Annotated in this window: 49 protein-coding genes (2 of these 49 only partly in view); 31 read left to right on the forward strand and 18 right to left on the reverse strand. The window is 66.4% G+C overall.

Translation table 11 applies throughout. The annotated features are described in order from the left end of the window. The 3 genes in view from HN018_RS07665 to HN018_RS07675 are tightly spaced (at most 37 nt apart) and all read left to right on the forward strand, a layout consistent with a single transcriptional unit that may run on beyond the window. Nucleotides 1-721, forward strand: the 3' end of a protein-coding gene (locus HN018_RS07665; RefSeq protein WP_171834929.1) for an aldehyde dehydrogenase (NADP(+)). Its footprint begins 839 nt before the window's first position; only the last 721 of its 1560 coding nucleotides appear in the window; the start codon falls outside the window, past its left edge; the stop codon is at nt 719-721. 17 nt (nt 722-738) lie between these two features. Further along, a complete protein-coding gene (gene araD1 / locus HN018_RS07670; protein ID WP_171834930.1) occupies nt 739-1737 on the forward strand; it encodes an AraD1 family protein in 999 nt (332 codons plus the stop codon). A 37-nt stretch (nt 1738-1774) separates the two neighbouring features. Continuing rightward, a complete protein-coding gene (locus tag HN018_RS07675; protein WP_171834931.1) occupies nt 1775-2125 on the forward strand; it encodes a cupin domain-containing protein in 351 nt (116 codons plus the stop codon). Here HN018_RS07675 and HN018_RS07680 read toward each other — a convergent pair. Beyond that, a complete protein-coding gene (locus tag HN018_RS07680; RefSeq protein WP_338034019.1) occupies nt 2118-5837 on the reverse strand; it encodes a hydantoinase B/oxoprolinase family protein in 3720 nt (1239 codons plus the stop codon). The two genes, HN018_RS07675 and HN018_RS07680, sit on opposite strands and share 8 nt — an antisense overlap. Further along, complete coding sequence (locus tag HN018_RS07685; protein WP_171834932.1) at nt 5833-6900, reverse strand: glycosyltransferase family 4 protein; 1068 nt, start codon at nt 6898-6900, stop codon at nt 5833-5835. Before HN018_RS07685 ends, HN018_RS07680 begins: the two co-directional genes overlap by 5 nt. A 148-nt stretch (nt 6901-7048) precedes the next feature. On the opposite strand from HN018_RS07685, the gene HN018_RS07690 reads away from it, so the two are divergent. Further along, on the forward strand, nt 7049-8956 hold the full coding sequence (locus HN018_RS07690) for an ABC transporter ATP-binding protein (protein WP_171834933.1): 1908 nt from the start codon (nt 7049-7051) through the stop codon (nt 8954-8956). A gap of 229 nt (nt 8957-9185) precedes the next feature. Then, nucleotides 9186-9956 carry a GntR family transcriptional regulator gene (locus HN018_RS07695; protein ID WP_239479126.1) on the forward strand — a complete coding sequence of 257 codons (771 nt, stop codon included), beginning with the start codon at nt 9186-9188 and terminating at the stop codon, nt 9954-9956. A 59-nt stretch (nt 9957-10015) separates the two neighbouring features. On the opposite strand, the gene minE is transcribed toward HN018_RS07695, so the two are convergent. From minE to minC, 3 genes are all read right to left on the reverse strand, one after another. After that, on the reverse strand, nt 10016-10384 hold the full coding sequence (gene minE / locus HN018_RS07700) for a cell division topological specificity factor MinE (protein WP_171834934.1): 369 nt from the start codon (nt 10382-10384) through the stop codon (nt 10016-10018). Beyond that, nucleotides 10381-11196 (reverse strand): septum site-determining protein MinD, encoded by an 816-nt coding sequence (minD, locus tag HN018_RS07705; protein ID WP_171834935.1) that lies wholly within the window; start codon nt 11194-11196, stop codon nt 10381-10383. The genes minE and minD overlap by 4 nt, the downstream gene beginning before the upstream one ends. 84 nt (nt 11197-11280) lie before the next feature. Then, nucleotides 11281-11931, reverse strand: a complete 651-nt coding sequence (gene minC, locus HN018_RS07710; RefSeq protein WP_171835025.1) for a septum site-determining protein MinC — start codon at nt 11929-11931, stop codon at nt 11281-11283. A 302-nt stretch (nt 11932-12233) separates the two neighbouring features. Here minC and HN018_RS07715 point away from each other — a divergent pair, with 302 nt between their 5' ends. Further along, nucleotides 12234-12902, forward strand: coding sequence for a glutathione S-transferase family protein (locus HN018_RS07715; protein ID WP_171835026.1), 669 nt, complete (start codon nt 12234-12236; stop codon nt 12900-12902). Nucleotides 12903-12975: 73 nt separating this feature from the next. Continuing rightward, nucleotides 12976-14181 carry a BaiN/RdsA family NAD(P)/FAD-dependent oxidoreductase gene (locus HN018_RS07720; RefSeq protein ID WP_239479130.1) on the forward strand — a complete coding sequence of 402 codons (1206 nt, stop codon included), beginning with the start codon at nt 12976-12978 and terminating at the stop codon, nt 14179-14181. Nucleotides 14182-14194: 13 nt separating this feature from the next. Here HN018_RS07720 and HN018_RS07725 read toward each other — a convergent pair whose 3' ends face one another. Together HN018_RS07725 and HN018_RS07730 are read right to left on the reverse strand one after the other, a co-directional pair. Continuing rightward, complete coding sequence (locus tag HN018_RS07725) at nt 14195-15103, reverse strand: acyl-CoA thioesterase (protein WP_171834936.1); 909 nt, start codon at nt 15101-15103, stop codon at nt 14195-14197. Between the two features lie 45 nt (nt 15104-15148). Next, nucleotides 15149-16039 carry a tetratricopeptide repeat protein gene (locus HN018_RS07730; protein WP_171834937.1) on the reverse strand — a complete coding sequence of 297 codons (891 nt, stop codon included), beginning with the start codon at nt 16037-16039 and terminating at the stop codon, nt 15149-15151. A gap of 74 nt (nt 16040-16113) precedes the next feature. Here HN018_RS07730 and HN018_RS07735 point away from each other — a divergent pair, with 74 nt between their 5' ends. Beyond that, entirely contained in the window at nt 16114-16995 is an 882-nt protein-coding gene (locus tag HN018_RS07735; RefSeq protein ID WP_171834938.1) for a Rossmann-fold NAD(P)-binding domain-containing protein, read from the forward strand. A gap of 339 nt (nt 16996-17334) precedes the next feature. Here the strand turns inward: HN018_RS07735 and HN018_RS07740 are convergent, their stop codons facing one another. The 3 genes from HN018_RS07740 to HN018_RS07750 all read right to left on the reverse strand — a co-directional run bounded on the left by HN018_RS07740 (nt 17335) and on the right by HN018_RS07750 (nt 22321). Further along, complete coding sequence (locus HN018_RS07740) at nt 17335-17637, reverse strand: hypothetical protein (RefSeq protein ID WP_171834939.1); 303 nt, start codon at nt 17635-17637, stop codon at nt 17335-17337. 78 nt (nt 17638-17715) lie between these two features. Beyond that, nucleotides 17716-19419 carry an RNA-directed DNA polymerase gene (locus HN018_RS07745; RefSeq protein ID WP_239479132.1) on the reverse strand — a complete coding sequence of 568 codons (1704 nt, stop codon included), beginning with the start codon at nt 19417-19419 and terminating at the stop codon, nt 17716-17718. Between the two features lie 1867 nt (nt 19420-21286). Further along, nucleotides 21287-22321 (reverse strand): IS630 family transposase, encoded by a 1035-nt coding sequence (locus HN018_RS07750; RefSeq protein WP_171837663.1) that lies wholly within the window; start codon nt 22319-22321, stop codon nt 21287-21289. 92 nt (nt 22322-22413) lie between these two features. Between HN018_RS07750 and HN018_RS07755 the strand changes: the two genes are divergently transcribed. Further along, nucleotides 22414-23286, forward strand: coding sequence for a formate/nitrite transporter family protein (locus HN018_RS07755; protein ID WP_171835077.1), 873 nt, complete (start codon nt 22414-22416; stop codon nt 23284-23286). A 409-nt stretch (nt 23287-23695) separates the two neighbouring features. Next, nucleotides 23696-23980 carry a hypothetical protein gene (locus HN018_RS07760; protein ID WP_171835076.1) on the forward strand — a complete coding sequence of 95 codons (285 nt, stop codon included), beginning with the start codon at nt 23696-23698 and terminating at the stop codon, nt 23978-23980. Nucleotides 23981-24323: 343 nt separating this feature from the next. Here HN018_RS07760 and HN018_RS07765 read toward each other — a convergent pair whose 3' ends face one another. The 4 genes from HN018_RS07765 to HN018_RS07780 form a co-directional block, all read right to left on the reverse strand. Then, the gene (locus HN018_RS07765) at nt 24324-24575 is read right to left on the reverse strand and encodes a hypothetical protein (protein ID WP_171835075.1); all 252 of its coding nucleotides are present in this window, start codon (nt 24573-24575) and stop codon (nt 24324-24326) included. Between the two features lie 8 nt (nt 24576-24583). Then, nucleotides 24584-25228, reverse strand: a complete 645-nt coding sequence (locus HN018_RS07770; protein ID WP_171835074.1) for a hypothetical protein — start codon at nt 25226-25228, stop codon at nt 24584-24586. 93 nt (nt 25229-25321) lie between these two features. Next, nucleotides 25322-26089: an alpha/beta fold hydrolase gene (locus tag HN018_RS07775; protein ID WP_171835073.1), complete on the reverse strand. Its 768-nt coding sequence runs from the start codon at nt 26087-26089 to the stop codon at nt 25322-25324. Nucleotides 26090-26108: 19 nt separating this feature from the next. Continuing rightward, nucleotides 26109-26621 carry a hypothetical protein gene (locus HN018_RS07780; protein WP_171835072.1) on the reverse strand — a complete coding sequence of 171 codons (513 nt, stop codon included), beginning with the start codon at nt 26619-26621 and terminating at the stop codon, nt 26109-26111. Between the two features lie 135 nt (nt 26622-26756). Here HN018_RS07780 and HN018_RS07785 point away from each other — a divergent pair, with 135 nt between their 5' ends. The 10 genes from HN018_RS07785 (at nt 26757) to HN018_RS07830 (ending at nt 40299) form a co-directional block, all read left to right on the forward strand. After that, complete coding sequence (locus HN018_RS07785) at nt 26757-27938, forward strand: glycosyltransferase family 4 protein (protein ID WP_171835071.1); 1182 nt, start codon at nt 26757-26759, stop codon at nt 27936-27938. Beyond that, nucleotides 27935-28828, forward strand: a complete 894-nt coding sequence (locus HN018_RS07790; protein ID WP_171835070.1) for a glycosyltransferase family 9 protein — start codon at nt 27935-27937, stop codon at nt 28826-28828. The genes HN018_RS07785 and HN018_RS07790 overlap by 4 nt, the downstream gene beginning before the upstream one ends. A 40-nt stretch (nt 28829-28868) precedes the next feature. Then, nucleotides 28869-30830, forward strand: a complete 1962-nt coding sequence (thrS, locus tag HN018_RS07795; protein ID WP_171835069.1) for a threonine--tRNA ligase — start codon at nt 28869-28871, stop codon at nt 30828-30830. A gap of 153 nt (nt 30831-30983) precedes the next feature. Further along, a complete protein-coding gene (infC, locus tag HN018_RS07800) occupies nt 30984-31505 on the forward strand; it encodes a translation initiation factor IF-3 (RefSeq protein ID WP_171835068.1) in 522 nt (173 codons plus the stop codon). 123 nt (nt 31506-31628) lie between these two features. Continuing rightward, nucleotides 31629-33350: a DUF885 domain-containing protein gene (locus HN018_RS07805; protein WP_171835067.1), complete on the forward strand. Its 1722-nt coding sequence runs from the start codon at nt 31629-31631 to the stop codon at nt 33348-33350. A gap of 159 nt (nt 33351-33509) precedes the next feature. Beyond that, on the forward strand, nt 33510-34577 hold the full coding sequence (locus HN018_RS07810) for a type III polyketide synthase (protein WP_171835066.1): 1068 nt from the start codon (nt 33510-33512) through the stop codon (nt 34575-34577). 1 nt (nt 34578) lies between these two features. Continuing rightward, nucleotides 34579-35304, forward strand: a complete 726-nt coding sequence (locus HN018_RS07815) for a methyltransferase domain-containing protein (RefSeq protein ID WP_171835065.1) — start codon at nt 34579-34581, stop codon at nt 35302-35304. A 21-nt stretch (nt 35305-35325) separates the two neighbouring features. After that, a complete protein-coding gene (locus tag HN018_RS07820; RefSeq protein ID WP_171835064.1) occupies nt 35326-36486 on the forward strand; it encodes an NAD(P)/FAD-dependent oxidoreductase in 1161 nt (386 codons plus the stop codon). 115 nt (nt 36487-36601) lie between these two features. After that, a complete protein-coding gene (locus tag HN018_RS07825; protein WP_171835063.1) occupies nt 36602-39907 on the forward strand; it encodes an ATP-binding protein in 3306 nt (1101 codons plus the stop codon). Beyond that, nucleotides 39907-40299 (forward strand): response regulator, encoded by a 393-nt coding sequence (locus tag HN018_RS07830; RefSeq protein WP_171835062.1) that lies wholly within the window; start codon nt 39907-39909, stop codon nt 40297-40299. The genes HN018_RS07825 and HN018_RS07830 overlap by 1 nt, the downstream gene beginning before the upstream one ends. Here the strand turns inward: HN018_RS07830 and glyS are convergent. Continuing rightward, nucleotides 40280-42340 carry a glycine--tRNA ligase subunit beta gene (gene glyS, locus HN018_RS07835; protein ID WP_171835061.1) on the reverse strand — a complete coding sequence of 687 codons (2061 nt, stop codon included), beginning with the start codon at nt 42338-42340 and terminating at the stop codon, nt 40280-40282. The two genes, HN018_RS07830 and glyS, sit on opposite strands and share 20 nt — an antisense overlap. Nucleotides 42341-42343: 3 nt before the next feature. Beyond that, a complete protein-coding gene (locus HN018_RS07840) occupies nt 42344-43255 on the reverse strand; it encodes a glycine--tRNA ligase subunit alpha (protein ID WP_171835060.1) in 912 nt (303 codons plus the stop codon). A gap of 154 nt (nt 43256-43409) precedes the next feature. Here HN018_RS07840 and HN018_RS07845 point away from each other — a divergent pair, with 154 nt between their 5' ends. Together HN018_RS07845 and HN018_RS07850 are read left to right on the forward strand one after the other, a co-directional pair. Continuing rightward, entirely contained in the window at nt 43410-43892 is a 483-nt protein-coding gene (locus tag HN018_RS07845; protein ID WP_171835059.1) for a CoA-binding protein, read from the forward strand. Nucleotides 43893-43961: 69 nt separating this feature from the next. Beyond that, complete coding sequence (locus HN018_RS07850) at nt 43962-44801, forward strand: DUF2076 domain-containing protein (protein WP_171835058.1); 840 nt, start codon at nt 43962-43964, stop codon at nt 44799-44801. A gap of 13 nt (nt 44802-44814) precedes the next feature. Here HN018_RS07850 and HN018_RS07855 read toward each other — a convergent pair whose 3' ends face one another. Beyond that, on the reverse strand, nt 44815-45720 hold the full coding sequence (locus tag HN018_RS07855; protein ID WP_239479135.1) for an endonuclease/exonuclease/phosphatase family protein: 906 nt from the start codon (nt 45718-45720) through the stop codon (nt 44815-44817). Beyond that, complete coding sequence (locus HN018_RS07860) at nt 45717-46409, reverse strand: carbonic anhydrase (RefSeq protein ID WP_171835057.1); 693 nt, start codon at nt 46407-46409, stop codon at nt 45717-45719. Before HN018_RS07860 ends, HN018_RS07855 begins: the two co-directional genes overlap by 4 nt. A gap of 132 nt (nt 46410-46541) precedes the next feature. On the opposite strand from HN018_RS07860, the gene HN018_RS07865 reads away from it, so the two are divergent. The 9 genes from HN018_RS07865 to nadC all read left to right on the forward strand — a co-directional run. Further along, nucleotides 46542-48989 (forward strand): ATP-binding protein, encoded by a 2448-nt coding sequence (locus HN018_RS07865; protein ID WP_171835056.1) that lies wholly within the window; start codon nt 46542-46544, stop codon nt 48987-48989. Further along, a complete protein-coding gene (locus HN018_RS07870; RefSeq protein WP_171835055.1) occupies nt 48979-49503 on the forward strand; it encodes a response regulator in 525 nt (174 codons plus the stop codon). The genes HN018_RS07865 and HN018_RS07870 overlap by 11 nt, the downstream gene beginning before the upstream one ends. Beyond that, entirely contained in the window at nt 49500-50753 is a 1254-nt protein-coding gene (locus tag HN018_RS07875; RefSeq protein ID WP_171835054.1) for a sensor histidine kinase, read from the forward strand. The genes HN018_RS07870 and HN018_RS07875 overlap by 4 nt, the downstream gene beginning before the upstream one ends. Continuing rightward, on the forward strand, nt 50750-51685 hold the full coding sequence (locus tag HN018_RS07880) for an NUDIX hydrolase (protein ID WP_171835053.1): 936 nt from the start codon (nt 50750-50752) through the stop codon (nt 51683-51685). Before HN018_RS07875 ends, HN018_RS07880 begins: the two co-directional genes overlap by 4 nt. A 122-nt stretch (nt 51686-51807) precedes the next feature. Further along, nucleotides 51808-52428 carry an NAD(P)H:quinone oxidoreductase gene (gene wrbA / locus HN018_RS07885; protein WP_171835052.1) on the forward strand — a complete coding sequence of 207 codons (621 nt, stop codon included), beginning with the start codon at nt 51808-51810 and terminating at the stop codon, nt 52426-52428. 109 nt (nt 52429-52537) lie between these two features. After that, a complete protein-coding gene (locus HN018_RS07890; protein WP_171835051.1) occupies nt 52538-53545 on the forward strand; it encodes a sensor histidine kinase in 1008 nt (335 codons plus the stop codon). A gap of 842 nt (nt 53546-54387) precedes the next feature. After that, entirely contained in the window at nt 54388-55362 is a 975-nt protein-coding gene (gene nadA / locus HN018_RS07895) for a quinolinate synthase NadA (protein WP_171835050.1), read from the forward strand. Beyond that, nucleotides 55359-56906 carry an L-aspartate oxidase gene (locus HN018_RS07900; RefSeq protein WP_171835049.1) on the forward strand — a complete coding sequence of 516 codons (1548 nt, stop codon included), beginning with the start codon at nt 55359-55361 and terminating at the stop codon, nt 56904-56906. The genes nadA and HN018_RS07900 overlap by 4 nt, the downstream gene beginning before the upstream one ends. After that, nucleotides 56903-57671 carry the 5' portion of a carboxylating nicotinate-nucleotide diphosphorylase gene (nadC, locus tag HN018_RS07905; protein ID WP_171835048.1) on the forward strand. Its footprint extends 77 nt past the window's final position, so only the first 769 of its 846 coding nucleotides appear in the window; its start codon is at nt 56903-56905; its stop codon lies beyond the right edge, outside the window. Before HN018_RS07900 ends, nadC begins: the two co-directional genes overlap by 4 nt.

A 57671-nucleotide genomic window follows, 5' to 3' on the forward strand; every position in this document is an offset into this window, starting at 1 on the left:
GGACGGGTTCGTCGCCTCGCTGACCCTCGGCGCCGGCCAGTTCTGCACCAATCCCGGCGTGGTGATCGCGATCAAGGGCGCGTCGCTCGATGCGTTCGTCGCCCGTGCCGGCAAGGCGATCGAGGCAGCCACCTCGTCCACCATGCTGACGGCCGGCATCCATGCCGCCTATGACCGCGCCATCCACGCACGCAACAGTGTCGCCGGCGTCACCTGCGTGGCGTCCGGCCAGCTCGGCGACGGCGAGAACCAGTGCCGCGCGGCGCTGTTCACCACCACGGCGGCGCACTTCAATGCGGAGCCGTCGCTGACCGACGAGGTGTTCGGCGCCAGCGGCCTGATCATCGCCTGCGACGATGCGGAGGCGGTGCTGGACGTGGCGCGCCGGCTCGAAGGCCAGCTGACCGCGACGCTGCACATGGTCCCGGCCGACGAGCCGTTCGCCAAGGGCCTGCTGCCGCTGCTCGAGCGCCGGTGCGGACGCATCCTGGTCAATGGCTGGCCGACAGGGGTCGAGGTGGCGCATGCGATGGTGCATGGCGGCCCGTTCCCGTCGACCACGGACGGACGCTTCACATCGGTCGGCACGCTGGCGATCGACCGGTTCCTGCGTCCGGTCTGCTACCAGAACCTGCCGCAGGCGCTGCTGCCGCCCGAGCTTGCCGATGCCAACCCGCTCGGCCTTAGCCGTCGGATCGACGGCGTCCTGAAGCTCGCCTGACCAGTCGGAACGCGATCATGTCCATCAGCCTCATCCAACTGACCGATCCTGCCGGCCAGCGCGTGGTCGCGACCTTCGACGGAAACGGCGATGCCCGCCTGGTTGCCGGGGCAACCACGACCTACGCCCTGGCGCTTGAGGCGATCGACGCAGGTGCCAGCCTCGCCGAGATCGTCGGGCGGCATGGGCTGGGCGAGACGGTGGATGTCGAAGCGGCGTCCGCATCCGGTCGCGTGCTGTCGCCGATCGATCATCCCGATCCGGCGCATCTGCTGCTCACCGGAACCGGGCTGACCCATCTCGGTTCGGCCGATGGCCGCGACAAGATGCACAAGGCCGCCGCCGCCGGGCAGGCGACGGACTCGATGCGCATGTTCCTGATGGGCGTCGAGAACGGCAAGCCGGCGGCTGGCGAGACCGGCGTGGCGCCCGAGTGGTTCTACAAGGGCGACGGATCGAGCCTGATCGCGCCCGGCGCCCCGCTGCCGAGCCCGGCCTTTGCAGCCGACGCCGGCGAGGAGCCGGAGATTGCCGGCATCTATGTCAATGGTCCGGATGGCGCCCCGTACCGCGTCGGTTTCGCGATCGGCAACGAGTTTTCCGATCATGTCACCGAGCGCCAGAATTACCTGTGGCTCGCGCATTCCAAGCTCCGCCCGGCGTCGCTCGGCGGCGAGCTTCTGGTCGGCGAACTGCCGGCCGACGTTCGCGGCACGTCGCGGATCGAGCGTGACGGCAAGGTCCTGTGGGAGAAGCCGTTCGCGTCCGGCGAGCAGAACATGTCGCATGCGATCGCCAATCTCGAGCACCACCACTTCAAGTATTCGCTGTTCCGCCGTCCGGGCGACGTGCATGTGCATTTCTTCGGCACCGCGACCCTGTCGGTCTCGGACGGGATCGTCACCCGCGATGGCGACGTGTTCGTGATCCAGGCCGAGCCGTTCCGGCTGACCCTGCGCAACCCGGTCTCGTTCGACACCACGTTTGCCAGCCCCGTCGTCACCCGCGCCCTCTGACGTCGCGATGGCGGAACGTCAGCCGGGGGATCAGGCGATGCTGCCCATCAACCTGGCAGACAAGCTGTCGCAATTCTCCAGCCACTGGTCACCCAGGATCGTCTCGGGCTTCAACGGGAACGACGTCATGGTGGTCAAGCTCAAGGGCGAGTTCACCTGGCATTCGCACCCGGACACCGATGATCTCTTCCTTGTCCTGAAAGGAATATTGACGATCAGGCTCCGCGACGGCGATGTGCAGCTCGGACCGGGCGAGTTGTATGTCGTTCCCAGGGGTGTCGAGCACTGCCCGTTCGCCGAGGAGGAGGTCCACCTGCTTCTGATCGAACCGGCTGGAACGCCCAACACCGGCGATGTTGCCACCGCGGTGTTGAAGGAATTTATCTGATCGCTGCGGCGGCGTTGCCTGGCGCCTCGATGTCGCTCGCGCCGAACCCGCCGCCGCCGGGTGTCGCCACCGCGAATACGTCCCCGGGCATCAGCGATGCCTGCGTCACGCCCTCGACGGTTTCCCGTGTTCCGTCCGTGCGCTCGATCCATTGTCGTCCGGCCGCGCCGTCGAGGCCGCCGGCGAGACCGAATGGGGCGACGCTGCGTCGCGACGAGACCAGCATGACATCCATCGGCTCCAGGAAGCGCAACCGTCGCAGCAGGCCGTCGCCCCCGGGATGCGCACCGCCACCGCCGGACCCGCGGCGGATCGCGAATTCCTCGACCCGAACCGGGAAGCGCATTTCCATCACTTCCGGATCGGTCATGCGCGTGTTGGTCATGTGGCTCTGCACGCCGTCGGCACCGTCGAACTCCGGACCGGCGCCGGTGCCGCCGCCGATGGTTTCGTAATACTGTCGGGTGGCGTCGCCGAAGGTCAGGTTGTTCATCGTCGCCTGCGCCGATGCACACGCACCGAACGCACCCAGGAGCGCATTGGCGATCGCCTGCGACAACTCGGTATTGCCCGACACCACCGCGGCGCCCGGATGCGGATCGAGGAAGCTCCCCCGCGGAACGATGATCTCGATCGGCCGCAAGCAGCCGTCATTGAGCGGGATCTCGTCGTCCACCAGGCAGCGCAAAACATAAAGGATCGATGCGCGCACCACTGCCGGCGGCGCGTTGAAATTGCCCGGCCGCTGGGCGTCGGTGCCGGTGAAGTCGATACGGGCTCTGCGTGCGGCGCGGTCGATGGTGACCGCCAGCCGCAACGTCGCACCGTCATCCAGCCTGTACTCGCGGGCGCCATCCTGTAGCCGGTCGAGCAGGCGGCGGACCGCATGCTCGGCATTGTCCATGACGTGGCCTGCATAATCCTCGACCGCGATCCAGCCGTAACGTGCCGCGGCACGCAGCAGCGCGGTCGAACCGGCCGCGTTGGCGGCGACCTGCGCCGTGATGTCGGCGACGTTCATGTCCGGGTTGCGGGCAGGGAAGGGTGCGTGCGCGAGCAGGTCGCGGAACGCCTGTTCCCGGAAACTTCCCTGCTCGATCAGCAGGAAATCGTCGATGACGACGCCTTCCTGGTCCAGCCTGGTGGAAAACGGTGGCACCGAGCCCGGCGTGATGCCGCCGATATCGGCATGGTGGCCGCGGCTGCCGACAAAAAAGCGCGGACCCGTGCCGTCCGGATCGAACACCGGGGTGATCACCGTGATGTCCGGCAGGTGGGTGCCGCCGGCATACGGGTCGTTCAATGCGACCGCATCGCCCGGACGCAGCGTGCCGCCACGCGTACGGATCACCCGGCGAACGCTCTCGCCCATTGCGCCGAGATGCACCGGCACGTGCGGCGCGTTGGCGATCAGCCGTCCGGCGGCATCGAACAGGGCGCAGGAGAAATCGAGCCGCTCGCGGATGTTCACGCTGAGCGCGGTGCCGGCGAGCACGGTTCCCATCTGCTCGGCGATGCTCATGAAGATGTTGTTGAACAGGGCGAGCCGGATTGGGTCGGCGGTGCGGGTATCGCGCACGATCGCCCTGGCCGCATGAGCCGTCCCGGGCCGGTGGTGCAGCACGAGAGCCTGGCCGATCGTCTCGGCCTCCCAGTCGAGATCGACCAGGGTGGTCGCGTTGGCTTCCGCGATCAGCGCCGGGCCGACGATACGGTCGCCGGTGCACAAGAGCGAGCGCTGGAAGATCGCCGTGCGACGCATCGCCCCGCCGGTCCAGATCTCGGCATGGCCGACCGGCGCCAGTTCGCCGTCCGTCCGCCGAGCGCCCAGAGCATCGGATACCGGCTCCCCAGCCGAGGTCGCCGCGACCTCGATCGACTGGACGATCAGGGTTCGTTCGGGTGTCGCGAAACCGAACCGCACCCGATGCGCGTGGGTGAACGCGCGACGCATCTCGTCGAGCCCGGCGAAATTCACCGGCAGCCAGCTCTCGGTCCCCTCGTAGCGCAACCGCACGGTCCGGGTGGCGGTCAGCACGTCCGGGTCGTTGCCGTCTGCGGCCAGTTCCGTCCTCGCCTCGTGCTCCAGCCGGTCCGCGAGCGCTTCGATTCCGATCATCGCCGGGTCGGTCAGCGGGGTTTCGACCGCCTGCTCGCGCAGCGTCGTCTGGTCGGCCAGTCCCATGCCGTAGGCCGACAACAGCCCGGCCTTCGCATGGATGAAGATCCGGGCGAGCCCGAGCTCTTCCGCAACCAGGCACGCATGCTGCCCGCCGGCGCCGCCGAAGCAGACCAGCGTGAACCCGTCCAGGTCGCGGCCGCGCTCGATCGAGATGCGGCGGATCGCCCCCGCCATCTGCTGTATGGCGATGTCCAGCGCTCCGGCGGCGATCGCCCGCTGGTCCAGGCTCATGCCGGCTGCTGCGAACTCCCGGGCGAGGTCCCGGAAGCCCGTCTCCACGGAAGCAGCGTCGAGCGCCTGATCGCCGGCCGGGCCGAACACGCTGGGAAACGACTCCGGCCTGATCCGGCCCAGCAGGATATTGGCATCGGTGATGGTCAACGGGCCGCCGCGACGATAGGCCGCCGGCCCCGGGTCGGCACCCGCACTCTCAGGCCCGACCCGCAGCCGCTCGCCATCGAAGCGCAGGATCGAGCCACCGCCGGCGGCGACGGTGTGGATTGCCATCATCGGTGCGCGGATCGACAGCTCGGCGATCTCGGCTTCGTCCATGCGCTCGATCGGAGCCCGGCCCTCGTCGCCGGACCCCTCATGCAGCGACACGTCTGTGGAGGTGCCGCCCATGTCGAACCCGACGATGCGATCGAACCTGCTGGCCGCAGCCGTGCGGATCGCGCCGACGACACCGCCGGCCGGACCGGACAGGATCGCATCCTTGGCCATGAACCGTGCCGCCTCGACCAGCCCGCCGTGCGACTGCATGAAATGCAGGCGAACCCCGGGCAGGGCGTGGTTCAGCCGGTCCACATGCCGCTTCAGCACCGGAGACAGGTAGGCGTCGATGACGGTGGTGCCGGCGCGGGGCACCAGCCTCGGGCTCGGGTCGATGCGGTGGCTGGCAGAGACGTGCGTGAAGCCGGCCCGGTCGGCCAGTTCGGCCAGCCGACGCTCGTGGCTCGGATGCGCCCACCCATGCATCAGCGCGATGGCGCAACTCTCGTATCCGGCTGCATGCGCGTCCGCCAGGGCATCGAGCGCGGCTGCTTCGTCCAGCGGCTCGATCTCTCGCCCATCGGCCGCAAGACGGCCGCCGATCGCAATGGTTCGGCCGGCCAGCGGCAGCGTCCGCCTGATGTCGAGCGCGAACAGATGCGGGCGAGACTGGTTGCCGATGGTCAGCAGGTCGGTGAACCCGCGCGTCACCAGCAGCAGCGTGCGGGCGCCACGCCGTTCCAGCAGTGCGTTGGTGGCGACGGTCGTGCCCATCCGCACGATCTCGATCGTGCCGGGCTCGGGTGTCTCGTCGGGGCCGAGCCCGAGGAAGCCGCGTATGCCGGCGAGTGCGGCGTCCTCGTAGAGGTCCGGGTTCTCGCTCAGCAGCTTGGCATCGAGCAAAGCCCCGTCCGGCCGGCGGGCGACGATATCAGTGAAGGTGCCGCCCCGGTCGATCCAGAACTGCCAGCCGGATCGCGGCGCCCGGTCGGGGCGCCGCGTCTGGCCGGGTGGCAGGCCGGTGTCGCGCAGGTTAATCGCGCGAGACCAGGCGGAGCGACGGCCGGTGCAGCGCGTCCAGCTGGCGGTAGATCCCCAGATAATCCTCGGCCATGCGGCGCGCGGTGAAATGGGTCTCGAAGCGCTGCCGGATCAGCTGCGGCTGCAGGCTGTCCAGGCGCGCGATGGCGCCGATCGCGCCGGTCTCGTCCTCGACGATCAGGCCGGTGAGCCCGTCCTCGAGCACTTCCGGCACCGAGCCACGGTTGAATGCGATCACCGGGGTGCCGCAGGCCATCGCCTCGATCATCACCAGGCCGAACGGCTCCGGCCAGTCGATCGGCATCAGCAGGCCGCGGGCGCCGGACAGGAAGGCGGCCTTCTGGCCATCGTTGATCTCGCCGATCAGCTCGACCCCGTTGCCCAGCATCGGCTTGATCTGGTGCTCGAAATACTCGACATCGACCTTGTCGACCTTGGCGGCGATCTTCAGCGGAATGCCCACCGCGCGGGCGATGCGGATCGCCTTGTCGACGCCCTTTTCGGGGCAGATGCGACCGAGGAACGCCAAGTAGCTGCGGTCGCTGCCGTCAGGGTTGCCCTGCGGGGTCAGCAGCATCTCGGGCAGGCCGTGATGCACGGTGCGCACGAAATTAGCCCGCTGCAGCGGCCGGCGCTGGCTGTCCGAGATCGAGACCAGGGGTGCGTGCGGGAAGGCATCGAACACCGGCTGCAGCTCCGGCAGGTCCAGGCGTCCGTGCATGGTGGTCAGGAACGGCACCGACTGGCGGCCGAAATGGGTGAACGGCCAGTAGTCCATGTGGAAATGCAGCACGTCGAACTGCTCGAGCCGCTGCGCCACGTGCTCCATCATCAGCATGTGCGGCGCGATCGGGTCGCGAATAGCCGGGTCCAGCCTCAGCGCGCGCGGCCAGGACGCATGCAGGTTGGCCGAGGTGATGCTGTCGCCGCTGGCGAAAAGGGTGACCTCATGGCCAAGATTGACCAACTCCTCGGTGAGGAAGGATACCACCCGCTCGGTCCCGCCATAGAGCTTGGGAGGGACGGCCTCATGGAGGGGGGCAATCTGGGCTATGCGCATGAAAGCTCCTTCGTTGTTCCAGAAAGCCATTCAACACGATGAACGAGGCATTTTGTTGGCAATCAGGTGATACTGTCTCAGCGAATGATCATCTGCCTGCGAGCCGGCAGCCAAGTTCCACGATTTCTGCCGACCGGAAGGGTTCTGCATGAGTTTGACGCATAGGTCGGAGACCGGCCACCCATCCGCTGGTCCTGCCTCTGCTGGCGCCCAGGTTGGCACTGGCATCGGTGCCGGTGGCAAACGCCGTTCCGGACATAAGCGCGAAGAGGCGGTGACCATCAGCGATGCCGACCTGATCCGGCTGGCACCGAGGCCGCTCGCCTTCATGTTCCGCTACGTGTTGCACCACAAGGTGCAGCACCTGCTGATCCTGGCCTCGGTCGTGGTCGCGGTGGCGGCCGTGGTCGGCTCGTCCTACGCCGTCCATTACCTGGTCGACACGCTGACCGGCTATCACGGTGGCTCGATGCGGACGGTATGGGGGGCGGTCGGGCTGCTCGGCGCGCTGATCGCGGTGGACAACCTCGCCTGGCGGGTCGGCGGCTGGGTCGCGGCCAGGGCATTCGTCGAGGTGACCGGCGACCTGCGGCGCGACCTGTTCCGGCACCTGACCGGGCATGCGCCGTCCTATTTCGCCGACCGGATGCCCGGCACGCTGGCCGGACGCATCACCGCGACCTCGAACGCCATGTTCACGCTGGAGAACCTGGCAACCTGGAACGTGCTGCCGCCGGTCCTGAACGTCGCCCTGTCGATCCTGCTGTTGCTGACCGTCAGCCCGCTGATGGCGGTGGTGCTGATCGCACTGGCGGCGGCGATCTCGCTGCTGATGTTCCGGCTGGCCGCCAGCGGGCGTCCGCTGCACCATCGCTATGCCTCGGATGCGGCCCGGGTGGACGGCGAACTGCTCGACATCATCAACAACATGCCCCTGGTCAGGGCGTTCGGCGCCACCAGGCGCGAGCGGGTCCGGTTCAGCCAGCGCATGGAAGGCGAGATGTCGGCCCGCAGCCGCTCGCTCCGCTACCTGGAGCGGCTGCGGCTGATCCATGCGGTGCTCACCGCGATCCTCACCGCCGGCCTGCTGATCTGGGCGGTGATGCTGTGGCACCAGCATGCCGCCAGCATCGGCGACGTGGTCATGGTGGTGACGCTCGGCTTCATGATCCTGCACGGCACCCGTGACCTTGCCGTGGCGCTGGTCGAGACCATCCAGCACGTCGCCCGGCTGGCCGAGGCCCTGTCCACGCTGCTGCTGCCGCACGACATGCCCGACGCTGCCGATGCCGGCGGCTTTCATGGCCAGGCGCGCGGCGAGATCGTGTTCGAGCACGTGACCTATTCCTATCCGGGCGGCGGCCCGGTGCTGGACGACTTCAACCTGCGCGTCGATGCCGGCACCCGGATCGGCATGGTCGGGCGCTCCGGCTCGGGCAAGACCACCGTTCTCGCCCTGCTCCAGCGCATGCGCTACATCCAGGGCGGCCGCATCATGATCGACGGCAAGGACCTGCTCAGCCTGACCGAGGAGGCATTGCGGGCGGTCATCTCGGTCGTGCCGCAGGATGTTTCGTTGTTTCATCGCTCGGTGCTCGAGAACATCCGCTACGGAAAGCCGGAAGCCACCGACGAGGAGGTCCACGCCGCCGCCGAGGCATCCGGCTGCCGCGAGTTCATCGAGGACATGCCGGAAGGGTTCCGGACCGAGGTCGGCGATCGCGGCGTGAAGCTGTCCGGCGGGCAACGGCAGCGCCTGGCGATCGCACGGGCATTCCTGCGCAACGCCCCGATCCTGCTGCTCGACGAGGCCACCAGTGCGCTCGACAGCGAGAGCGAGCAGAAGGTCCAGGAGGCGCTGGACCGCCTGATGGTCGGCCGCACCGTAGTTGCGGTGGCGCATCGTTTATCAACACTTCGCGACTTCGACCGGATTGTCGTCATGCAATCGGGACGCGTCCTGCAGGACGGCGCCCCGTCCGTTCTGGAGCGCAGCGAGGGTGCATACCGCGATCTGCTGTCGCGCCAGGCGATGAGCCTCGAGGATGTTCTCTGAGTCCGGGCTCCCCCAGGCGCCGTATTGCATAGTTTGAAACCAGCCGCGCAAACTTCGCTCTTCCCAATGATGTGAAAGCCGGTGCATTTATTGTCGAATATGTCGGGCCACGACATATTGCATTGCGTCAAGTTGCGCGGGTGTTTGCTGAAGGTGCTTCAGGGATATCCAGCAGACCGACACGGGCAAGAATTACAGGCCAATTTGAAAGGAACCGGTGGTACGTCCCATGATGAACATCACCGCAGAGACGGCCTCGCCTGCCGCACGTCCCGCCGATCCGCTACCGCCTGCGCTCGTCGTCGAGCCACCGGCCGGACCGGGTTCGACCGACATCCGCCTGGATGCCGATGACGGCCGCAACAGCCTGTGCCAGCGCGCCTACGCACAGATCCGAAAGTCGCTGATCACCAGCGCGATCCGGCCCGGGCACAAGCTGATCCTGCGGCCGCTCGCGGCCGAGCTTCACCTGAGCCCGACCCCGGTTCGGGAAGCGCTGCTGCGCCTGGTTTCGGAACAGGCGCTGGTTCTCGACGAGCGCGGTTCCGCGATCGTTCCGATCATGGATCAAACCAGCTTCCGTGAGTTGAGCGAGATGCGCGGCGATCTCGAGGCGCGGGCAGCCGAACGCGCGGTCGAGTTCGCGACGGTGCAGCAGATCGACGAGCTCGAGCGGATCAATGCCGAGTGCCTCGACCTGCATCGAGCCAACCGGCATGCCGCGATGCTGGAGGCCAACGCATCCTTCCATCGCAGCGTCTGCAAGGCAGCCGCCGCGCCGCTGATCCTGCGCATGCTGGAAGGGCTGTGGATGCGTCTGGGGCCGGTCTATGCGCTGAGTTTCGATCGGCCGCTGCCGGAGTTCGGTCCCGACGGGCACCCGCATTTGCAACTGATCGAGGCGCTGCGCCAGCGCGACGTGGCCCTCGCCCGCGAAGCCGCCTTCAACGACGTGCGCTACAGCAACGAGATCCTGCGCCCCAGTCTGATCGACGCCTGATCGACGCCTGAGCGGTACGCCGGCAGGGCCGCATCGCCGGGCGAGGGATCGCCCGGCGTTTACGGCCCGGTCGGCAGCGACTGGTTGCCGCTGGCCGGATCGGCCTTGGCGTCCAGGTTCTTCTTGATCCCGGCTTCGACCACGTTCGGTTTCGCGATGACCGGATCGAGCTTCTTCTTCAGCTGCGGCACCTCGATGTCGATCTCGAGCGTCGAGACCGCCGCGCCGCGGTCGAGCTTGATCTGCACCTTGTCGCGGTCGATTGGCACATGCCGGGCGATCACGTCGAGGATTTCCTCACGCAGCTTGGCGATCAGCTCGGACTGGCCTTCGCCGCTGGTCCGCTCGTGGGCCAGCAGGATCTGCAGGCGGTCGCGCGCGACCGGTGCCGAACTGCGCTTTGCGAAGAACTGTGAAAGAAAGCTCATGCGAGCCTCCACTTGAAGAGCTTGGCGAACAGGCTTTTCCGCTCCGACGGCACCTGCATCTCCAGGCTCTCGCCCTGCAGGCGCCGAACCGCATCGAAATAGGCCCGCGCCGGTGCGCTGTCCGGATTGCTCAGGGTGACCGGCGAACCGATGTTGGAGGCGCGCAGCACCTCCTCGCTTTCCGGAATGATGCCGATCAGCGGGATCGACAGGATTTCCAGCACGTCCTCGACGCGAAGCATCTCGCCGCGCGCCGCACGCGCCTGGTCGTAACGGGTCAGCAACAGGTGCTTGTTGATCTTCTCGCCGGCTTTCGCCTTGGCGGTGGTGCTGTCCAGCATCCCGATGATCCGGTCGCTGTCGCGCACCGAGGAGACCTCTGGGTTGGTCACGACCACCGCTTCGTCGGCATGGTACATCGCCAGCTGCGCGCCGCGCTCGATCCCGGCCGGGCTGTCGCAGACGATCCAGTCGAACTTCTCGCGCAGCTCGTTGATGACCCGCTCGACGCCGTCGGCGGTGAGGGCGTCCTTGTCGCGGGTCTGGCTGGCCGGAAGGATCGAGAGCGTCTCGACCCGCTTGTCGCGAATCAGCGCCTGGCTCAGCTTGGCATCGCCCTGCACCACGTTGATCAGGTCGAACACCACGCGGCGCTCGGCGCCCATCACCAGGTCCAGGTTGCGCAGGCCGACGTCGAAATCGACCACGACCACGTTCTGCCCGGTCTGTGCGAGAGCGGCGCCGAGAGCGGCGGTTGAGGTCGTTTTCCCGACGCCACCCTTGCCTGATGTGACGACCAGCACTTTGGCCATTAGGGGGGAGACCTTTCTTGGTAGCCCGGCCGGGCAAGTTCAGCAGACCGGCACGGAGTCGGACAGTGTTTTGTCTGCTCTACATCAATCGATGGGTAGCAGCACTAGCGACTCGCCATCAAGCCGTGCCTGGATCGCCTGCCCGATCCGTTCGGCCGGCATGTCGTCTGCAGTCATGTAGAACCCGTCGATGGCGATCAGCTCGGCATTCATCCGCCGGCACAGGATGCGGGCCGATGCATTGCCGCCGACCCCGGCGAGTGCACGGCCGCGCAACGTTCCATACACATGGATCGAGCCGCCCGCGGTGATTTCCGCACCGGACGCGACCGAGCCGATGATGATCACGTCGCCTTCCGGGAACGACACCGACCGGCCGGACCGGACCGGCTCGTCGATGACGAGCGAGGCCCGCGCCGGATCGGGTGGCGGCGGCAGCGCCTCCTCCGGGATCTCGACCGCCCCGACCGCGCGGCCGCCCGAGTAGCCGCGCGGCCACTCCCAGCCCGCGGTGGCCGGCCATTCCGGGTCCGCACCCTCGATCTCGATCAGCCGGATGCCGCGTTCCAGCAGTGCCGGCACCAGGTCGGCCAGCCCGGCCTCGTCCGCCGTCAGCAGGCCGCAATCGAGAATCACCGGCTTGGCATCGAAGAAGGCGGCGGACTTGGCGATCTGCGCATCCAGGGCAACCACCCAGCCGACCAGCGGCGGCTCTGGCGACAGCACCAGCGCCATGAAGGAGCGGCCGCGCGCCCTGATCTGCTGCGGCGGCAGCGGGGCCGGGGCGTGTGGGCGGGATGCATCGTCAGGTGGAACGGGCGGGGCGTTGGGTTCGGACACGTGTGGGCAACCCTCGAGGACGCGCCGCGAAAGCCGGCGGGATCAGGACGCAGCATGCACGGGCCGGACGCCGCCATCAAACCTTGCCCCCGCGCCGCAGGCGCGTTTTGCGGTCTTGTGCCCGCAGGCGCATTCGTAAAGGTGTGCGGGCGCGTTCAGGTCTGGCACGCGAGGGACGGATGAAATACACCGCGCCTATGCGCATCCTGCACCACATCCCGCTTTCGCCCTTTTCGCGCAAGGTCCGCCTGGTCCTCTCGGAGAAGCGGCTCCCGTTCGAGCTGAAGGTGGAGAAGGTCTGGGAGCGCCGGCCGGATTATCTCGATCTCAACCCGGCCGGCACCGTGCCGATGCTGGTCGAGGAAAATGGCCTGTCGATCCCCGATTCGGGCGTGATCTGCGAATATCTCGAGGAGGCCTATCCGGATACCCCGCTGATGGGCCGCACCCTGGCCGAGCGGGTCGAGGTCAGGCGGCTCACCGCCTGGTTCGACGGCAAGTTCTACCACGAGGTCACCCGCAACCTGCTGGGCGAGAAATACATGAAGCGGCTGATCGGCCGCGGCAACCCGGACGCGACCGCGCTCCGGGCCGGATACGCCAACATCCGCTACCATCTCGATTATATCGGCTGGCTGGCGGAAACCCGGAAATGGCTGGCCGGGCCGAGCCTGTCGCTCGCCGATTTCGCGGCGGCGGCGCAGCTTTCGTCGCTGGACTATATCGGCGACCTCGACTGGACGCTGAATGCGCCGACCAAGGACTGGTATGCGCGGGTGAAGTCGCGGCCGTGTTTCCGCGCCCTGCTGAACGACCGCGTCACCGGTATCAACCCGCCCGACCATTACGGCGACCTCGACTTTTGAAAGACCGTTCGAGAATGCGCGCGGGAAAGCCGCATCGGATGACCGCCGTATCAGCATTATCGATCGGTCTCTGATGGCGTCCGACTGGTCCGCGATCATGGGCGACCCGCGTCGCTTCGACGTGGCGATCCTCGGCGCCGGTGCTGCCGGGCTGATGGCGGCGATCGCGGCCGGGCGCCGGGGCCGCAGCGTGCTGCTGCTCGACCATGCCGAGGAGCCGGGCGCCAAGATCGTGATTTCCGGCGGCGGGCGCTGCAACTTCACCAACCGCGACTGCAAGCCGGATCGCTTCCAGTCGCAGAACCCGCATTTCGCCCGCTCGGCCCTGGCCCGCTACACCAGCGCCGACTTCCTCGCCCTGGTCGAGAAGCACAAGATCGTCTGGCACGAGAAAACCCTCGGCCAGCTGTTCTGCGACGGCTCGGCCCGGCAGATCGTGGCCATGCTGCTGGCCGAGTGCGAGGCGGCCGGCGTCACGCTCCGCACCGGGCAGCGCATCACCGACATCAGCCGTCCCGACCGGTTCCGCCTGATGACCGACGAGGGCGCGGTCGAGGCCGACAGCCTGATCGTCGCCACCGGTGGCCTGTCGATCCCCAAGATGGGCGCCACCGGCTTCGCCTACGACATCGCGCGCCGCTTCGACGTGCCGATCGTGCCGACCATGCCCGCCCTGGTGCCGTTCACCTTCGGCGACGAGCAGCCGGCGATGCGCACGCTGGCCGGCGTGTCGCTGGAGGTCATGGCGCGCTGCGGCGGCGCCTCGTTCCGCGAGGCGATGCTGTTCACCCACCGCGGCCTGTCCGGCCCGTCGATGCTGCAGGTGTCGTCGTACTGGCGCGAGGACCAGCAGATCCATGTCGATCTGGCCCCCGGCCAGGATCTCGCGGCGTTGTTCCGGCAGCGGCGGCAGACCCGCGGCAAGGCCGAGCTGCAGACCATCCTCGGCGAGTTCATGCCGCTCCGGCTGGCCCAGGCGGTGACGCTGGAGCAGGGCGCGTCCGGCCCGTTCGGCGGCCTGAACCAGGTGACGCTGAACGCGGTGATCGAGCGGCTGAAGGACTGGCGCCTGAGCCCGACCGGCACCGAGGGCTATGCCAAGGCCGAGGTCACCGGCGGCGGCATCGACACCAAGGCGCTGTCCTCGAAAACCATGGCGGTGACCGCCGTGCCCGGCCTGTTCTTCATCGGCGAGGCGGTGGACGTGACCGGCTGGCTCGGCGGCTACAACTTCCAGTGGGCCTGGTCGAGCGGCTGGGCCGCCGGCATGGCTGCCTGACGCGCCCGCCGCATCAGTCGATCTGCCGCTGCAGGGATTCCTGCGCCACCGTCGCCACCAGCCGGCCGCCTCGGTCGTAGATCAGCCCGCGTGAGAGCCCGGTCGCGCCGGATGCGGACGGGCTGTCGGTATCGAACAGCAGCCAGTCGCCGGTCAGCACCGGACGGTGGAACCACATCGCGTGGTCGATGCTGGCCATGAACAGGTGCGGGCCCGGCAGCGGAACCGTGTGCATGACCAGCGCCGCACCGCTCAGCGAAAAGTCCGACATCCAGGCCAGGATCTGCAGATGCAGCGCCGGATCGGTGAGGCCCGCGGCGCTCGGCACCCTGAACCAGGCCTGGCGGCGGTTCTGCTTCTGCCGGGTCAGCACCTGGTCCGGCCGCACCGGACGGACTTCCAGCGCCTGGTAGGCGCGCAGGCGCCGGCTGAGGATCTCGCCGATGACCGGCTCCGCGCCCCGGGCGATCTCGACCATGTCCGCGAGTGCGTCCGGCGGCGGCACGTCCGGCATCTCCGACTGGTGCTCCCAGCCGGGTTCGGTGGCGTGGAACGAGCATTCCATCTGGAAGATGGTCTCGCGTCCCCGCGCGGTCTCCTGCGTGCCTGTGACGCGGCGGGTGGAGAAGGAGCGGCCATCGCGGGTTCGCTCGACGACATATTCGGCCGGCAGGTCGCCGGCGCCCGGACGCAGGAAGTAGCCGTGCATCGAGTGGATCGGCCGGTTCTCGACCGTCGCCGTGGCGGCGGCGATCGACTGCCCCAGCACCTGTCCGCCGAACAGGCTCTTGTAGAAGTTGACCTGGTTGAACCGTCCGACGAACCGGTCCGGGCCGATCGGCGTCACCGCCACGATGGCGGGCACGTCGGCGCCGTCCCAGGTTTCGACGGCGGGCTTGGAGGAATCGGTGTGGCTGCTCATCGTGCGACCGTGGCCGTCGGCGGCGCGCACCGCAACAACGACCGTCTATCTTTCGCTGGGGCCCGCATCGAGCAGCGCCAGGTCCTGTTGCGCCATGTCCGCCTCGTGGGTGTCCGGCGCCAGCGACACGATGCGGTCCCAGTCGGTCCGCGCCCCGTCCGCATCGCCGGCCCGCTCGCGCAGGATGCCGCGTTCGAGCAGCGCCGACGGCTCGTCCGGTGCCAGCCGGCAGGCCGTGTCGATGTCGGCTCTCGCCTCGCGCAGCCGCTCCAGCCGGCGGAACGCCGAGGCGCGGGTGACCAGTGCATCCCGGTCGGCCGGGCGGGTCGCCAGCACCTTCGACAGGTCGGTCACCGCGCCGGCGGGGTTGCCCGCCGCGACCAGGGCGCGCCCGCGATCGACAAGCAGCCCGAGATCGAGCGGGTCGAGCGCCACCGCCCGCCGGGCCGATGCCAGTGCGTCGGTCGGGTGGCCGGCCAGCAGCCAGGCCTGCATCGCCTGGTCGGCGAACTGCGCCCGGTGCGCGGCGGGAGAACTGCCGCGTTGGGACAGCGTATCCAGCGAGCCGGCGCCGCCCACCGTATCGCCGAGCGCGATGTCGGACAGTGCCGCGCATTGAGCTGCGTCGTCGCCACCGCCATGTTTGGCCCAGTCACGGGCGGCGTCGGCGGCGGTTTCCGGATCGGAGGCGAGCAGGACGAGGCAGGCGTTCGTTTCCGCCACGGGCTTGCGGCTCGCGAGACGGGTCTGCCGAACCGGGGGAGCCTCGAGCCGGGCGAGGCGTTGCAGCCGCGACGCCGGCGCGGGGCGGGGTTCGGCGGCGTGTGCCACGGTCCACAACATGTCCGCGCTGCCGCTGGCGATCGCGACGATCAGGAGTGCCGACAGGTGAAGACTGGTTTTGATGACCATGGCGATCGTTTCACCTTGCGCCACGCACGCGTTGCACGGTCAAGCCAAACCGGGTCCGGTGCCGGGATGGTGATATGCGCCGAAGGGCGGCTGCGCGCATGAGCACGCCAGCCGACCGCCATCTGCTGATCTTCGGCCTCGGCTATTCCGCCCTGGAAGTGGCCAGGCTGGCGGTCAAGGCGGGCTATCGCGTGACCGGAACGACCCGGCGTCCCGACCTGCAGGCCCCCGCCGGCGTGGCGCTGGTGCGGCCGGAGTCGGCGCTGGATCTGCTCGACGGCGTGACCCACCTGCTGGCCGGCGCCCCGCCCGGCGCGGACGGCGACCCGATCCTGGCGCTGCTCGCGCCCCACCTCGATGCGTGCCGGCCCGGCTGGATCGGCTATTTCTCGACCACCGGCGTCTATGGCGATCGCCAGGGCGGCTGGGTCGACGAGAACACCGAACCCGCGCCGACCGGACCGCGCGGCACCCGCCGCCTGGAAGCCGAACTGGCATGGGAAAAGTTCGCCCGCCGCACCGGCGCGCGGCTCGACCTGCTGCGCATCGCCGGGATCTACGGCCCCGGCCGCAGCGCATTCGACAGCCTGCGCGCGGGAACGGCACGGCGCGTGGATGCGCCGGGACACGCGTTCGGACGCATCCACCGCGACGACATCGCGGGGGCGACGCTGGCCGCCATGCACACGGATGCCGGCCGGGACGAACACGGGCGCCGAGTGCTGAACCTCAGCGACGACCTGCCGGAGGAGAGCGCGGTGGTGACCGCGGCGGCAGCCCGGATGCTCGGGATGGAGCCGCCGGTGGCGGTGCCTCTGGAAGAGGCGCTGGCGGGGATGAGCGAGATGGGGCGGAGCTTTTGGGCGGAGAACCGGAAGGTGGCTAGCCGGATGACGCAGGAGTGGCTTGGGCGGGAGTGGTCGTATCCGAGGTTTCGGGAGGGGCTCACCGCCATCCGCATGACCGAAGCAGAGATGTAAGGGCTACTGCTAAAAAGATCTGAACTGGATATGTAGTTCGGAAAGAAAAGCGCACTGGTGGCTAAGCACGGTGATTAAACCTTCAGTCGCGACGGGCAGCTTTTTGTTCGCGGACATGACCAGGAGTCGGGTTGTAGAGTGAGCGAATACTGAAGCCTAAAAAACAAGTAAGCAAGGCATTAACGACGAGACAATTGATAATAGATCCTGTGAAATAAGTATCTTTCGATGCCGTCGGGGAAAGCCGAAGAGACAACCCTTTACAAAATTCCGGTCTAGATCCGGAGCCTATTGCGTCGGATGGGACTACCTTCCCGTGGTATATGATAATTCAGGATTTCAAAGCGCTGGCTGCAATCGCATCGCCCTGGCCGGTTGTCGTGAAGCCAGAAAACAGCAGTTATCTCTGCTTCGCAACGGGTAAAACCGAAAGAAAATTAAATGATCGATGCCGACCGTCGAATCAATGTCGCCGGGAAAAAATGAAATGACCCGCGTCGGCAATTCCCGCCGCATCTCCACATAATCTACAATCAGGTGTTCAATTGCTGCAAGTCGCGGCTGAGGATGACCAAGATGGAGGGGAGACTCACTCCGAGCAATATCGAAGCAGGGCTTAACAATCATCTTGCCTCGCTTCATCGTTACCTTCTAGACTAGAAAAAAATAGAGAAACACTCATAATCTATTAAACAGGAACGGCCCTGGAGTAAGATATATTTAGATGCTAAGCCGCTTCGCAATATCTGAATAATAAGCATCTTTCCAAGCTAGCACGTGATTGTTCTTCAACGTTGCAATCTGCGTGGGAGGAACCGCTTTATTTTTGAGAGCTGAAAGAAGACACAAAAATTTCGGATGAGTAATGCCGGTTCCACGTGAGGGATTGGTCGCTTTCAGGCTGTCATACATGGAGTTAAAGACGTTTGGGTCGTTGGCCAATGCATCATGAAATCTGCTAACGTCCCTTACCCCATGATTTACAGCCTGATTTATAAGTGTGTAATAGCTAGATTTCTCCGCGATATCTGCAAACAGGGGTGAGAATGACCCTACGAGCCTGCCCATGCGCTCATGAGAAGCCCATAAAGCCTGAGTGGCTTGTATCGTATCTAGCAGGGCTTGCGTCGTATCGTATTTAGATTGCAGCCACATCTTACAGTAAAGGCCAAAGTATGTTTGAACATCGCACGCCGCTTGGACGCGCATGATATGATCATGGCGCTTTCCTTTTCTGGGAACAAGTGCTTCGAGCAGATAGTTGACGAGATCTACCCGTCCGGCATCATCGACAAGTAGCGGTGACCTAGCACACTCCGCAGCCATCTTTGCCAAAGAAATAGAGAAGTCAGACCGCATTATGTAGCTACATACATTTTCTCTTACTGAGGGGCGGTTAAGAAAGACCCTTTTCAAATCTTCAGTATCGAGTATTGCTCCTGTTTTTGCAGCAAGATTTATCCATCGCTTTAAGACCTTGTCTCCGTTGCCATGATCGAAAGACTTTTTTGCAAGTCCGGACGATACGGCCTTTTCGATGCGGGCAACCTCGACGGTGATCTGTTTTCCGCTCGCGACCTTTAAAGCAATGTTTTCAGTAAGCTTATCAAGTTGAGAATTCTGAAATATTCGAAAGTGTTTTGCGGCAGCATCTTTGCGTAGAATCAGTGTTTTTCCACTGTTTAGCCGAACCTGTTTTGTTTGTAGAACTAGGTCCATCGCTTTGAGAACTTGTTTGGCGTCGGAGATCCTGTCGACACCCACGTCGATATCATCCATAAATCTAACGAAATCCCGGTTGGGGTCGCTGGCTAGAAATTTATCGAGCTCATAAAGAAAACAGTGCGCGAGCAAGCGGGGCGCATCAAGGTTCATTTGTGGCAGTCCGATTTCAACACGAGGCATATAATCAGGCTGCCAAAGAAGGCTGCTCAGCACATGAATAAGCATGTCTAAAACACACTCTTCGACCCCTGAAATCGCCGATATCACGTTTCGAAGGTGGGTATAAGAGATGGAATCATAGTAATTTGATATGTCGGTGACGACTATATAGTTCCGATTTGCAGAGAAGTTGAACAACTCCCGTTGAAAATTTAGCCAGGCAGGGATTGAACCATATTGGCTCTTCTGTATTGAGAATTTATGGTTCTTGGGCTCAAAGAAAGCGCATTTCGTTGGCTCTTTTCCTTTTACCTCGGTGTATAGCGCATCAGATAAACACTGTAAAACGATGGCATCTTTAACAGAGGGGATAACCAGCTGCCGGCAAAGCCCCTTGCTCTTCTCGACTAGTATTCGTTGAGCACGTTCTGGAACATAGTCACCGGCTAAGATCAAACGTGAAAGCTTCTGGCACTCGGCCTTCCTTGCAACGTGAAAGTCGAGGTGTTCAATTCCGTCATTTAAAAACTGCTGTCGCATATATACTCGGACTTTGGTTGTCCAAATCTTTTCCAGATTTGACGGAGAAAATATTGTTCTCAGCGGGGCCGAGCGGGTATCAAAGTTTGGAGACTTCATGTTAAGCAGCGGCCCATTAGTTACGTAGTATGAGTAGGTTAGAGGGAGTCTTCCTGCGTGATCGGGGTTCTACCCTCAGCAGTCATAAAGCCTGGTAAAAGACGGACCACGGTAGCCAACGAATTTCTGCATGTCTTGCAATCGGTCCCCGTTTTGACGACATGAAAAAATGTCGCTCGTATCAGTATGTCCAAAATTCGTCGCATTAGCCAATGCCAGCGGCGTATTTCCAACGAACATTTAACTGCCTCCGGTCCAATCTGCCGACGGCGTCGTGCGGCTAGTGCTGCCCCGCCGCGGCCGGAACGGTGGCCCGTCATTCTTATTCCCGGGGATGGCTTGATCGAGATAGTGTACATCCGCTGTGCCGCTTACGGATTGGACGGAAAGGCACCGCGTCCACCTCCTTGATGTTTCAGCCCCAACGCGTCGGACCCTCGGTCGTGGTGGAAATCCCCAACCGTTACAGCGGCGATCTCCTGCATGACATAGGTCAGCCTGCTGATCGACCGGGAAGACCACCTTTTCGTGCATGTCCGCCAATGTAGCAAGAGATGTGCATCGACCCGGTAGCGTGCCTTTACTTTCGACAGGGTGGAGATACAGCTCACCTCATGGTTCATGTCTGGTTGTTCCACGTGCACCACGCGATTATAATTGGCGGTATCGTGTCGCACCAGATGCTCGGACAGGCTTGATAGCCCCGAAACGGCGGCGGCACACGGTCGATGGCACTGCACTCTGTTGCTCGCGAACACGATGATCGATCTGGCGCAGCTGGTGGGGCGTCGCGATGCCAAGGTTTCTGAGTTGCTCCGAACTGAGCTTGTTAGCGGAGGGCGCGGACGCTTTTCTTGCTAGCAACCCAGATGCGTTCCTCAAGGAGAACCCGGGCGCGTCGAGGTGTGCAAGCTGGCCCGATCGAGCGATAAGGACGGGAAGGAAAGGCGTCACAAGCATGCGATAGCGTAGCAGACCGTTAGCGCGTGATAATTGAGCCTTCTTGAGCGGCGAAACGATGTTGATGTTTCACAGAGCTGACTTGCGGAAGGAACGCTGCCCGCCTTGGCGCCACAAGGACGGTCTTGCCGGTGTCATACTGTGTGCACTTTTCAAGTTAATGTTAATTCTCTGCTTGAAGCGCCGGAGCGTGTATCTTAGAGATTATATAGTTCGGCTGCTACTGTGCTCACGCACTTAAATAAAGTGAAGAAATACTGTGGCATCCTCAAGAAGTATTACTTGCCAGTATATTTCCGAATTTCCACCGCGATGCGCACCTACAAGACAGGAGAACACTCGCAAGCAACGCTAGCCGATCTGTATGAAAGCTTAAATATTTGAAGTTGTTGTTGCAGATACAGCGTTTGAAATACTGATCTAATATCCGCCAAGGTAAGATTATTGCATAAGACAGACCACAAAAGATCAATAGAATTCCGAGGGCTGCAGCATCGCCTAGCCCCGTGCCTTGACGAAGGCAAGTAGCGTGCGGGCCTTGTCGCCAGTCATGTCGCTATGCAGCCCGGGGCGAAACACGATGGTCGGCTCGTTACTCATGTGGACGACGACAGCCCGGACACAAAGGCACCGCGGCCAGTTTTGTCTTCTTCAGCCGCGACGGCCCAGCGAAGTTAGCTCGGCTCAGTCAGTGCCTCCTACAAAGGTGAACAATCTCAAGCATCGAAACAACGTTGTCTAATTTCAACGAAGACCTGGATGGTCGAGGTTATATTTTAAGGATAATCTTCAGAATCCTCCATCTTACTCAGCAGTCGGTGATATAAGCTACACTTGCCACTCTGAAGAATGAGCGCACCAGCTTGGGCATACGTTTGAGTTTGGCAAGCTGACCCTCGATCTTCTCGCCCAAGCTATCGCCCTTCCGCAATGGTGTTCTGGCTACACCGGTACGCTTGATGTGGCTCCACACGAGCTCGTCCGGGTTAAGATCGGGAGCGTAGCCGGGAAGAAAGTGAAGCGTCAGCATCCCGTTGGTTGATTGGATGTAGGCGTTCACGAGCTTTGTCTTGTGGGCTGGAAGACCATCGACTACGAGATGAACAGGCTTGCGGCGGTTACGCATCATCATCTTCAGTAGGACGATAAACAGCTCCGCGTTGAGGCCGCCCTGGTAGGTGCAATACCAGAACGCACCGCGAGCGTTGACGGCTGATGCCGCGCTGATCGACTGCCGTTGACCCGGGCGCTCGACAACCGGTGTTTGTCCCTTCTTGCCCCAGGTCTTCCCATGCACCGTATCGGCACGGAACCCCGATTCGTCCCAGAAGTAGATCTCGCCGCCCTCGCTTTTTGCTCTACTGGCAATAGAAGGAAACGTATCACGCTGCCACGTCTGGATGGCTTCAGGGTCGCGTTGATAAGCCCTCTGCAACGGCTTCTGCGGCGTGAGCTCCAGCCTCGCCAGTAGGGTGCCGACTGCCGTCAAGCCAATTTTGATGCCGAACTTCTCCTCGATCAAAGCGGAGATCATGGAGCGCGTCCAAAGACCGAAATCCAGACCATACTGACGAGGATCTTTCCCATTGACCCAAAGGAACACCTGCTGCTCCTGACTTGGCGTCAGACTGCGCGGCGGGCCCAGAGACTTTGTCGAATGCAGCGCCTCATCTCCCAGTTCAGGCGTTGACGCTGCTCTGAGCCATTTGTAGATCGTGGTCCGGCAGAAGCCATACGACGCTACGACAGAGGACGGCCGTTCACCGTCGCGAACGCGTTCAACTGCCATCAGCCGTATGGCTTCCAGCGTCCCATGATCAAAAGTTCGGCCATCTCTCTTCATGCCTGACCGTATCAAATGGCAGATACTAGTACAAGGGATTGTAGCCTATGTCACCGACTTGTGAGTAGTAGCTCTTTATATGAGATGATCCCATGAGCCAGTCTGAGGACGACCAAGCAGAGCCCAGTGGGCACGCGCTCAGCGACGCATCAAGCCTGTCGGCGGTGTCCGAGCCCGAGCGGAAGATCATCGAAGCGCATAGCCGCCCGAACGCGGCTCTCATCCATGAGACGATCCGCGCGGAGGGCGAAAGCGAACTCAGCCGGCCGGTCACGGCGCTCCTGCTGTCCGGACTCGCAGCCGGGCTTGCGATGGGGTTCTCCCTGATCGCCGAGGGGGTGCTTCGAGCACACCTGCCCGATGCGCCCTGGCGGGACCTCGTAGCCAAGTTCGGTTATACGATCGGCTTCCTGATCGTCGTACTCGGACGCCAGCAACTCTTCACCGAGAATACGCTGACCCCGGTGCTGCCGCTCCTTTACAATCGCGACCTACGCACCCTCGGCTTGGTCGTGCGCCTCTGGGCGCTCGTTCTCGCCGCCAACCTCGCCGGCACCTGGGCTATTTCGGCCGTCCTCGCAGGGACAAGCCTTTTCCCGCCGGAGGTCAAGGAAGCGTTCCTGGCGATCAGCCGGCACGTCGTCGAAGGGTCGTTCTGGATTACGACCATGAGGGGGATTTTCGCGGGCTGGCTGATCGCGCTGATGGTGTGGCTGATACCCGGGGCAGGGCAATCCCGGTCCGCGGTGATCGTGCTGCTCACCTGGCTGGTCACCGTGGCAGGGTTCGCGCACATCGTTGTCGGCTCGGTGGATGCAAGCTTCCTCGTTCTCTCGGACCAAGCTAGCATCACCGATTATTTGTGGCGCTTCTTCACCCCTACCTTGCTCGGAAACGTCGTAGGCGGCGTGGCCCTGGTCGCCGCGCTCAACTCCGGACAGGTCGCGAGCGCGGTGCAGGATTGACCTCGACGGCATCACAGGCCAGATTAAGGAACTGGCGTGGTCTGTCTTTGAAAAGGTATGCACGCGATGCGGTTGCGCCATTCCGGTAGCGGTACCTACCTCGGGATATCGCTCGGCGCCTGGGCGACGAGAGTGAGGACCGTATTGACCGAGCTTCACCTCCAGCCATACCGCCGATAAGGCGCGCCTGGGAGCCGTCGCCTTCTGCCTCCACCACTGCCACATACATCGTCATGGCCTGCGTGTGGCTCGCCATGAGCTACCTGCGATCCGACACGCATGGCACGCCGCTCGAGGTAACGATCCTCGCCCTCCAATCCCTGTGCCTGGTTGTGTTGGTCATGTCGCGCCGCTGGGTTCTGGTAAGCTCCGCCGTGATCCTCATGCTAGCGACGTTCTACAGATTGTGATGGAAGCCGCGTTCACGCGACTCGACGCCTGGTCGGGCTGGCTTTACGTGGCGTGTCTCATGGTCGGCAGCTGGTCCGCAACGACGCTGCGTCGCACCATACAGGACGTGATTCCGGTTCCTTTGGATTGGGCCATCGTCGTCACCCTGGCGGTTTTGACCGTCACGTGCTTCGTTCCCGAGCCTTTCGGCAGGCGGATGAGGACTCTGATTCAACTGACGGTGTTAGGTTGTTTCGTGCTCCTCATTTTCAGCGCACGCATGGATGAGCTTGGATTGTCTTAGGCTGAAAAAGCAATAAAGACGACGCCGGTCTCTCACCCCTCCGCGCCCTTTGCAACGATTTCGGCACTTCTTCGTGCCGACTATAAACGTAGACATTTGCAGGCGTGGAAGCAGACATTTTTCGAGTTTGGGACGGCCCCGACTGCGCAGGCTTTCAGTCAAGGAAGGCCCTTGTGGTCCCCTATGACGCCACCGGCATCTTCGCCCGGGTTCGTAGCCAGTAGAACGGCACGATGGAAGTTGTCAGTGTTCCAAAGCGTCCAAGGCACTACTCGCTTGCCCACCGGCGCCGGACTGCGTGCCGGTAGGCAGGAGACAGATGAGCGTAGCGCCCACCATACGATCAAGGCCAGAGCTTAAACCTGTCCATCAGCCAGTAGCCGATCAAGAGGACAATGACGATTGGTCCAACAACAGAGCAGAACTTCATGAGAGCTCGGTCCCGCTCGCTGATTTCCTGCGACTGTTGATAGAGCGCCCAAAGAAGAAGCATCATTGCACTGGCGATCATCGCGATGATGTTGCTCGACATCAAAGCAATGAAACATAGGATTACGACGATGCCACCTGTCACCCGACCGACCAACGGATGCATTCCGGTCCTCATCTCAGCTTGCGCCTCCGGTTCTCGAGTGAATACTTTCGCCATTGCTCTGCCTGCTTGGCATCGGTTATCGGATTGTTGCTGACGAAGGTGCCCTCCGCCACCGTGTTTGAAACGGCGATTGCCGCCGACCGGGCTAGCGCGGCACCTCCTACCCCGGCTATCATTACGCCAGCGAGGGCGGTCTCAGGAATGACCGCGATCGCGGCGGCGCCGACGAACGTGGCGAACAACGTTTTCGCGATAATCGCGCCCGCATCCCGGTAAACATTTGGCGGGGTATAATCGTTACCGTCGATCTTTCCGCCCCACTGTCGGGTGCAGTTCACCTTCCACTCATCCGGCGTTAAGCAAAACGGATAATCTGTGGGTGAAGCCATCATGTCGTGCTTTGCTTGAAGCACAGAGCTTGGGTAAATGGTCCACTTGCTCTGCCTGTTCGCACCCTCAATCGCTTGATCAACAAGTTTTCGGAAAGCCGGCGTTGCCATCCGATACAGTGGCAACGCAGCCCACAGGGCACGATACATGTCTGGGTTCGGCGAACTCTTGATCCTGGCGTTGACGCCACCGGTGCCCCATCTGGTCTGTGCAAGCAGTAACTCCAGGTTCGGGTCACTGAGTTTCGAGCTTCCTGTAGGCATGGGGTTTTCCTCTTCGTCCTCGGTGCTTGTAGGTCCCTAGAATGTCCCGGCAAGTCAGTCGGCTTTTTCGCGATAATCTGCCGGATGCTCCCTTCAGGAAGACGCTGTTTGCCCGTTCAGCAAGGACTGAAGCACTGCCTGCAGAAGCCCGATATCCTGCACCCGCGACAACCGGTGATCACCGTCCTTCACCAGCGTGACCACGCAATCCTCGCTCGTCACCAGCTTGGCGATCTCCAGCGCCGTCTTCCACGACACCACGTCGTCGCGCTGCCCATGCAGCAGCCGGACCGGGCACGCCACCGCGATCGGCCCGTCCATCAGGCTGCACGCCTCGCCGTCCGCCACCGCCCGGCTCGTCAGCACCAGCGGATCCGGTTCCGCCGGCAGCACCACCCGTCCGTCCCGCGCCAGCGCCTCCAGCGCGATCGGCGGCAGTCGCGCCACCATTTCGCGCGTAAAGTCCGGTGCGGCGGCGATCCCCACCAGTCCGCGCACGCGGGCCTCGCCGGCCAGCCCGATCGCCACCATCAGCGCGATCCAGCCGCCCATCGACGATCCCACCAGCACCACCGGCCCCGGCGCCAGCGCGTCGATGATGGCGATCGCGTCGTCGCGCCACACCGCGACGCTGCCCTCGTCGAACCGGCCGCCGCTCTCGCCATGGCCGGAATAATCCAGCCGCAGCATCGCCTGGCCCCGTGCCTCCGCGAAGGCGACCAGCGCGCGGGCCTTGTCGCCGGTCATGTCGCTGCGCAGCCCGGGCAGGAACACGATGGTCGGCGCGCGGCCGGGCAGGTGCCGCGCGGCGAGCCGGATGCCGTCGGGGCGGGTGATCTGGTGCAGGGTCTCGTTGCTCATGCGGGCGAGGATAGCCCGGTCAGGTCAGCGCCGCGACCAGCTCGGCCTTCTTCAGCCGCGAGCGCCCGGCGATGTTCCGCCCGGCCGCCTTCCGCAGCAGCTCGGCCCGGGTGAGGGTTGCTAGGTCGGTCTTGCCGGTGTCGCGATGCTTCGCGGTCTTGGCGGCGATGTCGGCCGGCTGCTTCGAGAACTGCAGGCCCTTTTCGGTGTCGGCGCGCTTCTTTTCCGTGGTGCGCTTGTAGTCCTTCGGGTCCAGCGCATCCCGCGCCTCCTTCGGCAGATAGCGCTCGCCGGTATGCTCCAAGGTGTCGCCGGACTTTGTGCCCCAATCCTCGCGGGTCCACTGCCTCAGATGGTTGTCCTCGGTCTTCGGGCCGGCATAGGTCCCGCCGCGCTTCTTGTATTCGGCGGTGGCGAGCTGGGCCTTCCGCGCCGACCACTGGCCGGCATGGCCGCCCTTGTCGCCGTCGGTGATCTCGGCCTTCACGCTGTCCCAGAGCTTCGGGTCGGTCTTCTTCGCGGTGGTTGCCATCCAATCGTCTCCTGGCCTGCTGCCGGACCCGGAACGATCGCGTCGCCCTCGGAGTTCGCGCAACACCCTGTGCGCCGCACCGTTCGCCGCGCCCGGGCTGGTGTTTCCGGCGTGGTCCCATGCTATGGCGCGCCCATGTCGATCGCCGCCCACCCACCGGTCATCCTGCAGGTGCTGCCTGCCTTGCAGGCCGGCGGCGTCGAGCGCGGCACCATCGAGATGGCGCGGGCGATCGTGCAGGCCGGCGGCACCGCCCTGGTCGCCAGCGCCGGCGGAAGGCTGGTGCCGCTGCTGGAGCGGGCGGGGGGCGTCCACTTGGCCCTCGACCTGATGACCAAGGATCCGCTGTCGATCTGGCTCAATGCCGGCCGGCTGGCCCGGCTGATCCGCCGGCACAAGGTCGAGCTGGTGCATGCACGCTCGCGCGGCCCGGCCTGGTCGGCGAGGATCGCGACACGGCGCACCGGCACGCCGTTCCTCACCACCTGGCACGGCGTCTACAGCGAGAACTTCCCGTTCAAGCGGCGCTACAACGCCGTCATGGCGTCCGGCGAGCGGGTCATCGCGATCAGCAACTACGTGGCCGAGCGCATCGCCGGCCGCTACGGCGTCGGCACCGACCGGCTGCGGATCATCCCGCGCGGCGCGGACACCGCGAGCTTCGATCCCGCCATCGTGCGCGGCGACCGCATCCATGCGCTGGCCCGCGAATGGGCGCTGCCCGACGGCGCCCAGGTGATCATGCTGCCGGCCCGGATCACCGCATGGAAAGGCCACGCGCTGCTGCTCGATGCGCTGGCCCGGATGGAGGCGCAGTCGCCCGGCCCGGACTGGGTCTGCGTCATGGTCGGTCCGGCAAAGGAGGGCACGGGCGGGTTCGCCGGCACGCTGCTCGCCCAGGCCGACCGGCTCGGCCTGCGGTCCCGGCTGCGCTTCGCCGGCCATTGCGCCGACATGCCGGCGGCGCTGGCAATGGCGGACGTGGTGGTGGTGCCGTCGCTGAAGCCGGAGCCGTTCGGTCGCACCGTGGTCGAGGCGCAGGCGATGCAGCGGACCGTGCTGGTCGCGGGCCACGGCGCGGCGCTCGAAACCGTCGAGCACGGCATCACCGGCTTCAGCTTCCCGCCGGGCGACGTCCAGGCGCTGTCCGAACTGATCCGGCACGCGCTGCTGCTGGCGCCGGACCATCGCGCCTGGCTCGGCGAGCAGGCCCGCGCCCACGTGCTGGACCGGTACACCACCCAGGCGATGCAGGACGCCACGCTGTCGGTGTACGAGGAGCTGCTCGGGCGGCCATTCCCGGATGCCATCGCATGAAGCGCATCGTGGTCATCAAGCTGGGGGCACTCGGCGACTTCGTGCTGGCCTTCGCGCCGTTCGCCGCCATCCGCGCGCATCACCCGGACGCCCACATCACCCTGCTGACCACCGCACCCTTCGTCGGCCTCGCCACCGCGAGCCCGTGGTTCGACGCGGTCGCCATCGACAGCCGGCCCTCCTGGTGGGACCTCGCCGAACTGAAGCGGCTGCGCGCGATCCTGCGCGGGCAGGACCTCGTGTACGACCTGCAGACCTCGGGCCGGTCGTCGCGGTATTTCCTGCTCGCCGGCCGTCCCGACTGGTCCGGCATCGCACGCGGCGCCTCGCATCCGGACGCCGATCCCGAACGCGACCGCCTGCACACGCGCATCCGGCAGGCCGGCCAGCTCGCCAGCGCCGGCATCGCATCGGTGCCTGATCCGGACCTGTCCTGGCTGGCGCGCGGCGGACCGCCGGTTCCGTCGCCGTTCGGACTGCTGGTGCCGGGTGCCGCACCGCACCGCCCGGCCAAGCGCTGGCCGGCGGACCGGTTCGCGGCGTTGGCCACGATCATGCGCGACAGGGGCCTGCAGCCGGTGGTGATCGGCAGCGCCGCGGACGCGCCGCTGGCCGCCGAGATCCGCGCACTCTGCCCGGAGGCGCTTGACCTCACCGGCCAGACCAGCCTGCTGGCGCTCGGCGGCCTGGCGGCGCGGTCGACGGTGGCGGTCGGCAACGATACCGGGCCGATGCACCTGGCGGCGTCGATGGGCTGCCCGTCGATCGTCCTGTTCTCGGCGGAGAGCGACCCGGCCCTGACCGCGCCGGTCGGCCGCTCGGTGAGCGTGCTGCGCGTGCCGGACCTGGGCGACCTGCCGGTGTCCAGGGTTGCGGCCCTGCTGCCCTGACGCCATACGGGGCGCCTACTATTTGCTGGAAGCGTTCCCCATGCCCGCCATCACCCTGCCCGACGGATCAATCCGCCAGTTCGACGGACCGGTCACGGGCACGGACGTGGCCCTCGCGATCGGCCCGGGCCTGGCCAAGGCCGCCCTGGCGATGGAGCTGGACGGCACGCTGGTCGACCTGTCCCGCGAGATCGCGGCCGATGCCTCGGTGCGCTTCATCACCCGCAAGGACGGCGTGGCGCTGGAGATGATCCGCCATGACGTGGCGCATGTGCTCGCCGAGGCGGTGCAGTCGCTGCATCCCGGCACCCAGGTCACCATCGGGCCGCCGATCGAGAACGGCTTCTATTACGATTTCGCCCGCAACGAGCCGTTCACCCCGGACGATTTCCCGGCGATCGAGGCCCGCATGCGCGAGATCGTCGCCGCCAACGCCGGCTTCGTGCGCGAGGAATGGCCGCGCGAGGAGGCGATCGCCTTCTTCGAGGCCCGTGGCGAACGCTACAAGGCCGAGCTGATCCGCGACCTGCCCGGGGACGTGCCGATCTCGATCTACCGGCAGGGCGAGTGGCTCGACCTCTGCCGCGGGCCGCACATGCGCGGCACCGGCGATGTCGGCACCGCCTTCAAGCTGATGAAGGTGGCCGGCGCCTACTGGCGCGGCGACCATCGCAACCCGATGCTGACCCGCATCTACGGCACCGCCTGGCGCGACGGGAAGGAGCTCGAGGCGCACCTGCTGCAGCTCGAGGAAGCCGAGAAGCGCGACCATCGCCGCATCGGCCGCGAGATGGACCTGTTCCACTTCCAGGAGGAAGCCACCGGCTCGATCTTCTGGCACCCGAAGGGCTGGCGCCTGTACTCGACGCTGCAGGACTACATGCGCCGGATGCAGAACGGCGAGGGCTACCAGGAGGTGCGGACCCCGCAGCTGGTCGATCGCTCGCTGTGGGAGGCGTCCGGGCACTGGGAGAAATATCGCGAGCACATGTTCATCGCGACGGTCGAGGACGAGGACAAGGTTCTCGCCCTGAAGCCGATGAACTGCCCGTGCCACGTGCAGATCTTCAAGCACGGCCTGCGCTCGTATCGCGAGCTGCCGCTGCGCATGGCCGAGTTCGGCGCCTGCCATCGCTACGAGCCGTCCGGCGCGCTGCACGGCATCATGCGGGTGCGCTCGTTCGTACAGGACGACGCGCACATCTTCTGCACCGAGGAGCAGATCGCGCCTGAGACCGCGCGCTTCGTGGCCATGCTGACGCAGGTCTATGCCGATCTCGGCTTCGACGGGTTCGTGGTGAAGTTCGCCGACCGCCCGGACAGCCGGGCCGGCGACGATGCATCGTGGGACAAGGCCGAGGCGGCACTGATCGAGGCCTGCCGGCTGGCCGGCGTCGAGTACGAGCTGAACCCGGGCGAGGGGGCGTTCTACGGCCCCAAGCTGGAATTCGTGCTGCGCGACGCGATCGGCCGCGACTGGCAGTGCGGCACGCTGCAGGTCGACTACGTGCTGCCGGACCGGCTGGACGCCAGCTATATCGGCGACGACAGCACCCGGCATCGTCCGGTCATGCTGCACCGTGCCATCGTCGGCAGCTTCGAGCGTTTCCTGGGCATCCTGATCGAGCAGTATGCCGGCAAGTTCCCGCTCTGGCTGGCGCCGGTGCAGGTGGTGGTGGCGTCGATCGTCAGCGATGCCGAGCCGTACGCGCTGGAAGTGGCGCAAGCCCTGCGCCATGCCGGCCTGGTCGTGACCGCCGACACCGCGAACGAGAAGATCAACGCCAAGATCCGCACCCACAGCCTGGCGCGGGTCCCGGTGATCCTGGTGGTCGGCCGCAAGGAAGCGGAGGCCCGCACCGTGGCGATGCGCAGGCTGGGCGGCGCGTCGCAGGAGGTCGTTTCGCTCGACGAGGCAGTGGCGGCCCTTGCACTCGAGGCGACGCCACCCGACCTCAAGCGGAATGGACGGGGCCTGAATCAGCATCTGCCGACTTCGTAATCCAGCCTGCCGGACCGGCGCAGCAGGGTTGCGTCGGCGGACGGGTCTTGACACAGCCCGCATGGTAGCATCTGAGGCCGGCCTAGCGTTCATAGCGCGGCCGGCACGAGCCGTTTCAACAGTGACAGGAGCAGTCCAATAGCCAGACCCCCGATGCCCGCGCCGCCGACTCGCGAGGGCCCCCGCGTCAACGAAGAGATCCGCGTTCCGAATGTTCGTCTGATCGACGAGGAAGGCGAGATGCAGGGCGTGATGACCACGCGCGACGCGATGCAGCGCGCCTTCTCCGTCGGCCTCGACCTGCTCGAAATCAGCCCGAACGCAGAACCCCCGGTCGTGAAGATTCTCGACTACGGCAAGTTCAAGTACGAGCAGCAGAAGAAGAAGAACGAGGCCCGGAAGAAGCAGAAGGTCATCGAGATCAAGGAGGTCAAGGTTCGTCCGAATATCGACGAGAATGACTACCAGGTTAAGATGCGCGCCATGAAGTCGTTCATCGAGGACGGCGACAAGGTGAAGGTGACGCTCCGCTTCCGAGGCCGCGAGATGGCCCATCAGGATCTCGGCGTGAAGGTGCTGGAGCGTATCCGCGGCGACATGGACGAGCGTGCCAAGGTCGAGCAGATGCCCCGCATGGAAAACCGCCAGATGATCATGGTGCTCTCGCCGCGCTGATCCGATCGTTCGGCTCCAGGTTACCGGATCGGCCCGGCTGCGCAGGCAGCCGGGCTTTTTCGTGTCCGGCCCGGGGCTGTCGGGCACTTGTCGGCAGTCGAACCTCCTGCGTAACGTCGGCCGATGAAATCGACGACCTTCCGGCATGCCGTCACCTACGCAATCCCGTTCCTGCTCTGCGTCTCGGGCGGTGCCCGGGCCCGTAGCCTCGCCGAGCTGGCGCAGGCGCATTACCAGGCCGACTGGGCGGCGGGGCCGGTCTCGGCAACGCAACTCGGGATACACCAGGGCGACAGCCGGCTCGACGACGTGTCGTTCGCTGCGATCGCCGCTCAGACCACACGGCTGCATGGCGAGCAGGCCGAGATCGCCGCGCTGGACACCGCCGGCCTGTCGCCGCCCGAGCGTGACGACCGCGACGTGCTCGCCGCCGCCATCGGCCGCGAGCTGCTGGCGAACGAGCGCATCCAGCCGTTCCACCACGATCCCGACAGCTACATCTCGCTCGCGACCAACGCCGTCTATTCGCTGATCGACCGGGACTACGCGCCGCCGGCCGATCGCCTGCGCGCGGTGATCGCCCGCGAGCAGGCGATCCCGGCGATGCTGGCGCTGGCCGAGACCCAGCTCGCGGGCGTGCCGCAGGTGTTCCTCGACATCGCCCGCGAGGATCTCGACGGCTCGTTCAGCTTCGTCGCCAAGGATGTGCCGGAGGCCTTCGCCGGCGTGCGCGACCAGGCGCTGCAGAACCAGCTCGCAGCCTCGACCAAGGTCACGCTCGCCGCCTTCACCCGCTACAAGGCGTTCCTCGGCGGCCTGAAGGCGAGCGGCAGCTTCGTGCTCGGGCCGGACGTCATGCGCGCCCTGCTGGCAGCCGACCTCGTCGACCTGCCGATCGACACCGTGGTCGCCGCCGGCCGCGCCCAGCTCGCCAAGGACAAGGCGGCCTTCATCGAGATCGAGCGCCGTCTCGACAAGGCGCACCCGGCCGACAGCCTGGTGCTGGTGCGGCACGACCATCCGCCGGCCAACAAGCTGATCGCCACCGCGACCGACCAGCTGCACGGGCTGCAGGATTTCGTGGTCGGCCACCACATCGTCACCCTGCCGGCGATGATCCTGCCGACGGTGATCGAGACGCCGCCGTTCCAGCGCGCGCTGATCACCGCCGCGATGGACTGGCCGGGCGCGTTCGAGACCAGCACCCGGCCGGGTGCGCAGACCTCGTTCTACTACATCACGCCGCCATCCTCGGCGTTCACACCGGAGCAGGTCGAGCAGGCGCTGGGCGACTTCAACCGTCCCGAGCTCGAGATCACCACCGCGCACGAGGCGATGCCGGGCCACTTCGTCCAGGGCCTGACGTTGCGGGCGCATCCGGAGTGGTCGCTGATCCGCAAGGCGGCGCAGTCCTACGCCACCACCGAGGGCTGGGCGCATTATTCCGAGCAGATGATGGTCGACCAGGGCTTCGGCGGCGGCGACCTGAAGATACGGCTGATGCAGCTGCAGGATGCCCTGCTGCGCGACTGCCGTCTGGTCGACGCATTCGGCATGCAGGCACAGGGCATGAGCCTCGCCGACGCCACCAGCCTGATGCAGACCGAGTGCTTCCAGTCGCCGATGTCGGCCTACAAGGAGGCCCGTCGCGGTACCGAGGACCCCGGCTACTACTCCTACACGCTCGGCAAGCTGATGATCCTGCACCTGCGCGATGACATGCAGCGCAGCCAGGGTGCGGCGTTCTCTCTCACGCGCTTCCATGACGGGCTGCTGGGCGCAGGCCTGGTGCCGATGACGATCATCCGGCGCGAACTGACCGGGCACGACGCGCCGATGCTCTGAGCGGGGCGCGGGGCAGGCCCGGATCGCCATCCCGAGCCTGTCGTGCGACGACTTCGCCGGTACGTTCCGTGACTGGTTGCCTGGCGCCTGGCGGCGCATGATCTGTAGTGCCGGAACCGTCAGCATGTCGGTTCCGCCAGTTCGCGAGATGGTTGGCCGATGACAGATGCGTTCCTGAACAGGATCGGCACCAGCGTGCCGGAGCATGACGTGCACGACGTGTTCGTGGCCTTTGCCGGGACATTGCTGACCGACGACCGGCTGCGGCGGCTGTTCAACCGCATGGCCGACCGCAGCGGCATCTCGCATCGGCATTCGACCCTGCAGCCGGCGAACGATCCGACTTCCGAAAGCCTCGACGAGGGCGGTTTCTACCGGCGCGGCGCCTTCCCGACATCGGCGGCCCGCATGGGCTGCTACGAGACCGCCGCACTTCCTCTGGCACTGCAGGCGATCGGCCGGCTCGGCGATAGCGCGCAGCTCGACCGGGTGACGCACCTCGTGGTGACGTCGTGCACCGGTTTCTATGCGCCCGGCCTGGACCTAGAGCTGGTCGCGCAGCTCGGGCTGCGCTCCTCGGTCGAGCGCACCATGGTCGGGTTCATGGGGTGCTACGCCGCCTTCAACGCCCTCAAGCTGGCCCGCCATATCGTGCGCTCGGAGCCGTCGGCGCGCGTGCTGCTGGTCAATATCGAGCTGTGCACGCTGCATCTGCAGGACACCTCCAACCTGGAGCAGGTGCTGTCGTTCCTGGTGTTCGCGGACGGATGTGCCGCGTCGCTGGTGAGTGCCGAGCCGGTCGGCCTGCGCCTGGACCGCTTCCACGCCGAACTGCTGCCGGACACCGCGCCGCTGATCAGCTGGCGGGTCGGCGACCAGGGTTTCGACATGGTGCTGTCCGGCCAGGTGCCGGGCGCGATCGGCGCCGGCCTGACCCGGTCGGGGTGCCGTATCCTGGAAGGCGCCTCGACGGATGCAATCGATCTCTGGGCGGTGCACCCGGGTGGCCGTTCGGTGCTGGATGCGGTGCAGAATGCGCTGCAGCTCGCTCCGGACGCGCTGTCCGCATCCCGGGAGATCCTGCGCGAGTATGGGAACATGTCGTCGGCGACGATCCTGTTCGTGCTGGAGCGGATGATGCGCACGGCCCGGTCCGGGGCGTCCGGCATCGCGATGGGGTTCGGGCCGGGACTGGTCGCGGAGACGCTGCGCTTCCAGGTCGCCTGAGATGGCCGGCCGCTTCGCGCACCGGGTCATGCTGCCCGAACTGATGGACGACGCCTCGTGCGGTCCGGACGAGTTCCGCCGCTGCCTGGTCGACCTGGCGAAGGTGAACCGGCTCACCCTCGCCACGCGACCGACGCTGCACTTCCTGAAGCACGCGGTGCGCCGGCTGCCGGCCGGCCGGGCATTGCGCATCCTCGATGTCGGCGGCGGCTACGGCGATGCGCTGCGCGACATCGACCGCTGGGCGGCACGGCGCGGGATCGCACTCGACATGACCAGCGTCGACCTGTCGCCCTGGGCCAGGAACGCCGGCGAAGCGGCACCGCCGACGCGGCAGGCGATCCGATGGGTGACCGCGGATATCTTCGACTACCGGCCGGAACAGCCCCCGGACGTCGTGCTGTCCTCGCTGTTCACCCATCATCTGGACGACGCATCGGTGGTCCGGTTCCTGGGCTGGATGGAGCAGCAGGCAACCCTCGGCTGGTTCGTGAACGACCTGCAACGGCACTGGCTGCCCTATTATGGCTTCAAGCTGTGGTCGCGTGCCGCCGGCTGGCATCGGTTCGTGCAGCACGATGGCCCGGTCTCGTTCGGCCGGGCGTTCATCGTTCCGGAATGGCGGATGCTGCTCGGCCAGGCGGGCCTGCCTCCGGATGCCGCAACCATCCGATGGTGGCTGCCGTTCCGGGTGTGCGTGTCGCGCTTCAAGCCGCCTGCGCAGTAAAGGGCTCAGGTGCTTCACGGAATGACCCAAGGCAGGTCCACGACCGACATCGCGATCATCGGCGGCGGTCTGGCCGGTGCCGCACTGGCGATCCAGAGCGCGTCGCATGGACGCCAGGTGACGCTGATCGAGCGCGAGGCGGGCCCGCACGACAAGGTCTGCGGCGAGTTCCTGTCGCGCGAGGCCCTGCTGCACCTGCGCGCCCTGGACATCGATCCGGCGCGGCTGGGCGGCATGCCGATCGACCGGGTCCGGCTGGCGACCGGGCGGGCGATGGCGGAGGTGGTGCTGCCGTTCCAGGGCATGGGCCTCTCGCGGCGCGTGCTCGACGAGGCGCTGCTCGCCCGTGCGCAGGCGGGCGGGGCGACCCTGCGACGGGGCTCCGCGGCCGGCGGGCTGGATGGCGGGCCGGGCGAACATCGCGTGCGCCTGCAGGATGGTTGCGAAATCGTCGCCCGCGATGTCGTACTGGCGACCGGCAAGCATGATCTGCGCGGCTGGAAACGCGGACCCGGCCGGCAGAACGACCTGGTCGGATTCAAGCAGCATTTCCGGCTGACGCCCGGCCAGGCGGCCCGCCTGGCCGGCGCGGTCGAGCTGACGCTGTTCGCCGGTGGCTATGCGGGCCTGCAACTGGTCGAGGACGGGCAGGCGACATTGTGCCTTCTGGTCCGCCGCAGTCGCCTGGCCGAACTCGGCGGACGCTGGGGCGGGGTCCTCGCCTCGGTCGCGGAGGATGCACCCCTGCTGGGCGAGCGCCTGGCCGGCGCGCAGCCGGTGCAATCCCGTCCGCTGACCATTTCCGGCATCCCCTATGGCTTCGTGGCGCCGGCCACCGCCGGTCCGTCCGGGGCGGGCATATGGCGTCTCGGCGACCAGTCGGCGGTGATCCCGTCCTTCACCGGCGATGGCATGTCGATCGCGCTGCACAGCGCGGCACTGGCTGCGCGGATGCTGCGAGAGGGCAGCACGCCGGACGATCTGCAGGAGGCGATGCGTCGCGATGTCGGCAGGCAGGTCGCGGGGGCCGCATTGCTGTCGCTCGGCGCGGTCAGGCGGCCGTTGCAGCGGCCCCTGGTCGCGATCGCCCGGCTGGTTCCGGCGATCTCGACGGCGATCGCGGCCGCGACCCGCATACCCGATGCCGCCCTGCAACGTGGCCTCGCCGGCGTCCGGGCCTGATCCCGCCTGGGTGCATGACTGGCCAGGCGGCCGCCGCGGCAGGACGGCGCATCATCCTTGCTTCGGAGAAACGAACCTGCCTTCATCGAAAGACCAGTGGCTGGGCTGCCAGAGCATGGTGAACCTCACGAACGAGATGAATTTCGTCGGCGGCCCGGGCGAGATGGCGGGCCTCGTCCGGTCGAAGGACTGGTCGGCCACGCCGCTCGGGCCGATCGAACACTGGCCGCAGAGCCTGCGCACCACGGTCGGTCTCTGCCTGGCGTCGAATTTCCCGATCAACATCATCTGGGGCCCGGAACACACCCAGATCTACAATGACGGCTACAGCGTGCTGTGCGGCGAGCAGCACCCGGCTTTCCTCGGCATGAGCTATCCGGTCTCGTGGGCGTCGGCATGGCCGGCGATCGGCAAGCCGTTCGCCATGGCGCTCGCCGGGCAAACCTCGTTCCTGGAGAACCAGCGCATGTTCCTGAAGCGGAACGGCTATCTCGAGGAGTCGTTCTTCACCTTCTCGACCAGCCCGATCTACGACGAGGCCGGCGGCATCGGCGGGCTGTTCCATCCGGTCACCGAAACGACCGCCGCGATGCTCGCCGAGCGACGCAGCCGCCTGGTACGTGACCTGATCGCGCGCCTCTCCGATGCGAACGATGTCGATACGGTTTTCGAACGTGCGGCCGCGACTCTCGCGGAATTCACATTCGACCTGCCGTTCGTCATTTTCTACCGGCTGGAACCGCAGGACCAGTCCGACCGTCGCTACAGGGTGGCGGCCGCGGTCGGCCTGTCCAGCAATATCGCGGCCACTCCCGACAGGATCGGGCTCGACGCGATGGTCCCCTGGCCGATTGCCGCTTCGGTCCGCTCGAGGGGCCCCGAGCGGGTCGACGGCCTGGCCGCGATGCTGGCGGCGGGGCAATGCGGCCCGTACGAGGAACCGCCGGACGCCGCGTTCGCCGTGCCGATCAGCGTGCCCGGACCAGGCCTGCCGGTCGCGATGATGATCGCCGGCGCCAGCGCGCGACTGCCGATCGGGGACGGGTATCGCGGGCTCTACGAACTGATCGGCGCCGCGGTCGGGGCCGCCCTGGCAAACGCCCAGGCATCCGAGGACGAGCTTCGCAAGGCGCAGGCGCTGGCGGCGATCGATCGTGCCAAGACCACGTTCTTTTCCAACGTCAGCCACGAGTTCCGCACGCCGCTGACCCTGATGCTTGGACCGATCGAGGAAGCGCTCGCCGATGGCGGCGACCTGCCGGCATTGCAGCGCGAGCGGCTGCAGGTTGCGCACCGCAATGCGTTGCGGGTCCTGAAGCTGGTCAACTCGTTGCTGGATTTCTCCAGTATCGAGGCAGGACGATTGAAGGCCCGGTTCGCGCCGGTCGATCTCGCAAGCTTCACCGGCGAACTCGCCAGCAATTTCCGGTCCGCATGCGAAGTCGCGGGCCTGGAGCTGGTGGTCGACTGCCCGACGCTGGAGGCCCCGGTCTATCTGGATCGCGACATGTGGGAAAAGATCATTCTCAACCTGCTGTCGAACGCGTTCAAGTTCACCTTCGCCGGACAGATCTCGGTGTCGCTGGTGCGTGAGGACGGGGCCGTGGCGTTGATCGTCGAGGATACCGGCATCGGTATTCCCGCAGCCGAGCTGCCGCGCATCTTCGAGCGCTTCCATCGTGTCGATGCCCAGCGCGGCCGCTCGCACGAAGGTACCGGCATCGGCCTCGCCCTGGTCGAGAGCCTGGTCCACCTGCATGCAGGCACGGTCACCGTCAGCAGCGTCGTAGACCAGGGAACGGTGTTTCGCGTGACGCTCCCGCTTGGTCACGCCCATCTGGCGGCCGGGACGTTGCTGGACGACCAGGCGGTGGTGGCTGAGCCCATGCGACACTCAAGGGCAAGCATCTATGCCGACGAGGCGGCGCGCTGGCTGGCGGACACCGCAAGCGATGATACGGGCCGGCCAGACGTCGAGGGCAGGACGCGAATATTGCTGGCCGAGGACAATGCGGACATGCGGCGCTATGTCGCACGCATTCTCGGCCAGGCCGGCTATCGCGTCGAGCTTGTCGGGAATGGCCTCGCTGCCGTCGCCGCATTGCGCACGGGCGCGTTGCCCGACCTGATCCTGACCGACGTGATGATGCCGGGCCTCGATGGATTCGGCCTGTTGCGCCACATCCGCGCGGACAGCAGCCTCGACGGGATCGTGGTGATCCTGCTGTCGGCGCGTGCCGGAGAGGAGGCTCGTCTCGAAGGGCTTGCAGCCGGAGCCGACGACTACATCGTCAAGCCGTTCAGCGCGCGGGAATTGCGGGCCCGGATCGATGGCGCCATCAACCTGGCCCGGCAGCGTCGGGATGCTGCCATACGGGAGCAGGAACTGCTCGCGGAAATCGTCAACGAGCGCGCCCGTACGACGCTGCACGAAACCGAGCGGCGTCTGGAATTCGCGCTGGAGGCGGGCCGTCTCGGAAGCTGGGAACTCGACCTGGTGGCACACGGCCTGATCGCATCGGCGATCGGGCGCGAGAATTTCGGAATCGACGGTTCGGATCCGCACAGCATGTACGATGCGTTGCTGGGCCGGATCCACCCCGAGGACCGGGACCGCCAGCGCCTCGCATTGCAGCACGCGATCGACACACGCTCGGCCCTGGACATCGAGCACCGTACGGTCTGGCCGGACGGCCGCGTCACCTGGGTCGAGGTCTGCGGTCATGCGGTCTATGCCGAGGATGGCACCCCGCTTCGCATGATCGGCGTGTCGCTCGACGTGACGATGCGCAAGCAGGCGGAAGCGCAGCGAACGACGCTGCTCGACGAACTCAACCATCGCGTCAAGAACACGCTGGCGGTCGTCCAGGCGATCGCGCGGCAGACGGAACGGAATGCCACGTCGCCGGCCGCCTTCATGACCGATCTCACCGCCAGGATCACTGCCCTGGCGCGCGCGCACGACCTGCTTACCGAGGCATCCTGGGACGGTGCGCAACTGGCGGACGTGATCGACCAGACGCTGGAGTTCTATTCGAACAAGGATGGCGGGGTCAGCCAGGTTTCCGCGCAGGGGCCTGCGGTCAGGCTGAGCCCGAACGCCGCCATCTCCCTCAACATGGCGTTCCACGAACTGGGGACCAACGCCGCGAAATACGGTGCGCTGTCGGTGCCGTCGGGGCGGGTCGGCGTCGACTGGCGGATCGATCGCTCGGTCGATCCATCGTGCGTCGATATCAGCTGGTCGGAAACCGGCGGCCCGGCGGTCGACATACCGACCAAGCGCGGCTTCGGATCGCGCATCATCGAGAGCGGACTTCCCGACATGTTCGGCGGCGAGGTTCGCCTGCACTTCGAGCCCGGCGGCGTCCGCTGCACCATGCGCCTGCCATTCTCCGGCGACATCATGGGCGTGGCCTGATGGTCGCCGGCGCGATCCTGTCCGGCCTGCGGTTTCTCGTCGTCGACGACGAGCTGATGGTCGCCATGTATGTCGAGGACATGCTGATGGACCTTGGCTGCGCCGCCGTCGAATGCGCCGGCACGGTCGAGAAGGGCCTGGCGATCGCCGGCCGTCGCGAAACCGGTCTCGACTGCGCGATCCTCGACGTGAACGTCGCCGGGCAACGCTGTACCCCGATCGCCGACGCACTTGCCGCCCGGGGCGTGCCGTTCATCTTCGCGACCGGCTATGGACGCAGCGGTGTCGATGCGAGGTATGCCGACCGGCCCGTCCTCACCAAGCCCTTCGGCCCGGTGGGATTCGAACAGGCGGTGGCGGCGACGCTGGGCGTCAGCCCTCGATCAGGGTGAAGTCGGCTACCCGCGCCAGCGTCGCACGGGTCTGCGACAGGAGGCGCAGCCGGTTGCGCCTGACGGGAGCGCTGTCCGCATTGACCGTGACCGCGTCGAAGAACACGTCGAGCGGCCGGCGCAGGCTGGCCATCGAGGCCATCGCCGCGTCGTAGCTCTCGTCGGCGAGCGCCGTATCGATGGTCGGCAGCGCCCGGGCGAGCGCATCGGCAAGTGCGTGTTCCTCCGCCTGGATCATCAGGGACAGGTCGGGCGCGCCGTCATGCGGACCGTCCTTCTTGTCCTCGATGCGCAGGATGTTGGCAGCGCGCTTGGCAGCGGCGAGCAGGTTCCTGCCGTCATCGGTGCCGAGCAGCCCTGCAACCGCCTCGGTGCGCGCGAGTAGCCTTGTAAGGTCCGGATCTTGTCCGACGGCCGATACCGCCGTCAGCACGTTATGCCGCGCACCCTCGGCGCGAAGCTGCACGCGCAGGCGGTCGGCGATGAAGCCGGGCAGGAGTGCGAGTTCGTCGTTCCGTGCGAGTGCGTCCGGGTAGAACGATGCCGCCTCGCGGAACAGCGCATCGAGGTCGATCCGGAGCCGATGCTCGCGGACGATGCGGATCACGCCGAGGGCGGCGCGACGAAGCGCATACGGATCGCCGGAGCCGCCGGGCTTCTCGCCGATCGCGAAGAACCCCGTCAGCGTATCGATCTTGTCGGCCAGCGCGACCGCGATGGACACCGGCGCCGCCGGCAACGCATCGCCGGGACCGCGTGGCTGGTAGTGCTCGCGTATCGCGGCGGCAACCGGCGCGGCCTCGCCGTCATGCGTGGCGTAGTAGCCGCCCATCACCCCCTGGAGTTCGGGAAATTCGCCCACCATGCCGGTGGTGAGGTCGGCCTTGGCCAGCAGCCCTGCGCGTGCGGCCTGCATCGCATCCGCGCCGATCGCGGTCGCCACGGCGGCGGCAAGCGACTGCAGCCGGACCGCGCGCGCGCCCTGGGTGCCGAGCTTCGCATGGAAGGTGACGCCATCCAGGGCCGCGATTCGGCCGGCCAGGGTGACGGTGCGGTCGAGATCCCAGAAATGGCGCGCATCGGAAAAGCGTGCGGCCAGCACTCGCTCGTTACCGGCGATGATGGTGGCGCCGCCGTCGCCAGGAATGGTGTTGGCGATGAAGCCGAAGCGCGGGGCGGCACGGCCGTCCGGCTGGCGCAACGCGAAGTAGCGCTGGTTCACCCGCATCGACACCTGCATCACTTCGGGCGGCAGATCCATGAAGCGGTCGCCGATGCTGCCGATCAGCGGCACCGGCCATTCGACCAGGCCGGCGACCTCGTCGAGCAGGCCGCCATCCGCGACCACGGTCAGGCCTTCCTGCGCCGCCAGTGCACCGATGCCGGACTCGACCAGACGCCGGCGCTCCTGCGCATCGACATTCACATGACGCGAGCCAAGGGTTTGCTGCCAGTCGGCCGCGTCCCCGATCCGTACGGCGCCCGGCGAGAGGAAGCGATGCCCTTCGGTCAGGTCCGAGGCGACCAGTCCGTGTCCGTCGTCGCTGCCGTCGGCGAGACTGAACGGAACGACCTCTCCTCCCAGCAGGCAGACGATCCGGCGCAGCGGCCTGACCCACGCGAATGCGCTGGTGGCGCCCCAGCGCATCGATTTCGGCCATGGAAACCGGCGCAGCAGCCCGGGCATCGCCTCGGACACCAGTCGTGCCGCCTCGATCGCCGGCGTCTCCCTGGAGAGTACCCAGAAGCCGTTCTCCAGGGTCAGCGCGTCGCGGCTGGCCTGGTGCTTGCGCAGGAAGCCGGCGAGCGCCTGCTCGGGAGCGCTTTCGCGCGGGCCGCGCTCGCTGCCGGAGCCGGCCGCGACGCCGGCGGCGACCGTCACCGCGAGTGCGATCCGGCGCGGACCGGAGAACGAGCGCGGCGCGGCCGGTGACAGCGGCGCCAGCGCCTCGACGACCAGCCGGGCGAGATCGGCCGCGGCCGGGGCCTGCATCCGCGCCGGGATTTCCTCGCAGAACAGTTCGATAAACAACTCGGGCATGATCTAGGCCTCGCCCCGGAGCCATTCCTCGGCGCAACCGCGCGCGAGGTTGCGTACGCGGCCGATATAGGAAGCACGTTCGGCCACCGAAATGACGCCGCGTGCGTCGAGCAGGTTGAACAGGTGGCTCGCCTTCAAACACTGGTCGTAGGCCGGCTGGGCAACGCCGTGTTTCACCAGAGCGGCACTTTCGCGCTCGGCATCGGCGAAGTGGCGCAGCAGCATGTCGGTGTCGGCAAGCTCGAAATTATGTCGCGAGTAGTCCCGCTCGGCGCGCAGGAACACGTCGCCATAGGTCAGGCCGTGTCCGTTGAAGTCCAGGTCGTAGACGTTGTCGACGCCCTGCACGTACATCGCCAGCCGCTCGAGCCCGTAGGTAAGCTCGGTCGAGGGCAGCACCGTCGGGATGCCGCCGATCTGCTGGAAATAGGTGTACTGCGTCACTTCCATGCCGTCGCACCAGACTTCCCAGCCGAGCCCCCAGGCGCCGATGGTCGGATTTTCCCAGTCGTCCTCGACGAACCTGATGTCGTGTTCGAGCGGATCGATGCCGATGGCGCGATAGCTGTCCAGCAGCAGCGCCTGGCTGTCGTCCGGGGTCGGCTTCAGCAACACCTGGTATTGATAATAATGCTGCAGCCGGTTGGGGTTCTCGCCATAACGGCCATCGGAAGGTCGCCGGCATGGCTGCACATAGGCGGCGCGCCAGGGTTTCGGGCCGAGCGCACGCAGGCTGGTGGCGGGATGCAGCGTCCCGGCGCCGACTTCGGTGTCGTACGGTTGCAGGATCGCGCATCCCTGGTCCGCCCAGAACCGGTGCAGCGTCAGGATCAGGTCCTGGAACGACAGCGCTCCCGGCTTGCGGGAAACGGTGCCCCGCGCCTGGGTCGGGTTAGATGCCACCGCCGTTTCCATGGTCGTTCGGTCTCCAGAAGCTGGACGCGAGTTTACCCCCCCGTCATCGGCGGGCAGGGGACAGGGGCGGCACCATACGGTCGGCCCCAATCGGCGGCAAGAAACCGGGGCGCTGCAGGAAATATCGGCGCGGCTGCCCATATGAGAGGTGGCCATGACAGGGAGGGCCCAGGTGGACGACAGCACGGCCGACGGACTGGACGACACCGGCGTCGCTGCGATCCTGACCCGGACACGCCGCATTGCCCTGGTCGGCGCATCGGCGAAGCCCGAGCGCGCGTCGAACGCGGTGATGCGGTTCCTGCTCGACCAGGGCTACGACGTGGTACCGGTCAACCCGGGCCTAGCCGGCCAGACCATCCACGGGCGTACCGTGGTCGCGACGATCGAGCAGGCCGTGCCGCTGGATATGGTCGATATCTTCCGGGCCACCGACCAGGTGGCGCCCGTGGTGGACGAGGCGATCAGGCTCGGAGCCCGGACCATCTGGATGCAGCTCGGGATCGTGGACCCGGCCTCCGCGGCCCGCGCCTGCGCTGCCGGCCTGTCAATGGTGATGGACCGTTGCCCGAAGATCGAGTGGCCGCGCCTCCGGCCGGGGCGCCTTCGAGCGGTGCCGGGAGACACATCGCCATGAGCGGCCTATGTTGACGCACCTGCTGCCAGAGCCGACGATTCAGCAACCCTTCAACCGGATCAACCAGCCATGAACAACGAAGAACGCGAACTCATCGAACGCTTCATCGCCCGTGTCGGCGGCAGCCCGCAGTCATCGGCGTTCGGCAGCGTCCCGGCCACGACCTCGCAGTCGTCGAACCTGCCGCCGCTCGATCCGGAGGCGGATCGCACCATCCGCGACAATTTCCAGCGCTTCCCCGAGGCGCCCTATCGCATCACCCAGATGGCGGTGGTGCAGGAAGCGGCACTGGCCGAATCACAGAACCGCATCAAGCGGCTCGAGTGGGAACTGCAGCAGGCGCAGACGCAACTGCAGACGGTCCAGCAGCAGCCGCAGCAGAAGAGCGGTGGCTTTTTCGGCGGCCTGTTCGGCGGCGGCCAGCAGAACCAGCAGCAGCAGCCTCCGCCGCGCTGGGGCGGCCAGCAGGGCCAGGGCTACCAGGGCCAGGGTTATCAGGGCCAGCAAGGCTACCAGGCGCAGCAGGGCTACCAGGGCGGACCGCCGCAGCCGAGCTATCCGCCAGGCTACCAGCCCGGCATGTTCCAGCGGCAGGGCTCCGGCTTCCTGGGCTCGGCACTGACCACCGCGGCCGGCGTGGCCGGCGGCATGGTGGCCGGTAACGTGCTGATGGACATGTTCAGCGGCCACGGCCTTGGTGGCGGCATGGGCGGTGGAATGGGCGAAGGCATGGGTGGCGGCTTCGGCGGCGGCGGCGGTGCGGGCGCCGATGGCGGCTTCAGCGGCGACGCCTTCGGCAATGCCGGCGGCGATGTCGACCCGAACTTCGACAATGGCGGCGGCGGTGACAGCGATTTCGGTGGCGACAGCGGCGGCGGCGGCGATTTCGGCGGCGACAACAGCTTCTAACTGCCGGTGCGGTTCAGCCTGGCGGCAGGCTGAACCGCACCGAGACCGGACAATGATCGGACAAATGTTCCTTCATGTCCGGGCTGGTTTCCCGATACACCAGCACCCGCAGGCTGTCCGGCTGCATCCAAGACCGCGCCGGCCCGCCCGCCAGGATCTGGTCGATGAAATCCTCGCCGCCCCAGCATGGGCTGGCATGCCCGGCGGTCGCGACAGCCAGGGGTGCATCCCGCTGCAGCCCGGCAAGGAACACGTCGCCGGCCTTCAGGCGACGGTTGAAGTCTCCGAGCACCACGAACGCCACGCCTTCCGCCTCCCGTGCGGCGATCCACGCCTGCAGCACCGGCAGTTGCGCCGCGAGGTCGGCGCAGGCGGCCCGGTGAGTATCCGTGAGCGGTCCTTCCCAGCAGCCGCTTTTCAGATGCACCGCCAGCACCCGGAGCGACGTTCCGCCGATCGCCAGCGTCGCATCGAGCCCGGTGCGCAGATGCCGCCGGCCGGCCCGGCTCACGTCGAGTGCGGCCAGGTCGGGATGCCTGGTCACCGTGACGTCCCGGCGCACCGCCAGCGCCACCCGCTGCACGACCCGGTCGCTGGTGATCAGCACCCGGTATCGATCGGGCGGAAAGATGCGTGCGACCAGGGCCGAGTCGTCGACTTCCTCGAGCGCTACCGCCGTCGCCTGCAGCTGGGCCGCGTAGCCCGCCAGGGCGGCAATGTCGGCATCCAGTTTCGGCGAGGCATCGTCGGGAAGCGCCGGGTCGCCGGCCGGCCGGCTGGTCAGCCAGTCCATGTTCCAGGTGGCGATCTTGATCCCGACCGGGTCGGCGGCGAACGCCGGACCGCCGGCGAGAACCAGCACCGACGCCAGCGCGATGGCACGCGCCCGGCCGCTCATGCCGAGGCCACGCCTGCTCAAGCGGGCTCGGCACCCTTCAGCGCCGAGAGCGCTTCGTCCAGCGTGCGGGCCACGCGGGTCTGTCCGTCGAACACCCGGATCTTGCCGGTGGCGATGTCGTAGAGCCAGCCCTGCAGCAGCAGCGGGCCTTCCGCGATGCGCGCGGCGACTGCGGGATGGGTCCGCAGGTGATCCAGCTGCAGCAGCACGTTCTGCTCGGCCAGCGCCGCCACGGCATCCGCGCCATGCGCGTGCGGATGGAGTGCGGCGGTGACGGCGCGGGCGGTCTCGGCGTTCCGCAGCCAGCTCGCCACCGTCGGCATGCTGTCCAGCCCGTGCGCCTCCGGGTCCAGCATCGCCTTCATCGCGCCGCAATCCGAATGGCCGCAGACGATGATGTGCTTCACGCCCAGCGCAACGACCGCATATTCGATCGCCGCCGACACGCCGCCCAGCATCTCTCCGTAGGCCGGCACAATGTTGCCGATATTGCGCAGTACGAACATCGCACCGGGCGGCTGCTGGGTGATCATGCCGGGACTGACCCGGCTGTCGGCGCAGGCGATGAACAGGGTGTGCGGAGACTGCCCCGCGGCCAGGTCCGAGAACATCTCCTGCTTCTCGGGAAACACGCGGACATTGAAGTCGCGCACGCCTTCCAGGAGCGAGATGATCGAGTGGTGGTGGTCGACTGACGGGGCTGCCGGCATGCTTGTTTCCTTTGTGCCGCAGGCTGTTCCGGCCTGGGCTGGCCGCGTAAGCTGACGCAGCGATATGCAAGCCTCGAACGGGAAACCGCCACACATCATGCCCAGACATCTCGTATGCGGGGAAGTCCGCGCTTGAACGGCCATACCCGCAACGAGTCGCGTCCCGCGCAGGATACCGGCTGGAGCGCATGCGACCGCGAACCGGTGCATGTTCCCGGCACGATCCAGGCACATGGGCTGCTGCTGGTGTTGCGGATGGACCCCGGTGACGGCAGGCCGCTCGTCGTCGCCGCGGGCGGCAACGGTCTGGACGGTAAGGCGCCTCCATCCATGGACGGCCTCCTGGAGCCCGAAGGCGTCGCGCTGGTCGAGCGCGCGCTGTCGGACCCGGGCGCGGTGGCGGATCCGGTGATCGAGGGGCTGGTGTCGCGGGACGGGCGTCGCTGGACCGGACTGCTGCGCCGGGACCGGGCGGACATCTTGCTGGAGCTGGAGCCCGAGCAGGCGACCGATGCCACCTCCATTCGCCGCATCCTGCTCGGCCTCAACCAGGCGATCGCATCGCTGCAGCACCAGACCGATGCGATTTCCGCGTGCCAGGTTGCCGCGCGGCATGTGCGCGACATCACCGGGTTCGATCGTGTCATGGCCTACCGCTTCATGGCCGACTGGAGCGGCGAGGTCATCGCTGAATCGATCGTGCCGGGCGTGGATTCCTATCTCGGCCTGGTATTCCCGGCCTCCGATATCCCGGCTCCGGCACGCGCCCTGTATGCCAGCAACCGGCTGCGGCTGATCCCCGACGCGCGCTCGGCACAGGTGCCGCTGGTATCGCCGGCGGGTCCCGTCGATCTCGGTCAGGCGGTCCTGCGCGGCGTGGCACCGGTGCATCTGGAATACCTGGCCAACATGGGCGTGCAGGCCTCGATGTCGGTCGCCATCGCCGGCCTGCCGGACGGGGCGGATCGCGAGGCGGGCGCCGCCGGACCCGCGACTCCGATCCCGGCACTCTGGGGCCTGCTCGCCTGCCACCACCAGCACGGCCCGCTCTTCATCGACCATGTGCGCCGGCAGGCCGCCGAAACGCTCGCGCAGGCCTTGTCGTGGCGGCTGGGCTGGCTTGCCGATGCCGCGGCCGGTCGTCGGATCGCGATGATCCAGGACGCGGTCGCTCCCATCCTGGGCAGCGAAGCCGGCCCCTCCGTCGCGGTTTCGGCCGATGGCGTCGAGGCCACGGCGGGCGAGACATTGTTGCGTGCCTGCATGGCGACCGGAATGGCGGTCTTCGGCCCGGCCGGCATGGAGCTGGCCGGGCCACCCGTGCGGATCGGCGCGCTACCGTCGGAGGCAGCACTGCTGCAACTGGTCGACTGGCTGGATCGGCAGCCCGCCGGGCCGCTGACGACCGACCGGTTGCCCAGCCTGTTGCCGCCCGTGCTGCTCGAGATGCTCGGCACCGATCATCCATGCGGCTTGCTGGCCACGCCGCTGGCCACGTCCGCGGCCGATGCGGCGGGGGCGGGCGGCTGGGTGCTGTGGTTCAGGCCGGAACTGCGGCGCGAGGTCGAGTGGGCCGGCTACAAGGCAACCGATCTGCCGCCGGGCCGGGAACTGCACCCGCGCGCCTCGTTCGCCGCCTGGCGCGAGGAGGTCGCCGGCCGTTCGGCGACGTGGGGGGCCGACTGCATCGCGGCGGCCAGCTATTTCCGCGAGACCATCGTGGCGTCGCTGCTTCGGCGGAGCAGGCAGATCGCTCGCGAGGCGACGCAGTTGCGCCGCCGCAACGAGGCGATCAGCTTCTTCGCCGATGCCGCCACCCATGATCTGCGGGAGCCGCTCTGGCAGATCCAGGTGCTGAGCGGACTGATCCGCGACGGGTTGCGCGGCCTTTTCGCCGAAGCCGATCCCGCCGAGGCACCGCGCCACCCGGCGCATGAGGCGCTGGTGCGCGAGGTGGCGGATCTCGAGCTCGAAACGATGTCCGGCCTGATCGTCACCTCGGCCGGACGGATGCGCGCGATGATCGACGATCTGGCACGGTTCGCCGTCGCCGGCCGGGATGTAGATCAGATACGGGCGGTATCGCTGCGGCGGCTGGCGGACGAGGCGCTGGACGATGTCGGCGAGGCGGTGCGCGATGTGCGCGACGTGTCGCTGTCGTTCGACGGGCTGGACGGCGTGCTGGTCAACGGCGATCCCGCCCAGCTCCGGCGGGTGTTCCAGAACCTGCTGTCCAATGCCATCAAGTATCGCGAGGTGTCGCGGCCGCTGGGCGTGGTCGTGTCCGCGCACCGGCACGGCACGTCGGTGCGGGTCGATGTCATCGATAACGGCATCGGCTTCGATCCGGCCGACCGGGTGACGATGTTCGAGCCGTTCCGCCGGCTGCACCACCCCACATCCGTACCGACGGAAGGGCTGGGACTCGGGCTTTCGATCTGCCAGCGTATCGTGGAAGCGCATGGCGGAACCATCGAGGCAACACCGCTGGCGCACGGTGCACGCATCAGCTTCACCCTGCACGATCCCGGAATTGTCGCAGCGGCAGGACCGGCGGAAGGCCATCACGATGCTGTCTGACACGCGCGGCGTCCTGGCCGCACACGCCCCGTCGCTCATCCTCGTCGCCGAGAACGAGGAAAACCACCGGTTCATCCTGCGCCGGGTGTTCCGCACGGTCGGGCTCGATGTGCGGCTGCGATTCGTGAATGACGGCCAGGAGATGCTCGATTATCTCGAACATGCCGGCGCCTATGCCGCGGACGGGGCAGCGCCCTGGCCCGACCTGGTGCTGATCGACCTGCACATGCCGCGCCTCGACGGGCTGGGTGCGCTCAAGGCGATGCGCCGCAGCGACCAGTTGCGCACTCTCCCGGTAATCATCTTCTCGTCGTCCGACCAGCCGCACCATGTCGACCAGGCCTACGAGTCCGGAGCCAACGCCTATCTGGTCAAGGTCGGCGACTTCGACCAGCTGGTCTCGCACCTGCGCGGCATGGTCGAATTCTGGCTGCAGGCCGCGCGCCTGCCGCGGCAACCGGAAGGACGCCCGGATCCGATCCCGGACCAGCGTCCCGGGGAGACCGATGCATGAAGGACGGCGCGGCCGCGTCGATCGGCATCCTGATGATCGACGACAGCGTCGAGGCCTTCATGACGCTGCGAGCGATGCTGGCGCCCAGGCGGACCGGCCAGCGCTCCTACGCGCTGTCGCACACCAACGACGTGGCCGACGGGCTGGCGGCGATGATTGCCGGCACGCACGATCTCTATCTGGTCGACTACCGGCTGCGCGCCGAAAGCGGCCTGGACCTGGTGCGGGCCGCGCGGGCGGCCGGCGTCACGCGGCCGATCGTGATGCTGACGGCGTCCGGCATGGTCGACGTGGAGGCACTGGAGGCGGGGGCCAACGACTTCTTGGTCAAGGGCGCGTTCGACCTGCCGATGCTGGAGCGCACCATCCGCTATGCGATGGGCAACGCCGAAAGCGTTCGTCGGCTGGCGGACCTGAATGCCCGGCTCGAAGCGCTGGTCGAGGAACGCACGCGTCAATATGCCGAGGCCAACGAACGCCTGACCGACCAGATCGCCGCCCGCGAACTCGCCGAGAACGCGCTGATGCGGGCAGAGCGGCTGCAGGCGCTCGGCCGCATGACCGGCAGCGTCGCTCACGACTTCAACAATATCCTGACCGCGCTGTTCGGCAGCCTGGAAATCCTGAAGTGCCGGCTGGGCGACGATGTCGGGCCACGGATCGCCGGACCGCTGAACACCGCTGTCGAGGCGGCGCGGGTCGGCGAGCGTATGGTGGAGGGACTGCTCGCCTTCGCCCGCCGCAGGCCGCTGGCACCGAGGCTGCTGCAGCTCAACGAGGTGATCCGCGACACCGAGGCGCTGCTCAAGCTGACCCTGAGCGGCGACGTGCGGCTCATCTGCGACCTGGCCGACACGCTGCCGCAGGTGCTGGTGGACCGCGAGCAGTTCGAGCGTGCCCTGCTCAACCTGGCGTCCAACGCCCACGACGCCATGGTCGGCCAGGCCGATGCACGGCTGACGATCTCCACCCGTGCCGATGGCCCGGACCGGATCCTGCTGCTGGTCGGCGATAACGGGCCGGGCATGTCGCGGGACACGCTCAACCACGCGTTCGAGCCGTTCTTCAGCACCAAGGAAGTCGGGCAGGGCACTGGGCTCGGTCTCGCTCAGGTCTATGGTTTCGCGCTGCAATCCGGCGGCAGCGCATCGATCGATAGTCAGCCCGGCCAGGGCGTACGGGTAAGGCTGGTGCTGCCGGTGGCGGCCGGGGAGCCCGTGGAAGCGGCGACCTCGACCGGACCGGCATGAGCGGGCGGGGCGGGTTCGCGCCGGAGCCGGAGTTCGGCGCCAACGAGTTCGGTGTGCAGGCGGACCTGATCGCAGTGCTGGTGGCGATCAAGGACAATATGCCGAACGTGCTCACCCTGGACGACACCGATGCGTTGCCGGCCGGGCCGCTGGAGCCGGAACATCGGTCGCTGCAGTCCGGCATGCGGTCGTGGGTCGAGCGCACCACCCGCCACCCTTTGAACCATGTCGAACAGCTCTACACCTTTGCCGATCGCGACCGCGACCGCGCCGAGGGCACCAAGCGTTCCATCTCGATCAGCTACCTGGCCCTGACCCGGCTGATCCCCGACGAGACCGGCTGGTCGAGCTGGTACCGTTATTTCCCGTGGGAGGATCAGCGCGAGGAGAACGGCCGTCGGAGCACCGCACGCCTGGTCGAGCTGTTGACGGAATGGTGCGGGCAGGTGCCGGCACCGCTCTCGCAGGCCAGGCGGCAGCGGCTGACGATCAATTTCGGGCTGGAGCGGTGGGACGAGGAACTCGTGCTGCAGCGCTACGAGCTGCTGTACGAGGCCGGGCTGGTGGCCGAAGCCGGGTATCCGGCGGTGACGGGCACCGGCCATTCGATGCCGCGTGATCATCGCCGAATCCTGGCCACCGGGATCGCAAGGTTGCGGGCGCGGATCAAGTACCGGCCGGTGTTCTTCGAATTGATGCCGGACAGTTTCACGCTGCTGCAGCTGCAGCTCACCGTCGAGGCGCTGGCCGGGGTGCTGCTGCACAAGCAGAATTTCCGTCGCCTGATCGAGAGCCAGGCGCTGATCGAGGATACCGGCGCCATCACGACGAGCGGTCCCGGCCGGCCGGCGAAGATATTCAGGTTCCGTCGCGAAGTTCTTGCCGCCCGGCAGGTGGCCGGGTCGAAACTGCCGCTGATGCGGTCGATCTGACCCACGGCGTCGACCACAGCGCACAACAAGTTCAACTCGACGTCTCGGGTCTCGCGACATCCCCGACGTTGATACGACGCCGTGGGGGCAACCGCCGAACTCACCCCGGTCGAAGGAAGACCATGCCCGTCAAGTTGCTGATCGTTTTCTACTCGCGCACCGGTTCGACCGAGAAGCTCGCGGTCGCGGCGGCGGAAGCCGCGCGTGCGGACGGCGCGGAGGTCCGCCTGCGCAGGGCACGCGAGGTTGTACCCGCCAGCGTGCTCGATAAGGCGCCCGACTGGCGCAAGCAGGCCGATCGCATGAACGGGCTGTATCCCGAACCCGAGACCGACGACACGCTGTGGGCGGACGCCATCCTGTTCGGCACGCCGTGCTATTTCGGCGCCATGGCCACCGAGCTCAAGGCGTTCCTCGACCAGCTCGGCCCGCAATGGAAAAAGGGCGAGCTGGCGGGCAAGGTCGGCGGCGCATTCGCGTCGGTTTCCTGGCCGCATGGCGGCAGCGAGGTCGTGACCTTGTCGCTCTACGCACCGATGGCCCATCTCGGCATGATCATCGTCCCGACCGGCTACACGGACGAGGTAATGCTCGAGGCCGGCTCGCCCTACGGCGCCTCGACCGTGGTCGGCGCCGAGAACCGGCCGCCGCGCGAAGAGGACTTGGCCGCGATCCGTCACCAGGGACGACGCATGGTGAAGATAGCGGCGGCCCTTGCGGCCGGCGACGCCGCCACGGGATAGATCCATCGGGCGGGAACGCCTATCCCGCCCTCCTTGCCCCGCCGTGAGCCAGGCTCTCGAAAGCCGGTGTTCATGACCGGGTCGTTCATCACGTCAAAGGATCCCTGCCATGGTATCGCCAAGTGGATCGAGTGCCCTGGTGTGGGATGCCGAGCGTTTGCGTATCGCGAGCGATGCGGCCGGGATCGCCTTGTGGTCCTGGAACGTCGATACCGACGAGATCGCGCTGGACAAGCGAGCGCATAATCTCTGGGCGGTGCCCGTGGGCGAGACGCCGGTGACATTCGAAGCCCTGTCCGCGAAGATCCATCCGCACGATCTCGACCGGGTTCGAGCGGCATTCACCAACACCCGGACCCTGGCAGGTCTGTACGAGATCGACTTCCGGGTCGTGGTCGGCGACGAGGTGGTCCGATGGATCTCGGCGCGTGGCGAGGGTGCAGATATCGGCATCGTCGATCGCGTCATGTTCGGCGTGTTCATGGACGTCACCGACCGCAAGCAGGCGGAGGAGGCGCGGGAAATGCTGGCGGGGGAGATGAGCCACAGGGTCAAGAACCTGTTCGCCCTCGCCTCGGCTCTCACCGGGATCGCTGCCCGCTCGGCGGCGACGACGACCGAGATGGCCAACGACCTGACCCTCCGGCTGACCGCGCTGGGGCGTGCCCACAGCCTCGTGCGGTCGGCCCCGGGCGAGGAGGGAAAGGCGCTCCTGGGTGATCTGCTCGATGTGCTGCTGGCGCCATACGGCGATGAAGGCATGGTCGGCGACCGGATCACCGTGTCGGTGCCGGAGATACGCATCGGCGAGACCACCGCCACGACCATAGCCCTGGTGGTTCATGAGCTAGCGACGAACTCGGTCAAATACGGTGCGCTCTCCAACGAGAACGGCCGGCTGGACCTGTCCTGCGTGGTCGATGGCGATGAAGTGGTCATGGCCTGGACCGAACGCGGCGGGCCGCCGGTCACAGCTCCCAAGGGACCAATGGGCTTCGGATCGAAGCTGATCGCGCGAAGTGTCACAGGACAACTCGGTGGCTCGATCGTCTTCGACTGGCCCGCCGACGGCGCAGTCGTCAGGCTGCGGATGAACCGGGCCAAGCTCGGCAGGTGATCAACAAGTCTGCGGGCTTATTCCGTATGGTTGCAGTAGTCAGATGAGAGGTGGTGGTTGTTCGTTGATAACGCGGCAGGCAGCATCAGCAACCATCACTTGCCTAGTGAGTCGATTTCGTCACCAGACTGGTCGACCGTCAATCGTAATGCGCTTGCGCTACTCGTCATGCGCCAGCCGATTGATCCACTCTTCCTGCGCATCAGCCGAATTTTCTGCGTCGTTTAGCAGGCTTCATGCATCGCCTGTTGATGTAGTTTTAACGCGGTATACGGTCGGACTTAAATGATCGTGCTCGCGAAGCGCGATTGCACTCATACAGATTACGTAAGCCAGCTTGTCTATTTCCAGCCTCGGCCAACATGCCGGCTACAATCTCGAGTTCGGATCCCGGCACCGAATTCCGGCTGGCATACATGCCCGGTAACTCAAGTCGATCCTGTCCGCGCCACACGCAGTCATCCGGCATGACATCAGATGTCACGCTGCTGCCGATCCTTGACATCGTTCCCGGTCAGCGTGACCGTGCATGCCCCAGCGGGGCTCGTGCCATTAATTCCGAAACTGCTCGCTACTCTTTCGGTCTGCCGTATCCGGTTCGATTGCCCAAAGGGCAACGTTTCCGGAAGGGCGTGCGGCCTATCGTCGAGCTTCGACGGAGTGCACGTCGCCTGGTCATGGTGGAAGAGAGGGCGGACATGGCATGTCAGTTCGCTGGGCAGGGTTGCATCGCGCAAACCTTGACCTTCTTATGCTCAACACCAGCATATAAGACCGGCGCCATTGGCGTCTCTTTTTCGGCCTTGGTTATGCTCTAAGTGAGCATTAAGGATATCGTCCCGATGCAGGATGTTCTGACTCGTACGGCGCCACTCTACGACCGGGTCCGGCGCGTGATCCCACCCGCGGAGTGGGCGGTGTTCGCCGACGATATCGACGCGATCCTGGAGCTGAAGCGCACCCGCAACGCGGTGATCCTCGCGCACAACTACCAGACCCCGGAGATCTTCCACTGCGTCGCCGACATCGTCGGGGACAGCCTGCTGCTGGCCCGCGAGGCGCAGACCGTCGAAGCCGATGTCATCGTGATGGCCGGCGTGCACTTCATGGCCGAGACCGCGAAGCTGCTGAACCCGACCAAGCGCGTTCTGATGCCGGACATGCGGGCAGGCTGCTCGCTGGCGGACTCCATCACCGCCGCCGACGTCAGGCTGCTGCGCCAGCGCTATCCCGGCGTGCCGGTGGTGACCTACGTGAACACCTCGGCTGCGGTGAAGGCGGAGAGCGACGTCTGCTGCACGTCCGGCAACGCCAAGCGCATCGTCGAGAGCCTCGGCAGCGATACCGTCATCATGATCCCGGACGAATATCTCGCGCAGAACATCGCCAACGAGACCGGCATCCGCATGATCACCTGGGCCGGGCACTGCGAGGTGCACGAGCGCTTCACCCCCGAGGAGATCCGCCGCCTGCGCGTCGAGCATCCCGGCATCGTCGTGCTGGCGCATCCGGAATGCCCGCCCGAGGTGGTGGCGGAGGCCGATTTCGCCGGCTCGACGGCCGGGATGCAGGAGTTCGTGGCCTCCGGGAAGGCGTCCCGCGTGGTGCTCATCACCGAGTGCTCGATGAGCGACAACCTCGCCGTGCTGCATCCCGAGGTGGAGTTCATCCGGCCGTGCAACCTGTGCCCGCACATGAAGCGGATCACCCTGCCGGCGCTGCGTCATAGCCTGGAGACGATGGGCACCGAAATCATGATCGAGGAGCATCTGGCGGTCCGCGCCCGCCAGGCCGTCGAGAGGATGCTGGCGCTGTGAGCACGATCATCATCGGATCAGGCCTGGCCGGACTGCTGACGGCGCTGGAAATGGCGCCACTCCCCTGCGTGCTGGTCACCCGCGCGCCGCTGGGCGCCGAGGCGGCGAGCGGCTGGGCCCAGGGAGGCATCGCTGCCGCGATCGGCGACGACGACAGCCCGGCGCTGCAACTGGCCGACACGCTGGCCGCCGGCGATGGCCTGTGCGACGCCGCGGTCGCCGAGGCGATCACCGGGGCCGGCCCCCAGGTCATCGACACGTTGTCCCGCCTGGGCGTGCGCTTCGACCGTGCGTCCGACGATACTCTGGCGCTGGGCCTTGAAGCCGCCCATTCGCGACGTCGCATCGTGCATGCGCAGGGCGATGCCACAGGTGCGGAGATCGTCCGGGCTCTGGTCGAGGCGGTGCGTGCGACACCATCGATCGCGGTGTTTCCGAACGCCCTGCTTCGCCGGGTGCTGACCGAGGATGGCCGGGTGAGCGGCGTGGTCATCGAGCGCAACGGCGACGAGGTGGCATTGTCGGCAACCCGGGTCGTGCTGGCGACCGGTGGGGCAGGCGGGCTGTTCCGCGACACCACCAATCCGCTCGGCGCCACCGGCACCGGTCTGGCCGCCGCCGCCCGGGCCGGTGCCCGCCTGGGCGACCTCGAGTTCATCCAGTTCCATCCGACGGCACTGTCCCTGGTCGTCCCGTCCGGCGACGCGTCGGCGAAGCTGCCGCCCGGCAACACGCCGATGCCGCTGGTCAGCGAGGCCGTGCGCGGCGAGGGCGCCACCCTGATCGACGAGACCGGCCAGCGCTTCATGGACAACGAGCTGGCGCCGCGCGACGTGGTGTCGCGGGCGGTCTGGAAGCATCTTTCCGACGGTCACCAGGTCTTCCTGGATGCGCGCCCCACCCTGGGCGAGCGGTTCGCAGCGCGGTTCCCGGGCATCACCGCCGTCTGCCGCGCCCGCGGCATCGACCCGGTCACCGCGCCGATCCCGGTCAGGCCGGCCGCCCACTACCATATGGGCGGCATCCTGGTGGACGCGTGCGGGCGCAGTTCGGTCCCCGGCCTTTATGCATGCGGCGAGGTCGCCTGCACCGGCCTGCACGGCGCCAACCGGCTCGCCAGCAACTCGCTGCTGGAAGCGGCTGCCTGCGCGATCCGGATCGCCGCAGCAATCTCCACCGAGATCGCCGAGACTGGCCCGGATGCACCGATGACCATGGTTCCGGCCGCTTCCGCCGACACCGGCCGCACTGCGTCGGTGCCGCTGGTCCGCGAGATCATGACCCGTGCCGCCGGCGTGCTACGCAATGCGGCCGACCTCGAGCACGCGATCGTCCAGCTCGCGCCGATGGCCGGAGACGATGATGCGGCGCTGGTCGGGCTGATGATCTGCGTCTCGGCACTGGAACGCCGGGAGAGCCGCGGCGGGCATTTCCGCACCGATTTCCTGGCCAGGGATGCGCTCGGGGTGCGGACCGCCATGACCATGTCCGAGGCGATGGCGTTCGCGGACCGGTTCGCAGGCGAGCAGAGGCGCGCCTCGTGAACCCGCTGCCGGACCTGATGCTGGAGCCGCTGGTGCGTGCGGCACTGCTGGAGGATCTCGGCCGCGCCGGCGACATCACCACGGACGCGATCGTGCCCGACAGCCTGCGCACACGCTGCGTCCTGCAGGCGCGCGAGCCGGGGGTCGTGGCCGGCCTCGATCTCGCACGGATCTCGTTCGCGCTGGTCGATCCGCGGCTGGTGTTCACCATCCATCGTGCAGACGGCGCCGCGATCGTCCCGGGCGACCGCATCGCCACTGTCGAAGGTCCGGCGCGCGGCGTGCTGATCGGCGAACGGGTCGGGCTGAACTACCTGTCGCACCTGAGCGGCATCGCCTCGGCCACCAACCGGATCGTGCGTGCGGTGGAACATACCGGCGCGCGCATCTGCTGCACGCGCAAGACCATCCCCGGCCTGCGCGCGCTCCAAAAATATGCGGTGCGCGTCGGCGGCGGCATGAACCATCGGTTCGGCCTGGATGATGCGGTGCTGATCAAGGACAACCACATCGCCATCGCCGGCGGCGTGCGCATCGCGATCGAGCGGGCGCGGGCGTCGGTCGGCCACCTGGTCAAGATCGAGGTCGAGGTCGATACGCTGGCGCAGCTCGACGAGGCGCTGTCGGTCGGCATGGATGCGGTGCTGCTCGACAACATGTCGCTGGACATGCTGCGGGACGCGGTCCGCATGGTCGGCGGCCGGGCCATCACCGAGGCGTCGGGCCGGGTGACGCCGGAAACGGCTCCCGGCATCGCCGAGACCG

The organism is Lichenicola cladoniae, from assembly GCF_013201075.1.
GTDB classification, from domain to species: Bacteria; Pseudomonadota; Alphaproteobacteria; order Acetobacterales; family Acetobacteraceae; genus Lichenicola; species Lichenicola cladoniae.

Excerpts from the sequence above, each read along its gene's own strand:
- HN018_RS07830 (WP_171835062.1), top strand. The coding sequence starts at position 39,907 with ATGGTCGCCGGCGCGATCCTGTCCGGCCTGCGGTTTCTCGTCGTCGAC.
- HN018_RS07775 (WP_171835073.1), bottom strand. The coding sequence starts at position 26,089 with ATGAGCAACGAGACCCTGCACCAGATCACCCGCCCCGACGGCATCCGG.
- HN018_RS07675 (WP_171834931.1), top strand. The coding sequence starts at position 1,775 with ATGCTGCCCATCAACCTGGCAGACAAGCTGTCGCAATTCTCCAGCCAC.
- HN018_RS07740 (WP_171834939.1), bottom strand. The coding sequence starts at position 17,637 with ATGAAGCGAGGCAAGATGATTGTTAAGCCCTGCTTCGATATTGCTCGG.
- HN018_RS07805 (WP_171835067.1), top strand. The coding sequence starts at position 31,629 with ATGAAATCGACGACCTTCCGGCATGCCGTCACCTACGCAATCCCGTTC.
- HN018_RS07690 (WP_171834933.1), top strand. The coding sequence starts at position 7,049 with ATGAGTTTGACGCATAGGTCGGAGACCGGCCACCCATCCGCTGGTCCT.
- infC (WP_171835068.1), top strand. The coding sequence starts at position 30,984 with ATGCCCGCGCCGCCGACTCGCGAGGGCCCCCGCGTCAACGAAGAGATC.
- HN018_RS07875 (WP_171835054.1), top strand. The coding sequence starts at position 49,500 with ATGAAGGACGGCGCGGCCGCGTCGATCGGCATCCTGATGATCGACGAC.
- HN018_RS07715 (WP_171835026.1), top strand. The coding sequence starts at position 12,234 with ATGCGCATCCTGCACCACATCCCGCTTTCGCCCTTTTCGCGCAAGGTC.
- minD (WP_171834935.1), bottom strand. The coding sequence starts at position 11,196 with ATGGCCAAAGTGCTGGTCGTCACATCAGGCAAGGGTGGCGTCGGGAAA.
- glyS (WP_171835061.1), bottom strand. The coding sequence starts at position 42,340 with ATGCCCGAGTTGTTTATCGAACTGTTCTGCGAGGAAATCCCGGCGCGG.
- HN018_RS07765 (WP_171835075.1), bottom strand. The coding sequence starts at position 24,575 with ATGCATCCGTTGGTCGGTCGGGTGACAGGTGGCATCGTCGTAATCCTA.
- HN018_RS07745 (WP_239479132.1), bottom strand. The coding sequence starts at position 19,419 with ATGCGACAGCAGTTTTTAAATGACGGAATTGAACACCTCGACTTTCAC.
- HN018_RS07760 (WP_171835076.1), top strand. The coding sequence starts at position 23,696 with ATGGAAGCCGCGTTCACGCGACTCGACGCCTGGTCGGGCTGGCTTTAC.
- minE (WP_171834934.1), bottom strand. The coding sequence starts at position 10,384 with ATGAGCTTTCTTTCACAGTTCTTCGCAAAGCGCAGTTCGGCACCGGTC.
- HN018_RS07840 (WP_171835060.1), bottom strand. The coding sequence starts at position 43,255 with ATGGAAACGGCGGTGGCATCTAACCCGACCCAGGCGCGGGGCACCGTT.
- HN018_RS07820 (WP_171835064.1), top strand. The coding sequence starts at position 35,326 with ATGACCCAAGGCAGGTCCACGACCGACATCGCGATCATCGGCGGCGGT.
- HN018_RS07770 (WP_171835074.1), bottom strand. The coding sequence starts at position 25,228 with ATGCCTACAGGAAGCTCGAAACTCAGTGACCCGAACCTGGAGTTACTG.
- HN018_RS07880 (WP_171835053.1), top strand. The coding sequence starts at position 50,750 with ATGAGCGGGCGGGGCGGGTTCGCGCCGGAGCCGGAGTTCGGCGCCAAC.
- HN018_RS07750 (WP_171837663.1), bottom strand. The coding sequence starts at position 22,321 with ATGAAGAGAGATGGCCGAACTTTTGATCATGGGACGCTGGAAGCCATA.
- nadA (WP_171835050.1), top strand. The coding sequence starts at position 54,388 with ATGCAGGATGTTCTGACTCGTACGGCGCCACTCTACGACCGGGTCCGG.
- HN018_RS07825 (WP_171835063.1), top strand. The coding sequence starts at position 36,602 with ATGGTGAACCTCACGAACGAGATGAATTTCGTCGGCGGCCCGGGCGAG.
- HN018_RS07870 (WP_171835055.1), top strand. The coding sequence starts at position 48,979 with ATGCTGTCTGACACGCGCGGCGTCCTGGCCGCACACGCCCCGTCGCTC.
- HN018_RS07890 (WP_171835051.1), top strand. The coding sequence starts at position 52,538 with ATGGTATCGCCAAGTGGATCGAGTGCCCTGGTGTGGGATGCCGAGCGT.
- HN018_RS07815 (WP_171835065.1), top strand. The coding sequence starts at position 34,579 with ATGGCCGGCCGCTTCGCGCACCGGGTCATGCTGCCCGAACTGATGGAC.
- araD1 (WP_171834930.1), top strand. The coding sequence starts at position 739 with ATGTCCATCAGCCTCATCCAACTGACCGATCCTGCCGGCCAGCGCGTG.
- HN018_RS07755 (WP_171835077.1), top strand. The coding sequence starts at position 22,414 with ATGAGCCAGTCTGAGGACGACCAAGCAGAGCCCAGTGGGCACGCGCTC.
- HN018_RS07720 (WP_239479130.1), top strand. The coding sequence starts at position 12,976 with ATGGCGTCCGACTGGTCCGCGATCATGGGCGACCCGCGTCGCTTCGAC.
- HN018_RS07695 (WP_239479126.1), top strand. The coding sequence starts at position 9,186 with ATGATGAACATCACCGCAGAGACGGCCTCGCCTGCCGCACGTCCCGCC.
- HN018_RS07685 (WP_171834932.1), bottom strand. The coding sequence starts at position 6,900 with ATGCGCATAGCCCAGATTGCCCCCCTCCATGAGGCCGTCCCTCCCAAG.
- HN018_RS07790 (WP_171835070.1), top strand. The coding sequence starts at position 27,935 with ATGAAGCGCATCGTGGTCATCAAGCTGGGGGCACTCGGCGACTTCGTG.
- HN018_RS07860 (WP_171835057.1), bottom strand. The coding sequence starts at position 46,409 with ATGCCGGCAGCCCCGTCAGTCGACCACCACCACTCGATCATCTCGCTC.
- HN018_RS07735 (WP_171834938.1), top strand. The coding sequence starts at position 16,114 with ATGAGCACGCCAGCCGACCGCCATCTGCTGATCTTCGGCCTCGGCTAT.
- minC (WP_171835025.1), bottom strand. The coding sequence starts at position 11,931 with ATGGCGCTGGTGCTGTCGCCAGAGCCGCCGCTGGTCGGCTGGGTGGTT.
- thrS (WP_171835069.1), top strand. The coding sequence starts at position 28,869 with ATGCCCGCCATCACCCTGCCCGACGGATCAATCCGCCAGTTCGACGGA.
- HN018_RS07810 (WP_171835066.1), top strand. The coding sequence starts at position 33,510 with ATGACAGATGCGTTCCTGAACAGGATCGGCACCAGCGTGCCGGAGCAT.
- wrbA (WP_171835052.1), top strand. The coding sequence starts at position 51,808 with ATGCCCGTCAAGTTGCTGATCGTTTTCTACTCGCGCACCGGTTCGACC.
- HN018_RS07725 (WP_171834936.1), bottom strand. The coding sequence starts at position 15,103 with ATGAGCAGCCACACCGATTCCTCCAAGCCCGCCGTCGAAACCTGGGAC.
- HN018_RS07845 (WP_171835059.1), top strand. The coding sequence starts at position 43,410 with ATGACAGGGAGGGCCCAGGTGGACGACAGCACGGCCGACGGACTGGAC.
- HN018_RS07780 (WP_171835072.1), bottom strand. The coding sequence starts at position 26,621 with ATGGCAACCACCGCGAAGAAGACCGACCCGAAGCTCTGGGACAGCGTG.
- HN018_RS07785 (WP_171835071.1), top strand. The coding sequence starts at position 26,757 with ATGTCGATCGCCGCCCACCCACCGGTCATCCTGCAGGTGCTGCCTGCC.
- HN018_RS07850 (WP_171835058.1), top strand. The coding sequence starts at position 43,962 with ATGAACAACGAAGAACGCGAACTCATCGAACGCTTCATCGCCCGTGTC.